General features: G+C 49.2%; 67 protein-coding genes and 2 other RNA genes (2 of these 69 cut by a window edge). 46 read left to right on the top strand and 23 right to left on the bottom strand.

Annotated features, from left to right (window positions below; genetic code table 11):
• The 39 genes from FB479_RS29085 to FB479_RS28900 all read left to right on the top strand — a co-directional run.
• Nucleotides 1-75: the end of a hypothetical protein gene (locus FB479_RS29085; protein ID WP_106656320.1), read on the top strand. It extends 105 nt beyond the left edge of the window; 75 of the gene's 180 nt are visible here — the last part of the coding sequence; the start codon falls outside the window, past its left edge; it ends in the stop codon at nt 73-75.
• Nucleotides 50-205, top strand: coding sequence for a hypothetical protein (locus tag FB479_RS30680; RefSeq protein WP_170206672.1), 156 nt, complete (start codon nt 50-52; stop codon nt 203-205). The genes FB479_RS29085 and FB479_RS30680 overlap by 26 nt, the downstream gene beginning before the upstream one ends.
• A 106-nt stretch (nt 206-311) precedes the next feature.
• An RNA gene (locus FB479_RS29080) (hammerhead ribozyme type II) lies at nt 312-384 on the top strand.
• A gap of 22 nt (nt 385-406) precedes the next feature.
• Entirely contained in the window at nt 407-898 is a 492-nt protein-coding gene (locus FB479_RS29075; protein WP_164724425.1) for a host-nuclease inhibitor Gam family protein, read from the top strand.
• A gap of 217 nt (nt 899-1,115) precedes the next feature.
• Nucleotides 1,116-1,186: hammerhead ribozyme type II (locus FB479_RS29070), an RNA gene on the top strand.
• Between the two features lie 144 nt (nt 1,187-1,330).
• Complete coding sequence (locus tag FB479_RS29065) at nt 1,331-1,786, top strand: hypothetical protein (RefSeq protein WP_106656322.1); 456 nt, start codon at nt 1,331-1,333, stop codon at nt 1,784-1,786.
• Nucleotides 1,783-2,199, top strand: a complete 417-nt coding sequence (locus tag FB479_RS29060; protein ID WP_106656323.1) for a regulatory protein GemA — start codon at nt 1,783-1,785, stop codon at nt 2,197-2,199. The genes FB479_RS29065 and FB479_RS29060 overlap by 4 nt, the downstream gene beginning before the upstream one ends.
• A complete protein-coding gene (locus FB479_RS29055; protein ID WP_232030231.1) occupies nt 2,196-2,534 on the top strand; it encodes a Mor transcription activator family protein in 339 nt (112 codons plus the stop codon). Before FB479_RS29060 ends, FB479_RS29055 begins: the two co-directional genes overlap by 4 nt.
• Before the next feature lie 118 nt (nt 2,535-2,652).
• Entirely contained in the window at nt 2,653-2,973 is a 321-nt protein-coding gene (locus FB479_RS29050) for a hypothetical protein (protein ID WP_106656324.1), read from the top strand.
• Entirely contained in the window at nt 2,966-3,268 is a 303-nt protein-coding gene (locus FB479_RS29045) for a hypothetical protein (protein ID WP_092266353.1), read from the top strand. The genes FB479_RS29050 and FB479_RS29045 overlap by 8 nt, the downstream gene beginning before the upstream one ends.
• Nucleotides 3,268-3,810, top strand: a complete 543-nt coding sequence (locus FB479_RS29040) for a phage protein Gp27 family protein (protein ID WP_106656325.1) — start codon at nt 3,268-3,270, stop codon at nt 3,808-3,810. The genes FB479_RS29045 and FB479_RS29040 overlap by 1 nt, the downstream gene beginning before the upstream one ends.
• Nucleotides 3,797-5,434, top strand: coding sequence for a phage terminase large subunit family protein (locus tag FB479_RS29035; RefSeq protein WP_106656326.1), 1,638 nt, complete (start codon nt 3,797-3,799; stop codon nt 5,432-5,434). The genes FB479_RS29040 and FB479_RS29035 overlap by 14 nt, the downstream gene beginning before the upstream one ends.
• Nucleotides 5,434-6,945 (top strand): DUF935 domain-containing protein, encoded by a 1,512-nt coding sequence (locus FB479_RS29030; RefSeq protein ID WP_106656327.1) that lies wholly within the window; start codon nt 5,434-5,436, stop codon nt 6,943-6,945. The genes FB479_RS29035 and FB479_RS29030 overlap by 1 nt, the downstream gene beginning before the upstream one ends.
• The gene (locus tag FB479_RS29025; RefSeq protein ID WP_164724424.1) at nt 6,938-7,627 is read left to right on the top strand and encodes a phage head morphogenesis protein; all 690 of its coding nucleotides are present in this window, start codon (nt 6,938-6,940) and stop codon (nt 7,625-7,627) included. The genes FB479_RS29030 and FB479_RS29025 overlap by 8 nt, the downstream gene beginning before the upstream one ends.
• Nucleotides 7,628-7,719: 92 nt before the next feature.
• Nucleotides 7,720-8,742, top strand: coding sequence for a phage protease (locus FB479_RS29020; protein ID WP_164724423.1), 1,023 nt, complete (start codon nt 7,720-7,722; stop codon nt 8,740-8,742).
• Nucleotides 8,742-9,143 carry a hypothetical protein gene (locus FB479_RS29015; protein WP_106656330.1) on the top strand — a complete coding sequence of 134 codons (402 nt, stop codon included), beginning with the start codon at nt 8,742-8,744 and terminating at the stop codon, nt 9,141-9,143. The genes FB479_RS29020 and FB479_RS29015 overlap by 1 nt, the downstream gene beginning before the upstream one ends.
• A gap of 13 nt (nt 9,144-9,156) precedes the next feature.
• Nucleotides 9,157-10,050, top strand: coding sequence for a Mu-like prophage major head subunit gpT family protein (locus tag FB479_RS29010; RefSeq protein WP_106656331.1), 894 nt, complete (start codon nt 9,157-9,159; stop codon nt 10,048-10,050).
• Nucleotides 10,050-10,406, top strand: a complete 357-nt coding sequence (locus FB479_RS29005; protein ID WP_106656332.1) for an HI1506-related protein — start codon at nt 10,050-10,052, stop codon at nt 10,404-10,406. The genes FB479_RS29010 and FB479_RS29005 overlap by 1 nt, the downstream gene beginning before the upstream one ends.
• Before the next feature lie 13 nt (nt 10,407-10,419).
• Complete coding sequence (locus tag FB479_RS29000) at nt 10,420-10,863, top strand: gp436 family protein (protein WP_106656333.1); 444 nt, start codon at nt 10,420-10,422, stop codon at nt 10,861-10,863.
• 1 nt (nt 10,864) lies between these two features.
• Nucleotides 10,865-11,371, top strand: coding sequence for a phage virion morphogenesis protein (locus tag FB479_RS28995; protein ID WP_106656334.1), 507 nt, complete (start codon nt 10,865-10,867; stop codon nt 11,369-11,371).
• Nucleotides 11,368-11,865 carry a hypothetical protein gene (locus FB479_RS28990; protein ID WP_106656335.1) on the top strand — a complete coding sequence of 166 codons (498 nt, stop codon included), beginning with the start codon at nt 11,368-11,370 and terminating at the stop codon, nt 11,863-11,865. Before FB479_RS28995 ends, FB479_RS28990 begins: the two co-directional genes overlap by 4 nt.
• Nucleotides 11,843-12,067, top strand: coding sequence for a hypothetical protein (locus tag FB479_RS28985; protein WP_106656336.1), 225 nt, complete (start codon nt 11,843-11,845; stop codon nt 12,065-12,067). The genes FB479_RS28990 and FB479_RS28985 overlap by 23 nt, the downstream gene beginning before the upstream one ends.
• The gene (locus FB479_RS28980) at nt 12,064-13,479 is read left to right on the top strand and encodes a DUF2586 family protein (protein WP_106656337.1); all 1,416 of its coding nucleotides are present in this window, start codon (nt 12,064-12,066) and stop codon (nt 13,477-13,479) included. Before FB479_RS28985 ends, FB479_RS28980 begins: the two co-directional genes overlap by 4 nt.
• The gene (locus FB479_RS28975) at nt 13,479-13,913 is read left to right on the top strand and encodes a hypothetical protein (protein WP_106656338.1); all 435 of its coding nucleotides are present in this window, start codon (nt 13,479-13,481) and stop codon (nt 13,911-13,913) included. Before FB479_RS28980 ends, FB479_RS28975 begins: the two co-directional genes overlap by 1 nt.
• A gap of 38 nt (nt 13,914-13,951) precedes the next feature.
• Nucleotides 13,952-14,281 carry a DUF6848 family protein gene (locus tag FB479_RS28970; RefSeq protein WP_106656339.1) on the top strand — a complete coding sequence of 110 codons (330 nt, stop codon included), beginning with the start codon at nt 13,952-13,954 and terminating at the stop codon, nt 14,279-14,281.
• Nucleotides 14,282-14,500: 219 nt separating this feature from the next.
• Nucleotides 14,501-16,807: a phage tail tape measure protein gene (locus FB479_RS28965; RefSeq protein ID WP_106656340.1), complete on the top strand. Its 2,307-nt coding sequence runs from the start codon at nt 14,501-14,503 to the stop codon at nt 16,805-16,807.
• A gap of 13 nt (nt 16,808-16,820) precedes the next feature.
• Complete coding sequence (locus tag FB479_RS28960; protein ID WP_092266336.1) at nt 16,821-17,342, top strand: hypothetical protein; 522 nt, start codon at nt 16,821-16,823, stop codon at nt 17,340-17,342.
• Nucleotides 17,342-18,082 carry a hypothetical protein gene (locus FB479_RS28955; RefSeq protein WP_106656341.1) on the top strand — a complete coding sequence of 247 codons (741 nt, stop codon included), beginning with the start codon at nt 17,342-17,344 and terminating at the stop codon, nt 18,080-18,082. Before FB479_RS28960 ends, FB479_RS28955 begins: the two co-directional genes overlap by 1 nt.
• Nucleotides 18,079-18,378: a hypothetical protein gene (locus FB479_RS28950; RefSeq protein WP_106656342.1), complete on the top strand. Its 300-nt coding sequence runs from the start codon at nt 18,079-18,081 to the stop codon at nt 18,376-18,378. Before FB479_RS28955 ends, FB479_RS28950 begins: the two co-directional genes overlap by 4 nt.
• Before the next feature lie 4 nt (nt 18,379-18,382).
• Nucleotides 18,383-18,781 (top strand): contractile injection system sheath initiator, encoded by a 399-nt coding sequence (locus tag FB479_RS28945; protein ID WP_106656343.1) that lies wholly within the window; start codon nt 18,383-18,385, stop codon nt 18,779-18,781.
• The gene (locus tag FB479_RS28940; RefSeq protein WP_106656344.1) at nt 18,774-19,934 is read left to right on the top strand and encodes a baseplate J/gp47 family protein; all 1,161 of its coding nucleotides are present in this window, start codon (nt 18,774-18,776) and stop codon (nt 19,932-19,934) included. The genes FB479_RS28945 and FB479_RS28940 overlap by 8 nt, the downstream gene beginning before the upstream one ends.
• The gene (locus FB479_RS28935) at nt 19,931-20,893 is read left to right on the top strand and encodes a hypothetical protein (protein WP_106656345.1); all 963 of its coding nucleotides are present in this window, start codon (nt 19,931-19,933) and stop codon (nt 20,891-20,893) included. The genes FB479_RS28940 and FB479_RS28935 overlap by 4 nt, the downstream gene beginning before the upstream one ends.
• Nucleotides 20,890-21,279, top strand: a complete 390-nt coding sequence (locus tag FB479_RS28930) for a hypothetical protein (RefSeq protein ID WP_106656346.1) — start codon at nt 20,890-20,892, stop codon at nt 21,277-21,279. The genes FB479_RS28935 and FB479_RS28930 overlap by 4 nt, the downstream gene beginning before the upstream one ends.
• A 45-nt stretch (nt 21,280-21,324) precedes the next feature.
• On the top strand, nt 21,325-22,401 hold the full coding sequence (locus FB479_RS28925; RefSeq protein ID WP_106656347.1) for a hypothetical protein: 1,077 nt from the start codon (nt 21,325-21,327) through the stop codon (nt 22,399-22,401).
• A gap of 18 nt (nt 22,402-22,419) precedes the next feature.
• Complete coding sequence (locus tag FB479_RS28920; RefSeq protein WP_106656348.1) at nt 22,420-23,397, top strand: hypothetical protein; 978 nt, start codon at nt 22,420-22,422, stop codon at nt 23,395-23,397.
• Between the two features lie 2 nt (nt 23,398-23,399).
• The gene (locus FB479_RS28915; RefSeq protein ID WP_106656349.1) at nt 23,400-23,708 is read left to right on the top strand and encodes a hypothetical protein; all 309 of its coding nucleotides are present in this window, start codon (nt 23,400-23,402) and stop codon (nt 23,706-23,708) included.
• A gap of 15 nt (nt 23,709-23,723) precedes the next feature.
• On the top strand, nt 23,724-23,861 hold the full coding sequence (locus FB479_RS28910; RefSeq protein ID WP_106656350.1) for an XkdX family protein: 138 nt from the start codon (nt 23,724-23,726) through the stop codon (nt 23,859-23,861).
• 13 nt (nt 23,862-23,874) lie between these two features.
• Nucleotides 23,875-24,801 (top strand): N-acetylmuramoyl-L-alanine amidase, encoded by a 927-nt coding sequence (locus FB479_RS28905; protein ID WP_164724422.1) that lies wholly within the window; start codon nt 23,875-23,877, stop codon nt 24,799-24,801.
• Nucleotides 24,801-25,058, top strand: coding sequence for a hypothetical protein (locus FB479_RS28900; RefSeq protein WP_106656352.1), 258 nt, complete (start codon nt 24,801-24,803; stop codon nt 25,056-25,058). Before FB479_RS28905 ends, FB479_RS28900 begins: the two co-directional genes overlap by 1 nt.
• A 316-nt stretch (nt 25,059-25,374) precedes the next feature.
• Here the strand turns inward: FB479_RS28900 and FB479_RS28895 are convergent, their stop codons facing one another.
• The 8 genes from FB479_RS28895 to FB479_RS28860 form a co-directional block, all read right to left on the bottom strand.
• Nucleotides 25,375-26,745, bottom strand: coding sequence for a sigma-54 interaction domain-containing protein (locus tag FB479_RS28895; protein WP_106657376.1), 1,371 nt, complete (start codon nt 26,743-26,745; stop codon nt 25,375-25,377).
• 113 nt (nt 26,746-26,858) lie between these two features.
• The gene (locus tag FB479_RS28890; protein ID WP_106657443.1) at nt 26,859-27,245 is read right to left on the bottom strand and encodes an MmcQ/YjbR family DNA-binding protein; all 387 of its coding nucleotides are present in this window, start codon (nt 27,243-27,245) and stop codon (nt 26,859-26,861) included.
• A 31-nt stretch (nt 27,246-27,276) separates the two neighbouring features.
• Nucleotides 27,277-28,503: an MFS transporter gene (locus tag FB479_RS28885; RefSeq protein ID WP_142067530.1), complete on the bottom strand. Its 1,227-nt coding sequence runs from the start codon at nt 28,501-28,503 to the stop codon at nt 27,277-27,279.
• 277 nt (nt 28,504-28,780) lie between these two features.
• Nucleotides 28,781-30,112, bottom strand: coding sequence for an alpha/beta hydrolase-fold protein (locus FB479_RS28880; protein ID WP_255438792.1), 1,332 nt, complete (start codon nt 30,110-30,112; stop codon nt 28,781-28,783).
• A gap of 18 nt (nt 30,113-30,130) precedes the next feature.
• Nucleotides 30,131-31,150, bottom strand: coding sequence for a FecCD family ABC transporter permease (locus tag FB479_RS28875; RefSeq protein WP_142067528.1), 1,020 nt, complete (start codon nt 31,148-31,150; stop codon nt 30,131-30,133).
• On the bottom strand, nt 31,143-32,150 hold the full coding sequence (locus tag FB479_RS28870; protein WP_142067527.1) for a FecCD family ABC transporter permease: 1,008 nt from the start codon (nt 32,148-32,150) through the stop codon (nt 31,143-31,145). The genes FB479_RS28875 and FB479_RS28870 overlap by 8 nt, the downstream gene beginning before the upstream one ends.
• Before the next feature lie 18 nt (nt 32,151-32,168).
• Nucleotides 32,169-33,173: an ABC transporter substrate-binding protein gene (locus tag FB479_RS28865; protein ID WP_106657381.1), complete on the bottom strand. Its 1,005-nt coding sequence runs from the start codon at nt 33,171-33,173 to the stop codon at nt 32,169-32,171.
• Between the two features lie 111 nt (nt 33,174-33,284).
• Nucleotides 33,285-34,934, bottom strand: coding sequence for an AraC family transcriptional regulator (locus FB479_RS28860; protein ID WP_142067526.1), 1,650 nt, complete (start codon nt 34,932-34,934; stop codon nt 33,285-33,287).
• A gap of 180 nt (nt 34,935-35,114) precedes the next feature.
• Between FB479_RS28860 and FB479_RS31340 the strand changes: the two genes are divergently transcribed.
• The 4 genes from FB479_RS31340 to FB479_RS28840 all read left to right on the top strand — a co-directional run bounded on the left by FB479_RS31340 (nt 35,115) and on the right by FB479_RS28840 (nt 37,845).
• Nucleotides 35,115-35,375: a response regulator gene (locus FB479_RS31340; protein WP_483297514.1), complete on the top strand. Its 261-nt coding sequence runs from the start codon at nt 35,115-35,117 to the stop codon at nt 35,373-35,375.
• A gap of 4 nt (nt 35,376-35,379) precedes the next feature.
• A complete protein-coding gene (locus FB479_RS28850; RefSeq protein WP_142067525.1) occupies nt 35,380-36,384 on the top strand; it encodes an ATP-binding protein in 1,005 nt (334 codons plus the stop codon).
• Between the two features lie 569 nt (nt 36,385-36,953).
• Nucleotides 36,954-37,583 (top strand): hypothetical protein, encoded by a 630-nt coding sequence (locus tag FB479_RS28845; RefSeq protein ID WP_174769448.1) that lies wholly within the window; start codon nt 36,954-36,956, stop codon nt 37,581-37,583.
• A gap of 13 nt (nt 37,584-37,596) precedes the next feature.
• Nucleotides 37,597-37,845, top strand: a complete 249-nt coding sequence (locus tag FB479_RS28840; protein ID WP_106657384.1) for a hypothetical protein — start codon at nt 37,597-37,599, stop codon at nt 37,843-37,845.
• Nucleotides 37,846-38,072: 227 nt separating this feature from the next.
• Here the strand turns inward: FB479_RS28840 and FB479_RS28835 are convergent, their stop codons facing one another.
• Nucleotides 38,073-38,588 carry a DinB family protein gene (locus tag FB479_RS28835; protein ID WP_142067524.1) on the bottom strand — a complete coding sequence of 172 codons (516 nt, stop codon included), beginning with the start codon at nt 38,586-38,588 and terminating at the stop codon, nt 38,073-38,075.
• 84 nt (nt 38,589-38,672) lie between these two features.
• Nucleotides 38,673-39,638 carry a helix-turn-helix transcriptional regulator gene (locus tag FB479_RS28830; protein ID WP_142067523.1) on the bottom strand — a complete coding sequence of 322 codons (966 nt, stop codon included), beginning with the start codon at nt 39,636-39,638 and terminating at the stop codon, nt 38,673-38,675.
• Nucleotides 39,639-39,929: 291 nt separating this feature from the next.
• On the opposite strand from FB479_RS28830, the gene FB479_RS31180 reads away from it, so the two are divergent.
• Nucleotides 39,930-41,936, top strand: coding sequence for an ABC transporter ATP-binding protein (locus FB479_RS31180; RefSeq protein ID WP_142067522.1), 2,007 nt, complete (start codon nt 39,930-39,932; stop codon nt 41,934-41,936).
• Between the two features lie 53 nt (nt 41,937-41,989).
• Here the strand turns inward: FB479_RS31180 and FB479_RS28820 are convergent, their stop codons facing one another.
• Together FB479_RS28820 and FB479_RS28815 are read right to left on the bottom strand one after the other, a co-directional pair.
• Nucleotides 41,990-44,221: a heavy metal translocating P-type ATPase gene (locus tag FB479_RS28820; protein WP_142067521.1), complete on the bottom strand. Its 2,232-nt coding sequence runs from the start codon at nt 44,219-44,221 to the stop codon at nt 41,990-41,992.
• A 190-nt stretch (nt 44,222-44,411) separates the two neighbouring features.
• The gene (locus tag FB479_RS28815; protein WP_142067520.1) at nt 44,412-44,708 is read right to left on the bottom strand and encodes a hypothetical protein; all 297 of its coding nucleotides are present in this window, start codon (nt 44,706-44,708) and stop codon (nt 44,412-44,414) included.
• A 142-nt stretch (nt 44,709-44,850) separates the two neighbouring features.
• Here FB479_RS28815 and FB479_RS28810 point away from each other — a divergent pair, with 142 nt between their 5' ends.
• Complete coding sequence (locus FB479_RS28810) at nt 44,851-45,225, top strand: ArsR/SmtB family transcription factor (RefSeq protein ID WP_035290894.1); 375 nt, start codon at nt 44,851-44,853, stop codon at nt 45,223-45,225.
• A 107-nt stretch (nt 45,226-45,332) separates the two neighbouring features.
• On the opposite strand, the gene FB479_RS28805 is transcribed toward FB479_RS28810, so the two are convergent.
• From FB479_RS28805 to FB479_RS28770, 8 genes are all read right to left on the bottom strand, one after another.
• Entirely contained in the window at nt 45,333-46,727 is a 1,395-nt protein-coding gene (locus tag FB479_RS28805; RefSeq protein ID WP_142067519.1) for a sensor histidine kinase, read from the bottom strand.
• Nucleotides 46,724-47,404, bottom strand: a complete 681-nt coding sequence (locus FB479_RS28800) for a response regulator transcription factor (RefSeq protein ID WP_142067518.1) — start codon at nt 47,402-47,404, stop codon at nt 46,724-46,726. Before FB479_RS28800 ends, FB479_RS28805 begins: the two co-directional genes overlap by 4 nt.
• A gap of 288 nt (nt 47,405-47,692) precedes the next feature.
• Nucleotides 47,693-48,310 carry an alpha/beta hydrolase gene (locus FB479_RS28795; RefSeq protein WP_142067517.1) on the bottom strand — a complete coding sequence of 206 codons (618 nt, stop codon included), beginning with the start codon at nt 48,308-48,310 and terminating at the stop codon, nt 47,693-47,695.
• Nucleotides 48,310-49,257: a ring-cleaving dioxygenase gene (locus tag FB479_RS28790; protein WP_106657391.1), complete on the bottom strand. Its 948-nt coding sequence runs from the start codon at nt 49,255-49,257 to the stop codon at nt 48,310-48,312. The genes FB479_RS28795 and FB479_RS28790 overlap by 1 nt, the downstream gene beginning before the upstream one ends.
• 20 nt (nt 49,258-49,277) lie before the next feature.
• Complete coding sequence (locus tag FB479_RS28785; RefSeq protein WP_142067516.1) at nt 49,278-49,916, bottom strand: nitroreductase family protein; 639 nt, start codon at nt 49,914-49,916, stop codon at nt 49,278-49,280.
• 213 nt (nt 49,917-50,129) lie between these two features.
• Nucleotides 50,130-50,633, bottom strand: a complete 504-nt coding sequence (locus FB479_RS28780) for a DinB family protein (protein WP_142067515.1) — start codon at nt 50,631-50,633, stop codon at nt 50,130-50,132.
• A 36-nt stretch (nt 50,634-50,669) separates the two neighbouring features.
• Nucleotides 50,670-51,758: a saccharopine dehydrogenase family protein gene (locus FB479_RS28775; RefSeq protein ID WP_142067514.1), complete on the bottom strand. Its 1,089-nt coding sequence runs from the start codon at nt 51,756-51,758 to the stop codon at nt 50,670-50,672.
• Nucleotides 51,755-53,152: an MFS transporter gene (locus FB479_RS28770; RefSeq protein WP_142067513.1), complete on the bottom strand. Its 1,398-nt coding sequence runs from the start codon at nt 53,150-53,152 to the stop codon at nt 51,755-51,757. Before FB479_RS28770 ends, FB479_RS28775 begins: the two co-directional genes overlap by 4 nt.
• 135 nt (nt 53,153-53,287) lie before the next feature.
• Here FB479_RS28770 and FB479_RS28765 point away from each other — a divergent pair, with 135 nt between their 5' ends.
• Nucleotides 53,288-54,376, top strand: coding sequence for a response regulator transcription factor (locus FB479_RS28765; RefSeq protein WP_142067512.1), 1,089 nt, complete (start codon nt 53,288-53,290; stop codon nt 54,374-54,376).
• Nucleotides 54,377-54,438: 62 nt separating this feature from the next.
• Here FB479_RS28765 and FB479_RS28760 read toward each other — a convergent pair whose 3' ends face one another.
• The 3 genes from FB479_RS28760 to FB479_RS28750 all read right to left on the bottom strand — a co-directional run.
• Nucleotides 54,439-54,753 (bottom strand): DMT family transporter, encoded by a 315-nt coding sequence (locus FB479_RS28760; RefSeq protein ID WP_106657397.1) that lies wholly within the window; start codon nt 54,751-54,753, stop codon nt 54,439-54,441.
• A 19-nt stretch (nt 54,754-54,772) separates the two neighbouring features.
• Nucleotides 54,773-55,108, bottom strand: a complete 336-nt coding sequence (locus FB479_RS28755; protein WP_142067511.1) for a DMT family transporter — start codon at nt 55,106-55,108, stop codon at nt 54,773-54,775.
• A gap of 97 nt (nt 55,109-55,205) precedes the next feature.
• Nucleotides 55,206-55,681 carry the 3' portion of a TetR/AcrR family transcriptional regulator gene (locus FB479_RS28750; RefSeq protein ID WP_142067510.1) on the bottom strand. The gene runs 109 nt beyond the window's last position, so only the last 476 of its 585 coding nucleotides appear in the window; the start codon falls outside the window, past its right edge; it ends in the stop codon at nt 55,206-55,208.

Raw genomic sequence — 55,681 nt, 5'->3', positions numbered from 1 at the left:
ATCGAAGATATGATCTTCTTCCATTCAAAATTAGAAGGAGCTGTACAGGATGAGCCAGAAGCGCAGGCCGGGTAAACCGCCCGTCATTATCCCTCGTAAAATATCCGATTGGATCAAGCAGAACACGACTAACACTGCTGTGAATAACTACAAGGTTGGCGGAGGGCTTACCCCTTGGAATGCACAAAGCCAACGCTTGAATTGAGGGAGGAAGTAGAAATGTCTGGTAAAGACCCAAAAGATATGACGCTTGAGGAACTTTGGGAACTTATTGACAAGGAAGGTATCCAAATTCACTCTCCTGATTGAACTGTCGAAACGCTCCCGGCCCTCCGGGGGTGTCAGTGGGAAATGGCCTACCCACTCTGATGATGACAGGCCAAAAACTACACAAAGGATGATGAGATTGGCAAAAAAGAAAGCAGCTCCCGTTTTCCAAAGCTGGGAAGAAGTCAACCAAGCGATGCGGGAAATAAGTGTGCTTGACGCCCAGGTTTCCTCCGCTGAAGCGAAAATGAATCAGCTTATCAACGACATTAAGGCCGATACTGAAGCCGTGGTCACTCCGCTGCTCCAGCGAAAGGCGGAGCTTGAACAGCATATCCAGGTTTTTACCGAGTCCTGCATTGATGAGTTTAAGGACAGCAAGACGAAATCCCTGACGTTTGGAGAAGTCGGCTTCCGAAAAACCACAAGCATTGTCACCCGAAACGTCAAGGCGATCCTGGAGGCACTGAAGCAGAACAAAATGTTTGATTGCATCGTCACCAAAGAGTCTATCGACAAAGATGAGTTGGCGAAGTACGACGATGCGGCCCTCGCAAAAGTCGGCGCAAAGCGCGATACGAAAGACAAATTCTTTTATAAACCAGCAGTTGAAAGGATTGAGGCCCAATGACAACCACACCGCGCAGCCAAAGAGGTAACGATCCTCAAAAGAGATTGAAGTCCATTCCCCAGCCTACTGAAGAAGTATCCCTGAACATCATGCGGAACATCGAAGGGAAGGACGTCGAGAGGGTGCTGACCGCAGCCAATGCGTTTGTAGGGTCCTTCGATCCGGCAGAACGATACGAGCTGACGCTGATCGTCAGGAAAATGGAGCCAGCAATACAAGCCGAAACACCCTGATTCGTCAGGGTGTCGCGAGGGGATGACCTTCCTCGCCTGATGATGGCAGGTCAGGGATATACGCTGAAGGTGCTGGATACGAGCAGGAGCTTTACTACCCCTTCCTCCTGCTCCCTAGCATCTTCAGGGTATATCCCTATTTCAAAAGGCTTTTAAACTCCGTTTAAAAATCTGTGAAACCATACATAGGGGGATGAGGATGACAACCAAACGGAAAAAGAGACGGAAGAAAACGGATCGCATGACGCCCGCACAAATGCGGGAAATGCTTGGTATCCGTAAAGAACCAAAGCCTCGTGTCAATCGGAAGAAATACGCCCAAGAAATTGACCAAAGATGGCGAAAAAACCGAATGAATGCCTTTGAGTTTGAACACTACTTTGGGGTTATGATTACCTACTTCCTGGGTAGAATCTCAGCCAGGGCCGAGTCAAAGCCTGATTTACTGGAAAGTCACCGAATTACAGACGAAGAAATGGGGATTTTACAGTTGATCGAACGAGCTTTGAACCTGCATGAGCTGCGCGATCAAATTAAAAACGGGTTGCATGAATACAACATCATGAACGGTGATCCGATTGACCATGACCCGTTTGACGTCTTGGAGCGAAAAATTGAAAAGGTAACGGCTGGACTGGAGGGTGTCTCCGTATGATTGAACGCAAGCAGCTCGCCGTCCTCCACATTGCAAAAAAGGACTTGAGCCTTGATGACGATGTGTACAGGCAAATCCTTCAGCAAGAAGCCGGAGTCTCCAGCAGCCGTGATCTCTCCCTTGACGGCTTCCGAAAAGTAATGAAACGGCTGGAACAGCTTGGCTACAAAGGCAGCGCGAAGCCCAAACAGAGCAGGAGCAAAACGAAAGACCCGAACGCAATTGTCGGGCCGTGGCAAGCTCAAAAAATCCGGCAGCTATTTGCGGAGCTGGGCTGGCATGAAACTGAAAGGCAGCAAGGGTTTACCAAAAAGATGATCGGCAAGCCCTGGGCGCAGACACGATCCGAGGCAAACAAGATCATTGAGGCGCTAAAAGCGATGAGCAAACGCCAGGAGGTGCAAAGAAAATGAGTCTCGCCCAGGAAAAAGAAGAAATCAGGCTCGATGACTGGATGCAGGAAGTTACACTGAAGGAATTATCCTCTACGGCTCTTGAAATTGCTGAAATCATCGGGATTGAAGCGACACTGAAGCTAATCAAGAAATTTGGTGGCGACATGCTCTATCTCCCCAAAGAGGAAACCATTTTCCGATCCATCCGAGACAAGCGAATCAAAGCCGAATACAACGGGGCCAATTACAAAGAACTTGCACAAAAGTACAACATCACGGTATCATGGGTCCGTGAAATCCTAGCGGATACTCCCCACCCGGATCAAATGAATATCTTTGATATTGCGGAATAGACAAGTGTTTCTATCAATTAAGTTTCTCAAGAGCATTTTTGGAATGTGAATATCTACCAATGATAACCTCAATCTACAAGGATTGAGGTTTTTTATTTTGCCCGAAAGGAGGTTCCGAATGAAATTTTCGTATGACTTGCTCATTCCGTTTCTCTCGATTGCCGTTGCTCTCATCTACATCTTGATTGGCGTCATTGGTTTTTTTGCGAGAGACGCATACAACCGAATGAAGGAAGAGCAAACCAAGCAATCCACGGACATCAAGAGCCTGGAAGAAAAGTTTGTCAAGACCAAAGAGGACATTTCCAAGGAGTATGTCCGCAAAGACGAGTTTTTCCGGGAGATCAACAAGATAGATCAAAAGATTGATAGAATCGGCGAACACATCACCGAGATTCACAAAATAGTTTCAGCAATGGGAGGAAACCACCGTGCTTAATGACGATGCAAAAGAAATGCGCGGCTGGGTATTGCGGATCACCGAGAGAGCTTACCCTGATCCACTGTCCGTCGATCTCGTCCGCCAGCACCTTCAGGAGTTAAATTACGCACCATCTGAGCGAGAAGTAAAAGCCCATCTCGCTTATCTTTCTGAAAAGCAGCTCGTCGTAACTGAAACCATCGGCAGCAGCTCAATTGCAAGAAATACCGTCAGACTCACCGCCAAAGGTAAAGACCTGCTGGAAGGCAACATTCCGCCTGATGCCGGGATCAACTTAGGAGCCAGATTTTAATGGCTGAAGATCGCAACCGAAGCCATTCCAAAGTCACCAAGCTACCTGCCAATCTACAAAAAGCGATCAACGACGCTATTGTAAACGGCAGGCTCACATACAAGCAGATTCATGAAATGGTTGTCTCTGCTGGTCATGACATTAGCGAAGCGAGTCTCCAACGGTATGGTAAGAAATTTCTTGCAAAACTAGAAGCGATCAGCATTGCAAGAGACCAAGCAAAGGCAATCATCGAAAGCAGCAACGGGCCAAACACTGATATGGCAGAAGCTACCTCGACGGTGGCCTTTCAGATTCTCATGGAGATGCTGGTCAACAGTCCGAAGAAGCCAGGGAAAGCAACGCTTGACGCAATCAAGGCACTGGCTACGCTTGAGCGCTCCACCATCGCCCGCGAAAAGCTAAAGTTTACAGCGGAAAAAGCTGTGAAGGAAGCTGCGGACCGGATCAAGGCGGAGCTGCGCGAAACCATCACGAATGATCCAGACCTTTTGGACAAGCTCATCCTGATTGTGGAGTCGAATGCCAATGTCCCTGCTTAAAGACCTTGTTCCCAAACGCGAAGATCAGGCGATCTCGTTTATCGAGTATTGCCGAAAGCATCTGACTCTTGACGATGGCAGGCCCTATGATCCTATCGGCAGAGGCTTCATGAAAGAAATCGTGGACAATTATCACACCCACCCGCACATGACTGTAGAGAAAGGCGCTCAGACGGGTTTCTCTACTCTAGCAATCGCCCACACGCTTTACATGGTAGACGTCCTGGGCAAAAACATCATCTACTATCTACCAACTGATGCAATGGCAAATATGTTCGGCCCAACCCGGTTTGATCCGTATGTCCAGCGCAGCGAATATCTCAGCAGCCGCATACGTGGGACCGACCAAAAGAGCCTGAAGCAAATCGGGACCCACTTCTTTTATATCCGTGGTCTTGTCAGTAAAACGGGGGCAATCTCCATTCCTGCCGACGAGATCATCTTTGACGAAGTGGCGCTCATCAACCCGGAAAATATGGAGCTGGCGCAAGACCGTATTTCCGCGCCTGGATCACTTGGCTGGCAGAAATACTTCTCCGTTGCCTTGTTTGAATCAGATGGGATCGACGAACTATTTGACGCTTCAGATAAGCGGCAATGGATAGTCACCTGCTACGGTTGCAGACGAGAGGCCACGCTTGAGAGTGACTTCCCTGACAACATCGTGAAAAAGAATGGAGACGTTTTTCTTGTCTGTCCAAAATGCGGTCATAAGCTAGACGTCACCAACGCTCGTTGGGTCGCTGAACATCCAGACCGGGACAGTCGCCTTGGCTACCGTGTACCGCAGCTCATCATTCCAGACACAAAGCTTTCCCTGATCTATGAAAGATGGGAAAAAGCAAAGGATCGCCCATCGAAACGGGCGACCTTCAGGCGAAGCGTCCTTGCTCTTCCTGACTCCGGCAACATGCAGCCGATCTCGCCTGCTGTCCTGCAACGTCTGGAAGAGCTGTCCGACTACTACTTCCACGATCATAGCGATGTTGTGACGGGCGTCGGGATCGACATGGGCGACAAAGCCCACGTTGCGATTGCCCAGCCCTATGGGTCAGAAGGAATGCTCCCTATCGCATTCTTTGAGGTAGAGGTTGAAGAACTGTCCGAGCTGGTCAAACACATCGAAGAAGCGTTCAACCCTGGCGCGTTGGTCATTGACGCTATGCCGTACAAAACCGAATCGAAGAAGATCGTCCGGCAGCTTACAAAATGTCGGGGGTACATTCAGTATTTCAAAGGCACGGAGCTGAAGGAAGGTGAAGAAGGCGAAGGCGAAAAGGCCGTCAACAAGGTCACTGTAGATCGGGACGAATCCCTTGACGAAACGACAGACCTATTTGCTGCCAACCCGCCGCTTGCTCTTCTCCCCAAACCGCGCAATCCGAAGGAAGAAGTCACCATCAACACCGTCAAGCTGCATCTGAAAAAGCTGGTCAAAGAAACATCCGGCAGCGGTGAGGACGCGACCATTCACTACAAGAAGAATGTCGCCAACCACTTTGGTATGGCGATCAACTCAGCCCGTATCGCCTTGCAACTGGCCCTGGGCCAAAGCAGGATGACGGGGCCTGCCGAATACACGCCAGTGGTCAGATCGAGGTTTAGGAAGAAAGGAGCGTACTAATGGCACAAACACCTGAAATGAATCGAATAGCCGTTGTGTCGGTGCGTGATCGTTTTTACTCCTATCCGACATCCGGCCTTACTCCTGAGAAACTGGCCCGGATTCTGAGACAGGCCGATGAGGGCGACATCGCTCTGCAAATGGAAGCCTTCGCAGAGATGGAAGAAAAAGACCTGAAGCTTGGTTCCCTTCTCCAGACAAGGAAAAACGCCGTGCTGGGACTCAACTGGGAGGTGATGCCTGCCGACGAATCCGAGGAAGCAAAGCGCCGGGCCGAGCTGGTTAAGAAAGCGATGGAGTTTGAAGGGCTGGAAGATACCCTGCTTGATCTCTTGGACGCGATTGGCAAAGGCTTCTCCGTCTGCGAAATCGAGTGGAATTATGACCAAGGGATGGTGCTTCCCAAAAGAATCCCGTGGGTGGACACAAGGCGCTTTACCTTCGACCTGGAAGGCAACATGCGCCTGATAACAGACGAGAACCCAACGGGCATGCTGCTTCCGACCAACAAATTCATGATTCATCGCTACAAGGCAAGAAGCGGATCAATGGTCAGAGCTGGGATCATCCGCTCCTGCGCCTGGATGTACATGTTCAAAAACTATTCCATTAAGGACTGGATGACGTTCCTGGAGGTCTTTGGAATGCCGATCCGGGTCGGGAAGTATGAACCTGGAACGCCCGATCATGATAGAGCGGTTCTGGAAAGGGCCGTTCAAGCTATCGGATCAGATGCAGCAGCCGTGATCTCCAAAAACACGATGATTGAGTTTATCCAGACGGCGCAAAAGTCTGCTGATCCTTTCAAGGACATGGTTGCTCTTGCCAACTCCGAAATGGCCCAAGCTGTATTGGGGCAAACCCTTTCAAGTGACGTCGGATCATCCGGCAGCCGAGCCTTGGGTCAAACGCATGGCGAGGTACGTCAAGACCTGCTGGAAGCAGATTGCAAGGGATTGGCTGAAACCTTCAGGCGTTATCTATTCAAGCCGCTGATCTTCTTCAACTTTGGGGATTCCCATTTACTGCCCTGGCTGAAATTCCACTATGAACCGCCAGAGGACATGTTGGCAGCGGCTGATCTTTACAAGAAGGTACAAGACATGGGCGTGGCGCTCCCGGCCAACCACGTTTACGAGAAGTTTGGAATCCCGCAGCCAAAAGATGGCGAGGCCGTTCTGACAGCGCCAAAGCAAAACCCAGTGACTACTCTCTCATTCTCCGAAAGGGATTCTATCAAACCGCCAAGGACGAACCCGGCCCAGGCAAATGTGGATCGGTTTGTCCAGGATGCCGTACAAGCTGCTGGCGATCCCGTTGGACAGATGATAGAAACCATCAAACAAGTAATTGCAAAAAGTAGTAGTTTCCAAGAAGCCAAGCAGCAGCTTGAAGAGCTGATTGAAAAGATGGAGTTTGATCCTCTTCAGGAGACGCTTCAGCAATCTATCTTCGCTGCCTCCCTGTTTGGTCGCAAGGCTGTATTGGATGAGGTGGACCAGGATGGCTGACTTTGAAAAAATCACGCTGCTACCGATGGATGAAGCCATAGACTACTGGCGGCTGCGTGTTCCGATGTCGCCGGACGAATACAAAGCGCTGGCAGCAGAGAGCAAAGCAAAAGCCTTCTCTTCCGCTCTAGCAACTTCAGCGCACATGGTCGCCCAAGTCTATCAAGCCATCGAGGATGCCCTATCAGATGGGGACACGTTTGAAGAGTTTCAGGACAAGACCAAGGACCTTTTTGAAAAAGCTGGTTATGAGGTCAAGCCCTATCAAGTTGAGACTCTTTTTTTAACGGTTGTTCAATCGAGCTACAACGCTGGTAGATGGAAGCAGCTCACCGATCCTGACATCCTCGAAGAGTTTCCCTACTGGGAATATGACGCCGTGGGAGATAAACGAACCCGGCCTTCTCACATGGCAATGGACGGCCTTGTCTATCCTGCCAATCATCCGTTCTGGGCCTCCTGGTTTCCGCCGAATGGCTTTCGCTGTCGGTGCAGCGTCCGCGCAAGGTCGGCTTCATCCGTTAAGAGAAACGGCCTAACGGTCCAAAAGGATGCGCCAAAGCTGCTGCCGGACGAGGGATTCAATCACTCGCCTGCTGCGGTTTGGAAACCGAGTTTTGATAGTCTACCAAAGCCTCTAGCAGATCGAGCTGAAAGAAGGCTCCTAGAAGGCCCAAATTAACAGTTTAGGGAGGTGAGGGTAAAAATATACCTGCGATAGTCTATTAAACGCTTTTAAAGCAATTTAAACGGGTTTTAAACGGGGGTGTGCATGTGGCAAAGAGGTCAAAACTTCCTCTACGAAAAATTGCCCTCACGGAAATTCATTCCTTGAATGAGGTTCCGAGTGAAGTCCAACTGCTCCCTCGCGGATGGACAAACACCAAAAAAGGCAAGTTTTTGGTAGATGAAGAGTCTATCAGATTGATCCTGAGAGACTTCCAGGCAAAGGCGAATGATGCGGTGATAGATTACGAACACCAAACCCTAACGGGTCAACAAGCGCCTGCTGCTGGATGGATTATGGAGCTGGTAGATAAGGGAGACGCCGGATTATGGGGACGAGTTGAATGGACGGATCGGGCCAAGGAGTACCTTGCCAACCGCGAATATCGTTACCTCTCCCCTGTGATCCATGTCAGGGAAGATGGCAAGGTCATTGGCTTCATCAATGCCGGATTGACCAACTTTCCTGCTATCGACGGGATGGTTCCCGTCTCATTCAAAGATCAAGAAACGGAGGAAGAACAACCAATGAACGAATTTTTGAAAAAGCTCGCTGCTGCTCTTGGCCTTCCTGAGACAGCGACGGAAGAAGAAGTGCTTGCTGCCATTCAAGAGCTGGCAAAAAACAAGGGTGCGAAGCCGGAAGCACAATACGAGGCGTTCAAGTCCACAATCGCCCAGGCATTGGGTATGGGAACAAATGCCAGTGACGTAGATATTCGCGCAACGGTTCTCTCCCTGAAGGCATCCAGTGACAATAATTCCGTTGTCAAGGAGCTTCAGGAACGACTTGATAAACGGGATCGCGAGGAAGTGATCCAACTGGCGCTGACACAAGGCAAGATTACTCCGGCGCAGAAGGATTGGGCGGAAAATTATGCCAAAGTTGACCTGGAAGGATTCCGTAAATTCGTAGAGACAGCGCCGCAGCTCGTTCCTATGGGTAGTGGCGGCACAACCTACGCGCTGAAGAATCCGGGTGTTGGCGGGTTGGATGACAGCCAGGCCAACGTCAACAACCTCCTGGGCATTGATGCTGAAACTTATAAGAAATACGGAGGCGATCAGTAATGTTGACCCAAGACCGTAACACCAAACAAATGGCAACAGCCGACAGGCTGATCCTCCCGATTGCAGCAAACACCGTGATCTATCAAGGCGGGTTGGTTGCGATCAATGCTGCTGGCGAGGCTGTACCTGCTGCTGCAACGGCTGGCCTGAAAGTCGCCGGACGTGCTGAAGCACATGTTGACAACCGATACAGCGGGGCTGGAGAAAACAGCATCGCCGTTGGGCGCGGGATCTTCCTCTACAAAAACAGTACGGCAAACCCTGTTACCGCAGCACAATTGCTGGAAGATTGTTTCATTGAGGATGACGAAACGGTTCGCGTCTCTACGGCAGGCACAAACATTCGCGCAGGAAAGGTAATCTCCCTGGACGCTAAAGGCGTTTGGGTAGAGATTCGATAGGAGGTCGACCTAATTGATTATCAACGCAACCAATTTAAGAAGCATTTACACAGGCTTTAAAGTCATTTTCAATCAGGCTCTGCAAAACGCCAAGCCTATGTGGACAAAGATCGCTACGCTAGTGCCTTCCACGGCCCGTGATGAGGAATACAAATGGCTGGGCAAATTCCCGCGCATGCGTGAATGGATCGGTTCCCGTGTTCTGGACAATCTTGCGACGCATGGCTACACCATCAAAAACAAAAGCTTTGAGGCAACCATCGCGGTAGACCGCGATGACATCGAGGACGATCAGATCGGCGTCTACACTCCGATGATCGAAGGCTTGGCGCAAAGTGCTGCTAATCACCCGGACGAGCTGGTTTTCACTCTCCTGGCGAGAGGGTTCGCCGAGAAGTGCTATGACGGGCAATACTTCTTCGATGAGGAACACCAAGACGGAGACGGCCCGGTTCAGTCCAACAAAGGCACGAAAAAGCTGACCAGTGCTTCATACAGCTCGGCTTACGCTCAGATGATGAGCTTGAAAGATGAGCATGGAAACCCATTGAACGTAACGCCTACCGTCCTGGTTGTTCCGCCGCAGCTCCGCGAAATGGGTCTCAAAATCTTGCAAGCTGAGAACAACGAAAACGGCGAAACCAACGTGAACAGAAACAGCGCAGAGCTGCTCGTCGCTCCTTGGTTGGCTTCCGATCCGAACGCTTGGTTCCTCCTGGATACCTCTAAACCAGTGAAGCCGATCATCTTCCAGGAACGTAAAAAACCTCATTTTGACGCGCTGGATCAGCCGACAGATGAGAACGTCTTTATGAAAAAACAGTATGTTTACGGCGTCGATTCGCGGGATAACGCTGGCTATGGCCTCTGGCAGTTGGCCTACGGCTCTACCGGGGTGGATGCCTAATGAGTCAGGGAATCGCCATTACCAGTAAAGCTAATGGCTTCCGCCGGGCGGGGATAAAACACCCTGCCCAGCGGGTAGTCTATCCAGCGGATCGGTTCACCGAATTGCAGCTCAAGCTTCTGAAGGAAGAACCTATGCTCATTGTGGAAGAGGACGTCCCCCTTCCTGAAGATGAGCATGACGAGGACGACGACAAGGGCAAAGGCCAGCGCGGTGGAAACCGCCGTAAAAAGGAACAAGGTCAGGGGCAAGGTGAAAATCCTGCCCAGGCTGGCGAGCCGGACGACGATCCGACAAAAGCCAATGATCCAGCCCAGGAAAATCCACAGCAAGACCCTAACCAACAGCCGGAATAAGGAGGGCTGACACATGTACGCTGTAGCCTCTGACGTAGAAAGCAAGCTTTCACCCGACATCCTGATGAGACTGACGGATGACGATGGGACTGGAGAAATCAACTGGGATATTGTCACCAAGATGATCCAGGAGGCCAGCGCGGAAGTGGACGCCTTTCTTGCGATGCGATACACCTTGCCCTTATCCCCCGTGCCGCCGATCCTCTCCAAGCTGACCTTGGACATTACGCTTTACAACCTGTTTTCTCGCAGGGGCATTGATGAGAGCAGCGCGGACGGTGTGATCGTCACCAGGTACAACAATGCAGTTCGCATGCTGGAGAAGATTGCAGCCGGATCAATGGAGATTATCCCGCCAACCAGTGACACGGGCGGCGAGGCTCCTTCTTCCTCTCATTCCATGAGCTATCAAACGGCTCCCCGGATATTCTCACGGGAACAGATGAAAGGCTACTGACATGAGCAGCACAGAGTTTGGGGACTGGAAAAAGGCAATGTCCCTGCTGAACCACATGGGCGAGGCCAACATGCTCCGAATCAACAAGAAGATTGGTTCAGCTATGGTGGACAGCACGAGGGACAGATTCAAAACGGGGACCGCGCCGGATGGAACACCTTGGCCCAAATCGAAACGGGCCGAACGCGAAGGCGGAAAGACGCTCGTCAGAAAAGCGCGTTTGCGAAACTCAATCACCTTTCGGGCTACTCCGAGGCAGGTAGAATGGGGAACCAACGTCCCGTATGCAAAGACTCATAACAACGGCGAAGAGATCAGGGAACATGTCGTCAGGGCGAAAAACAAGCGCTCTCTTCGCTTCTTTGTAAACGGGCAGGTCATCTTCCGTAAAAAAGTCACCATCCCAAAGATCGAGATGCCAAAGCGCCAGTTTATCGGGCTTTCTGATGATGACGAGCAAGAGATCAAAGAAATAATCATTCGTGAGATTGGAGGGGGCTTTGTATGATCCAGGCCGTCCAAAATGGTCTGAAATCCGCCTTGCTGCAAACCGGGATCGCTGAAAAGCTGATTTATACCTCTGTTGCAGATGAAAAGGCGTATCAACATACACCCTCTGCCTTCATCCTGATGGAACCGGGAGAGATCAAAACGGATCGGCAGCGTGTAGCGATCCGCCCAGGTCGATTTATCTGGCAGCTCTATACGCTGACCATCCCCTTTAGTGTCCTGATAACGGACAAAGACCTTCCGAAAGCCGAAAGCAAGGCGCTCGCCTTTCTGACAAAGCTTCCAAGAAGGCTGCTTGATGGGGATTACGCGATTGCGCTACAGCCTGGGGCCATCAAGACGCTTGAGGATACAAGCATCATGTCTCAGGCAGTTGGGTTTGAAGTCATTGTCACCGCTAAAGGCGGGGTCTACTCCGAGCAGAAGGCCGCGCAAATGAAAGTCATAATCGAAGGAGTTGAATTTGACCTTGGAAACAACGAAACAAACTGACCAGCAAGAGCAAGCGCCTGTCGTCCCCGATGGAATGGAATCCATTGAGAGTTTGTTTGTACGTTTGGACGTTCCCACATGGCAAGCAAAAGCGCTCATGGTCCATGAAGGCTGGAGCCAGGGCAAGGCTATGACTGAAAAGCAGTTTAAGGCAGCTCTCAAAAAATTCCTGGGTGCGCCAATCGGAGGTGAAAAATCATGAGTATTCCTGACATTAACGTAAACCTGGAAGATGGCGGGCTTGGGGTTGTTCCCCCTAATTCAACAGGGTTGCATGTGAAAATTGGTGTCGCCGCAGCAGGCCCGGAAGGTGAAATCATTGCCATTTCTGGCCCGTCCAGTGCCAAACAATTCGGAAAAGGGCCGCTGGTTCGCGCTCTCTCAGATGCGTTTGCAGAAGGGACAAGCAACATGTATGCGGTTCGGGCCACTGCTGACATTGATGGCACAGTGAGCGCCGTTGAAAAAACGGGAACGGGAACGGGATCGGTAAGTGTTTCGGGAAAGCCGACGGATGAGATTCAAGTGGAGCTGCAAATTGTAACCTCTGGCGGTCTCAATCAAGCAACTTTTACACTGACCATCGACGGGCAAGCGCCGACAGCTCCGATCACGGTCCCGATCACAGGCAGCTATGAGCTGCCGGATTCCGGCCTAACCATTACCTTTACGCCTGCTGGCGACACACCAGAAAACAGCTTTAAAGCAAATGATAAATACACTTTCTCTGCAACTGCTCCGCAAATGTCCACGACAAGCCTGGTCAATGCGCTTGATTTCGTTCTTGAAAGTGAGTACCCATACGAGTTTATTCACATCGTTGGGCCTAGCACTCCGGCTGTCTGGACGCTATTTGATTCCAAGCTTGCCGCTGTACAAGAAGATGGCAAATTCGTTTTCGGTATCTGTGAAACCAGGGACATCAACAAAGGTGAATCGATTGACCAGTACGTCAAAGCGATGCTTGACCAAGCCGCGAACTTTTCTTCAATCTTGGTATCCGTGGTTACTGCCGGGATCAGCAAAGCTGACTTTCTGAATGGGAAAGAAGATGAGCGGAACCCTGCCGGGATCATCGTGGGCCGGGTGGCTCAAATTCCTGTTCATCGAAGTGCAGGCCGTGTCCTGGATGGCGCTCTTTCTGCAACGGAGTTGCGCCCGGCTGGAATCAAAAAGGCCCACATCATTGCTCTGGACAATGCCCGATATACCACGGTACGCCGATATGACGGAATCCAAGGTATCTACTGCACCAACTTCCGCATGATGGCGCCAACCGGCTCTGATTATCTGTATGGGGAACGGACACGGGTCATGCTGAAGGCAGCTCGTTTGGTTCGCGCAGCAGCTCTCTTGCAAGAGCAAAACGAAATCCCATTCGATGATGCTACTGGGAACATCGACTTCACGCCAATGGAAAACCTCTTGACAGCGGCGCTCAACCCTATGCTGAACGCTGAAGAGATTACAAAGGCCCGTGTCGTCATCAAGCCAGAGCAAAACATCCTTGCTGGCGAACCCATGAAGGCTGTAATTCGGATCACGCCTCGCGGGGCATATCGGGACATGGAGCTTGAGATCGGGTTTGAAAACCCGTTTGGAGGTGCTAACTGATGGCGGTAAATGGACAAAAGTATGACTGGGAGAGCATTACAATTACACTCCCGCATGGCATCCTGATCGACGTTGAATCCATTGACTACAGCGATGAGCTGGAAAAGGAAGTCTTGTACGGGAAAGGCGCTTTACCTGTCGGAACTGGTAACGGAAACTACAAACCTGAAGCGAAGCTAAACATACGGCGTGAAGAATATAACAAGCTGCTGGAGTATGCAGCCAAAATGAAAAAGCCGTTGTATCGCCTGCCTGCCTTCCCGATCACGGTATCCTATGCGAATGACGATCAGCCGAAAGTTACCGACACTCTTCCAGCATGCCATGTGAATAAGACAAGCACAAACCCAAGCCAGGGCGACAAAGAGGTCAAAGTAGAATTGGGCCTCATCCTCTCCAAGCCGATCCTCTGGAACGGCAAATCGAATGTTTAAAAATCGTTTAAAAGCCATTTAAATCAGGAGGAAAAACCATGAAAGAAACCTTGAAATTTGCAAAACCTTCCGACGAGCAAGCCCAAGAACTGAAAAAGAAACATGGGGAACTCCATGAAATCTCTAACGACGATTACTATCTTCTTTTCAAAAAGCCAGAGCGGGACAATCTTTCTCGCTTCCTGAAAGAGTCGATGAAAGACACTTATCGCGGCTTGCGAAACCTCATTATGGACACGCTGGTTTTCCCGACGCGCGAAGAACTTGACAAGGAATTTGAGGTCCAGCCAGGTCTTGTCATCGGGATCGGGACAGAACTGCAAAAACTGGCGGGTACATCTGTTGATTTTTTCAGCAAGAAGTTGTAAAGGCCAAAGAGCTGGTCGAGGCTAACCCATTCTTAGCAATGGAGGCCCTGATTGCCGACACGCTCCATGTATCCCCGCTCGATCAGCAGCAGCTTTCCCATGAAGATTTTCTGATCCTTGCGGGGCAAGCCTCCTGGCTTATGGAGTTTAAAGCCAAAATGTCAAAGCCAAAGGGGTGATCGTATCGAGGGCATATTCAAACTTGGGTTTATCCTGGACTTGATTGATAAGATGTCCGGCCCTGCTGGTCGAATTGTTCAACAGATGCAACGAGTCCGGGAATCTGTTGCCCAAACAGGCCAAACCCTACGGACCATCGGGAATCAGGCTGCCGTTGCCGGAACAGCGTTTGCGGTACTGGCAGCGTCAGGAGTTGGCCTGATAGGTGGGTTGATACAGCCTGCGGTAGCAGTCCAAGATGCGTTAGCTCCCCTGGAGGTTGTGACCACATCCACTATGGGGAGCATGCAAAAATCGTTGGAAGCGTCAAAGAATGCCGCCATTGAATGGAGTATGGCCCATAAACAAGCAGTTGCTGAATTTTTGGACGCCAATACGACAATGGGATCGGCGGGCCTCAATGACATCCAGGCATTAGAGGGTACAAGACAAGCCCTAGCCCTTGCCACTGCAACCAAAGGAGACAACATCGAGGCGGCAAACCTTTTGGCGGTTGTTTACAACAACGTGGGTGATAAGACAAAAGATGTAACGGGTGAGATGACACGACTAGCCGATGTGATGGCTAAGTCTCAAGCTCTCTTCCAATACGCAAACTTAAACACCATGAATGAATCGCTAAAGTACGCAATCCCGTCCGCTTTGGGCGCGAAGCATGGGTTTGAAGAGCTGAATATCGTTTTAGGCCAGCTCAACAACGCAGGTCTGCAAGGATCAATGGCAGGTACAGCCTACTCAGCATTCATGAGGCAAATCCTGAAAGCATCGGGTGAACTGGGATTCGCCATCGCCAAAAATGCTGACGGCAGCTTCAACTTTATTGCTACCCTGGAACAAATTCAGAACAAGTACGGGGACCTCTCTAAGGCTTCGCCTCAAGTACAGATGGCCTTTCAAAAAGCGTTTGGAGATGAGGGGATTCGAGCGGTGCAGCTTCTTCTTCCTCAAATTGACAACATGAAGAAAGCTTTGCAGGACCTTGGGGATTCTGCTGGGGTCACAGCAGAGATGCAGGCCATTATGGAGCAGGCTCCTACAGCTCAGTGGCAAATCCTGCAAAACAATATCAAGGCCGTGCAATTACAGTTGGGGGATGCCCTACTCCCTGTACTGCAAAGTATGATCCCTCCCATACAAAGTGTGGTCCAATCGTTAAGCGGCTTTATGCAAGCCCATCCGATTCTAGCGCAAATTATCGGTCAATTTCTGCTGTGGGGAACCGTGATATTCGGCTTGCTGGCAGTGCTGGCCTTCTCTACTACTGCTGTGCTGTATATGGCTTCCTCCCTCATGCAGCTATGGCAAGGGCTAGTTTGGGCAGGTAAAGGAATCGGAACGCTCCGAACAAAATTGTGGGGCATGATAACGGCCCTGTATCAAAGCTCAGTTGCTGCGTTTCGCTTGGGAATGGTAGGACTCCGAATGTTAGCGCAGAGTGCCGTCACCCTAGCAGTGAGATTCTGGGCGCTGCTTCCGTCCATCTGGGCGACAACCGTTGCACTTCTCGCCAATCCTTTCACATGGATTGTCGTGGGAATCGTGGCCTTGATGGGGGCGCTGATATGGTTAGGCCAGAACTATGACATGGTTCGGGACAAGACTATCGAGCTTTGGAACACCATGACGACATGGTTCATGAACGGTTGGAATTGGGTCATGGGGATTCTTAATCAAGCGATTGCTTTCCTCCAACAATGGGGACCTACATTCTTGGCAATCTTCATGCCGATCATCGGCGTCCCGATGCTGATTGCTCAACACTGGGATCAGATTGTCGCCTACCTCTCCAACCTTTGGCAGACGTTCAAGAACAGCGGAGCTGGCTTGATTGAAGCCTTTGTCCAAGGGATTCAATCAGTCATCAACAAGCCTTATGAAGTCATGGAGCAAGCATTGACAAAACTTCGGCAGTTGCTCCCGTTCTCCGATGCGAAGGAAGGCCCTCTCTCCGAGCTGACAAGAAGCGGTCGGGCTGTTCCAGGAACCATCGCGGAAGGGATTGCCCAGGCCGGACGTGTTCTTCCACAGGCGCTGCAAAAAGCAATGGACCCGATGCTGCAAGGCATTCAACCCATTTCCATCCCGGTTGTTCCGGCGTTTGCTGGAGACGCAGGAATGGAGTCCGCCAGTGATTCGTTTGCTAGACGCTCAAGCAGCAGCATGTTTTCCGGCTTCTTTGGTCAAGATGCGACAACCGACGGAAGCAGCGGCGGATCAATCAGCCAAAGCAGCAGCTCCGTTGAGAGCAGACAGAACACGTACAATTTCAATCTGTACCAAAGCGGCAGCTCAGATCACAGCTTGCTTTCGGGCATTCGTCGCTACTTGGAAGCACACGAAGAATAGGAGTGCAGCCGTCATGATGATAAACGGACAGCTACTTCCCGCCATCGTTCAAAAAGTTGAAATTGATGGCGAAAGCGTAACGGATACCCTCGAAATTGAGGGCAAAAAAGACAAGATCAAAGACGCGACAGGATACCAAAACAAGACGATTCGCCTCTCGCTATTGATTATGGATGACGAACAAGGGACCTACCTGGACAAGATCGCAAAGATTGAAAAACTGGCGAAGCAGGGAAAGGTCCCCCCTGTTTATCCGATCAGCGATCCTCACCTCTTGGCCCGTGGGATCAGCAAGGTAAAGATCACCAATTTCAACACCAAAGAGTCCAGCGAGAAAAGCGATAATATCACGGCATCACTGGACATGATCGAATATATCCCGGTCCCTGTAAGCCTCATCAAGAAGAAAAAAGGCGAAACGAAGAAGAAGAAGTCCGATCCAATGCCGACGTTTGTCACGGTCCAAGACCCTCTGAAGAAATCGCCAGCCGTGGACGACGATACGCCGCACCGCCTGGGAGGTCTGAAAGAATAATGGCCTTAAACGTAGAGCTACACACCGATGACCTGGAACTGACTGGCGGCATCCTGAAGGTGGACATCTACCACGCTGCTGACTCTCCTGCCGATCTCGCCCGGCTCACGTTAGAAGATGAGCTGGCACAAGGAATGAGATTGCAAAAGGATCAGCGTGTCGAGGTATGGCTTGGAATTGAGGAAACGGAACGAGTATTCACGGGGCGGATCGCCTCCGTCGGAACGGAAATTCTCATCAAAGACTTTATGGTGGACATGCTGAAAACAAAAGTGACAAAGGCGCTGCGGGATGTTGACTTCCATGAATCAGCAGGTTTGCTCTTCCGTGAGTGCGGTCATTCAGAAGTTGTTCTCCCGGAAGATCCCAGCCCGATAAAGCCGAGCGTCATTTTTCACGGTTGGAGCGCTTATGACGAAGCCAGAAAACTAGCAAGAGCTTTTGGTTATTCGTTTCTTCCCTACTTCGATGCGGATGGCAAAGGACACTTTCATCCTGCCGATGACATTGACGAATGCCCGGCCTTTGAGCGAGGGAATAACATCGTCAATCTGCTGAAAACAGGAAACATGGTGGAAGTCAAAACGGTCTGCATGCCCAGCCTGTTCCATTCGATGGAGGTTATCATCGACCATCCGCAAGTGAAATCCGACGTCGTTCTCGTGAAGTCGATCCGGCATATCAGTGAAGGCGGGTCCCTCCGTACTATCTTCACTTTTGAGGATGTGACAGCCTCATGAGTGAAATGCAAGACGTGCGGATGCTACAGAGCTTCATTCTTCAGGTTCTCCGCAATGAACACCCAGACTGGTTTGCTCCTTTCAGGTATCCGATGTATGGCACGGTGATGAAGGCCGGAGGCGGGAAAGCTGACGTGCAAATTCTCACACAAGATGGTCAGCCAGATGAGGCAATTCCTGTACTGCTGGCAACCTACGATTCCAGGCGATTCCTTGACCTATTGAACGGCGATAAAGTATTAGTGGCCTTCCCATACGGCGATCCCACCGAAGCCAGAATCATTGAAAGGATGTGATAACATGGCTGATCTACAGCTCAAAAATGGCCAATTCGTCAGAACAGCGGACGGAGACCTTGCTCTCATAGATGATGAAGAGCTGACCATTCAGGAAGTGAGGCACGAATTTATCACGGAAAAAGGCGAAATTGACCTGCATTCTGAGTATGGCGCTCCACTGCTCCAGTTTCTGCATATGGAACAAAGCGAAGAGGCGGAAGCTGCAATCGCCAACGTCATTGCTGAAACCGTGAAAAAGTATGAGGTTGACGAAAATTCAATCCATGTCACCATTACCCGCTGGAGCTTGGACGGCATTCGGGGGCGAGTATCCTTCCGTCCAGTAGATCGCAGTCTACAGACTCAGCCCACGGTAGTTGACTTCTCCGTGAGCTATCAAGGGGTGGTCCTCCTTGATTGATCCTCAAGAATTGATTGATCCAATGCCTTCAGCTCCTGTATGGATTGATGAAATGAGCAAGGACCCGAACGTCGAAAAGTTGGGGCTGCGTAACACCAAACCGGGCGGCGTATGGCGAACGCTTTTGGAGGCTTTCTGGCGCGGTGGGCGTGACATTCGGAACCTGTTGCGATCCGTGGTCAATTCGATCTTCAATCCAACGGGTGACTGGGCAGACCTGAAAGCAGCCGAGCATAACGTCCAGCGGATTCTTGCGCGGCAGACGGAAGGAAAGGTCATCCTCACCAGGAGCGACGCCACAACGGACAGCATCATCCCGGAGGGTAGCATCTTTCGGACAAAGCCGGATATGCAGGGGAAAACCTACCGCTACCTATCGACAGCCCGCATGCTGTTCCCGGCGGGTCAAACGGAGCTACCTGTCCCGATCCGAGCTGAATCGCCTGGAGCTGCTTACAACGTCCCTGCCAACACCATTACGCAGATCGTCACACACTTACCAGTGGACGCTGTTACAAACCGCGACGATTGGATCACGGCTGAAGGACTTGACCGTGAATCGGACGACTCTCTGAATCTGAGAAGGCAGCTCGTTTGGACGGAGCTGGCCCAGGGCGGCGGGAATGCACTCACCTATGAGTCCATCGCCCGGAGTGTTCCAGGAGTCCTTTGGGTATCCGTTGATGATACCCACCCAAGGGGCCAAGGAACCGTGGACGTCTACATCGGCGGCGTCGCGGGTGCGCCTCCTGCTGAACTGATCGAGTTGGCCCAAGCAAAGCTGAATGAGAAGAAAAGCATCATTGCAGACGTTTTGGCAAAAGCGCCTACCATGATCCCGGTGAACATCGAAGGGACGATCTTTTATGACCCGGATTATGGGGACCCGACAACGCTCTTACCACAACATACCGAGGTTCTTCAGGTGATGGTTCGCATTGATCCTGACGACAAAGACAACTATCCGCTGGTTGAGAAAGTGGACAAATTCGGTTTGCCCGTTGATCGAATCGAAGGGAATCTGAGAACTATTCCCTATACGGTTAGCGTCAAGCTTACTTCTCCAGCTCAAGACCTGCTGCCATTGAAGAATCAACGGCTTGAGATCGGGACGATTAACCTGACATACCAAGCGGCGGTGAAACAATCATGAGCGCCTTTGGCAACTACTTTTATGAAATGGTTCATCGGGTTTTTAAGCTTCAGCCCACCGATGAGGAAAACGACATCTATTATTTTTCCCAGGGCTTGGGAAGCTTCTTTGACAAAGCAAAGCTTGATGTCTTTAAAATCCGTCGTGACGCTATGATCCCCACCGCTTCGGAAGCAGCGCTTGCCCTTCACGGGCGAGATCGCAACATGCCTCGCTATCGTGGGGAGACCGTCGAAGAGTACCGCAACCGCCTTTTGGCTGCTGTTCCCCTTCATCAAGAAATCGGAACAGAACCAGGAATGAAAAGAGCGCTTGCTCTCATCGGTTATCCAGGCGCAATCGTCTTGCCCTTCTACAAGCTGAAATACAGCGAGAACAAGATCGGTCAGATTGTCCGCCTCAAGATCGACGGGCTGCAAATTGATGGGAGCTGGAAGGTTGGAACGTATCACGTTCTCAACCAAGGCAGCGCAGCTCTGAAGATTGACGGCACATGGAAAATCGGAGTCGGATACAACCTGGACACACCAAACGGCGAGGACCTTTCCAAGCGATGGGCTGAGTTTATGGTCGATCTTAACGAACCAGATCAGCCATTCCTTCCCCATCACTTGCGGATCGTGGCAGACGCCATTCAATTCATGAAGCCTGCCGAGGCAAAGCTTTACTCCATCCGATTCAACAGAACCTTTGAAACACCACAAGTCACCGATCCAGCCGGGGAAATCAGTCTGATCATCACCGCTGAAACTGCCTTGCCCATCCTTCAGCCGGAGGTTGGCCTTGTGGTCAACCAGGAGGCAATGGCGATAGACGACATGATGACAGTCCATGAGCGGATCATCTTGTCGGCGGACCCGGTGAATTGGAAAGTGGATGGCTCTTGGAAGGTTGGCGGCAGCACAGAAAGACGCTTGCAGATTGAATACAGCGACAGCACAAGGAGGGTTAGACTTTGAGCAACATTGTAACAACGAGGCAGCGCGGCATTGATTTAGCCAATGCTTGCCTGAATGGAACCGCACCGCCTGGAATCACACAGATGAGTTTTGGTACTGGTGGTCATGCTCCTGGAGACATAACCACACCAGTACAGCCGGGCAGAACAGACCCGATGGAAAACCAAGTGGCTATTCTCCCATGCTCTGTACAGCATGATCCTACTGATCCGACCATCCTGGTTTACACCACGATTGTTCCCAAGGGTACGCTTGATGGCTATTCGATCACAGAAGCTGGCTTGCATTACGCTGACGGCACACTGGCCTACAGGATGACGTTCGGGGCCATCACCTTCGGTCAAATGATGGTGGATGGAACCTTCAAGATTAAAGAACGGTTTTAATGCCGTTCAAACGATATTTAAAAGCTATTCAAGGTGGTGAACAATTTGGCTGATCTTATCGGACAGTCTCAGTTTAAAGATCGTGTTCGCGGCATTGTACAGGGCGATGATGCAACTCCTGAGCTGTGGAACGGTCCCTATCAAGACCTCATAAACAATGACAAGTTTCTGAATGATACAAAGCTCGACAAGACTGAAGTCGCAGCCAACGGAGCAAATAAGGTCCCGCGCCTAGACGCTGCGGGCAAAGGAGCCTTTAGCATCACGGGCGATGCAGCCAGCATCGGCGGAAAGGTCCCCGCTGATTTTGTTCCAATGACTGAAGTCGCAGCCAACGGAGCAAATAAGGTCCCGCGCCTGGACGCTACGGGTAAGGGAGCCTTCAGCATCACTGGAGAGGCTGCAAGCGTTGCAGATGGATCGGTGTCTGATGCGAAAATTGCAAACCGCACCATCGACCAGACGATAGCACCCACAAACACAGGGTTGTTGTCCGCTCTGCTTGGCGGAATCGCTAATATGATTAAAGCCATTACTGGGAAAGCTGACTGGAAAACTGCGCCAAGAACCACATTGGAGAAGGCCGCAGCACTCGACCAAGACAACACTTTCACTGGAAATGTAATTGTAGACGCATCGGCAGCAGTGAGATATTTGATTGCTCGCATGGCTGGTGGCACTGGGGATCAAGGCGGTCTAATTGTAGATCAAGGAAGCGCCTACCGTATCCGCATGACGGCGCAAGGCACAGCTCTCGATAACGGATCAAACAGGTTTGATGTTAGGTTTGAAAAGGCGGCAGATAAAACTCTCGCAGGGAAAGGGAAAATTAACATCCTCGGTGCTTCGCAGATGAAGCTGGGAGACATTGACGTGGTTAGCCCCAACTACTTGGTACGACGCAGCGGCAAGGATGCGAATGGAAAATTTACGCAGGTTGATTATTTGCGGCCTGATGGTACTTTAGCAATTCGTACAACATTGACGGGCGCAGTAGATGCTAATGGGAATTACCCAACCATGCAGGTTGTAAAGTATGAACTGGATGGGGTAACTGTCATTTCTACAGTCAATAACCCGGTTACCTATGATGCCGACGGTGATTATCTGAATTGCGGTTAAGAAGGGAGGAAAGAAATCGTGGATACAGCACAATTATTGGCAGCGCATGGCATCGGATCGGGCGGGAATAAGAAAAAAGTAATGGTATTGGAGAAGGTTGCACAATACGGTGGTGCGAGTTTTTACAACGGAAAAATCCTTTTGAAAAACGGGTATATGTATGGACATGGCCCGAATACCAACGAATTTACTCGCCAGAAGTTAGACGATCAAACCGTTATCACAAAGACAATTAACCCACTTACAGACTACTTGCTTGACGGAAACTATATTTATGTGCTTTCAAGCGGAGTAGCCATTTATAAGTACGATTTGGCGCTGAACCTTGTGGCACAAAGCGCAGCATTTCCGGCAGGCGCAGCTATAGCGCAAACAGCAAACTATTTATATGTCATGGATGCGGCAGGAAAGAAGATTTATAAAGTCAGAAAGAGCGACCTTGTTACGGAGTCCACAACCACAACAGCAGATGCTGGTTACAACCTTGGCTATGGTTACACATGGTTTGCGATTAATGAAGAGTTGGGGTTGGCGGCATTTCAGTATTCTTCAACGTCCATTGTTGTTGCGAGGTTGTCGGATGGCGTGAGGGTGGCGCTATGTTCAACAACCTATCAGACCGTTGGGTTATTCTTCACGAAGGTTGACGGTATTGTTTTGCTAAACGCATTGGTGCAGGATGGGGCCAATTATTATTCCTTGTTTTACCGATGGAGAATGGATACCTATGCCAATACCGTTAATGGGGTTGGGTTGGAAAACCGAGGATCATCCGGGCGTATGTACGGCACGCACCAACTATTCCCAAATAGCAATATTTATATAAGTGCTGATAACGGCAGCCCGGTGGTTATATATCCCGGCGTTACTGATTTTACATGGACAGATACTCCGCCCAATAGCGGGGAACAAATTGCATCGGATGGGGTTTCTCAGGTGCTTGTGCATCGTTATTACACCACAAGAGTTTTATACAATATCAAATGGAGGGGTTAAGCATGATTTTTATTCGCCATGAGTCACCAGTTGGAGGAAAAGCCAAAGTATTGACAATTCATTATTTGCCGGAGGAGATCGGCATAAACAATGCGGCGGATGCAGAAAATGCAGGCGGCGTACTTGTTCCGACAGTACCCACCCCGGACAATATCGCAGGGAAAGAAGCGGTTTTATATTTCAATCCGACAACAAAAGAGTTTTCTTATGAGTATGTAGATAAGCCTTTAACGCAAGATGAAAAGATTGCGCAGCTAGAGCAACAATTAAAAATCACACAAGATGCACTAGATGCACTCTTGCTGGCATAAAACGGAGGGATTAAGATGGCGAGCAAACTTTATTCGTATTGCGCGATGAGATGGGAATCCGGCGCGTGGACTGAAGCTGAACTGACCACAGCCGTTACAAAAGGCTATATCACCGAGGGAGAAAAACAAGAGATCATGGCTTCGGGCCAGTAAGAGGTGAATTTTATTGAATAAATCACAAATCCAGAGCAACAAGTATTACAAGCAATTGCTAGAAATAGCTGTCGAGGACTTCATCCATGTAAACCAGTTTTCTAGGGATGGACAAGCCCTCAAGTCTCAATCTTCGGCGGTGTGGCACTACACTGCCGATCCTGGAGCTACTGCGAAGCGTGAGCAGCAATATTTCGATAATTTGAGGAATCAAAACCCGAATGACAACATCCCAGACCGCTACGCTGGCGCTCACATCTTCATTTACCAAAAAGATATTCGGATTATCATTCCCCTTTGGGAACGTGCCTATCACGCCGGGAATAGCTGGTATAACCTGAATGCAATTGGAATCGAGCTTTGTATCGAAAAAGACGGCAGCTTCCACCCTGACACTGTTGCTTCAGCCGTTAAAGTGGGTGCTTTGTTGCAGCTCCTTTTTGGGTACAAGACGGATCGCAACATAAGACACTATGATATTGAGCAAGTGAATGCACACGGCACAAGATGGCGGAAGCTCTGCCCTAAACCGTGGGTTGAGCAGCCAGCTCTATTCACCAAATTCAAAAAAGACGTTGAAGCTCAGATTCAGGCGCTTGTAAATCCACCTATGAGCAAACCTGTGAATACTGTGAATAGCCAAACTGTTGTGAAGCTTGAAATCGACGCAAAACCTACAGAAATCACAGGTTTCTTGAAAGATGGAAAAGCATACATTCCAGTACGAAAATTGGCTGATGCTCTCGGCAAGGGTGATGCGGTGGGTTGGTGTGAAGCGTCGAGAATGGTCCTTTTCTCCGGCTACGTCTTGAACAGCTCTGTTTTGATCGAGGGTACTGGCTTCGCCTGGGTTCGGGAAATTGCAAACGTCATGGGCATGGATGTTGACTGGTCTGAAGATACAAAAACTGTAAAATTGAAAGGCAAGGTGAAGCTGTAATGTTACAATTTGACTTGTCAGTATTCGATGCAACTGTAATCCCTGCGATGCTCTTTCTCCTTTGGATCGCTATTCAATTGGGTGTGCCGAAGAAGTTTATCCCGCTCCTTGCTGTTGTGCTATGCGTCCCAGTTGGCCTGTACTTCATTGGGATGAATGGAGTTGGCCTGATCGCTGGAATACTGCTCGCTGCTTCTATAGTAGGTTTCCATAGTGGGGCGAAGAACACTATGCAGCTTTTCAAAACGAGCAAATAACGGGCTTCTAGGGCTTGTGGGAACGACTCGCCTTGAAGGGAAACTAGATTTAAACGAATGTATGTTCGTATAAAATACCCTTCAAACTTGATTTAAAGAGCGTTTAAATGCAATATAAAAGGGTCTCCTGTTAGCATATTCAGGGACCCTTTTATACATTATTTCATTCAACCTACTGAATCGGACTATCTCATTTTGCGCGTCGCGTTTTCTCATTTTGCGCGTCCGCATACATCTACCAAAACGTTGTTCCTGCAGATGAAAAAAGCCGCGAACCTGGCTCAACGCCACATCCCCGACTTATACGCGCCTCGTGTTACTGGTACTTCTCCCACTTTTCGTAAAAGCTGGACTTGCTGATTTGCAATAGCTTGGCGGCGGTAAGCTTGTTCCCCCCTGCTTGCTGCATCGCTTGGCGAAGCGCTTCCTGCTCAGCCTCTTCCAAGACTTGTTTCAATGGTCGAACAGCATGAGTTGGGACCGACAAGGATGCGAGCGCCCCTTCTTCAGATACAGGCAGCCAAATATGCTCCTTTTTCAGGACATCGTCTTCGATTAGATGAAGGGCTCGTTCCAGCACGTTTTTCAACTCCCGTACATTGCCTGGCCAGGAGTAACCCCGAAGTACGTTCCATACCTCTTCATCAATGACCCTGACCACAACGCCAGTGGATTCGCCAAGCTGTTTGAGCAGGTTCGAAACCAGCTCCGGCAAATCCTCCAGACGCTCGCGCAACGGAGGGATCGAGAGTGACACGACGTTTAAACGATAATAGAGGTCCGCCCGAAACTTTCCTTCCTTGATGCTTTGAAGCATGTCCGAATTCGTGGAAGCGATCACCCGTACATCGATTGGCGTCGTCCGTACAGCACCTACCCGCTCGACTTCTTTTTCCTGCAACACGCGCAGCAGCTTGGCTTGCAGCGGCAACGGCATGTCCCCGATCTCATCCAACAAAATGGTTCCGTGGTTGGCCAGCTCGAACTTTCCTTTTTTTCCGCGGCGAACAGCTCCGGTAAACGCACCTTCTTCATAGCCAAACAGCTCTGATTCCAGTAAAGAATCCGGAATAGCGGCACAATTCACCCGAATGAAAGGACCCATTTTGCGCTTGCTCTCGGCATGAATGGCGTGGGCAAACAGCTCCTTGCCCGTCCCGCTTTCGCCCGTGATGAGCACAGTCGAATCGCTTTTCGCAACTTTCTGAGAAAATTTCTTAAGCTCCTGCAGCTTCTGGCTGTACCCAACGATTTGATCAAAATGATAGGTAGCCCCCATCCGCCGCCGCAGCTCTTTCTTATAATAGGTCAGCTCATCCTTCAGCTGAGCAACCATCGCAGCCAAGGCAGTGAGCTCCTGCACGTCCTGGAACAGCACCGTTCCCAGAACCGCAATCACTTTTCCTTCGTCCATGATCGGGATGCGATGCGCAATCATGTTCTGTCCTTTTATTTGCTGAATGTCGGCGATCTCGGCAACGCCAGCCTGACCGACAATATGCATCCGCGTGTTTTCGATGACATCCGTCACTGGCTGTCCGATCACGTCCTGTACATTAAGAAATTCCCGATAGCTCCGATTCAATAAGAGTATTTTTCCGTCCTTGTCCGTTACGATCATCGGTTCATGGGCATTTTCAAAAACGACCTCAAGCAATTTGCTCATCTGCTGGAGATTCCAATCCAAAACCGGCTCCCCCTTTGTCTGAATGCTGCTGTGTCGAACGTTCGCTCACTACTCGTTACACTAAAATTATACAGGAACGATCAGGGGAGGTGTGCTTTTTCATAAAGGCTGTGTTATCTAGGCTGCTCTTGTAATTGCTTGACCAGTCGCTTGGGAGCCGCGCACATGTAGCCTTCCCGTATGTAATCCTCGATTTCATCATAGCTAGTCACGTTTTTGTCCAGGATCGAAACCCAGCCGTGATGGCCGATGTACGGCGTCTTGTAAAAATGCTCCTGCGCAAGCAAAATCTCTTGGGTCGTCTTCAGCACCTTCACAGAAAGGGAGGGGCCTTCAGTGCCCCCCTCTCCCAAAATGACAAACGGCTTGTCGTTTACGCGAAACGATGTATGTCCAAATGCGTCTACCTGCTCCGATACTTCTGGCAACCGCATCGCCAGCTCGCGAACAGCAGCTACCATCTTCAATCCTTCTCTAGAAGAAATCTGTTCGTGCACCATCTGGTCCAAGCCTCCCTTTTCTTCCAAACGCTTATACACCAGTCTGTTCTGTACTTTGCACCACGTTTCCTTCCCTCATACGATAAAGCGGCAAAATAAAGCTGAGACCAATGATCATCAGGAATGCAGCGATCCCGTATATGACTGCGAGCGGAAGATTCACTTTCAATACCCCTGTGATACTCATCATGACGACCATGGAGCCTGTAAACAACGGGGTCAGTATTCCATTCACCCGACCGATAAAGGTACTCTCGGTATTTTTAAGCAGCATGGTGTTGATCCCAATTTGAATGGAGGGCAGGAGCAATCCCGCGACGAACTGAGCAACAAGCGTCAGCCACAGATTCGTGGACATCCCGCAAATCGCTACTGCGACCGCATTTCCAAGAAGCCCCATGACCAATAGCTTTTGCGGTGGAATCGTTTTGGCAGCTGCCATCGTCATGGCCCCTCCAGCAATCATCCCCACACCTTGAGCGGTAATTAACCATTGCAAGCTTTCTTTTGGCAATTGCAGTTGTTCGGTCACGATAAAAATCCCAAGCGGCTGAATCATTCCCAATGAGAAACCCACAGCCAAAAAGCAAAAGCCAAGCATTGACAATACGCGACTGGAGAACACATAACGAATCCCGCTGACCATCTCCCCAAGCAGTGCCGTTTCTTGCTGCTCTTCTTTCTCAACACGATCTGGCGGCAGCAAATACAGGACGCCGGCCGCAGAGAGGAACGCAACTGCCGTGATGACCATGGCAACCTCCATCCCCCATTGTTGGAACACAAACGTACCGACAATCGGACCAAATACCATAAAGATCGCGAAAATAGTCTGGTACGCGGACATTCCTACCTGAAGCTGTTCACCAGGTACATGCAGCTTGAACAGCTTCATTCCTGACGGTTGGGAAAACTGAGAGAGAATGGCTGAAATGAGTGTGGCAAAAAAGATGGCCTTCCACGAGCCGTAAACGAAGGTAAGCAGCACTCCGACAACCGATAGAGCACTGAGCACCTCACACCAGACCATCGTTTTTCTCGGTTGCCAGCGATCGGCAAACGTACCAGCAAGAAAGGAAAACAGAAAGATTGGCGCATACTCCGCAACAGAAATCATGGATACGGCATACGGATCGCCTCCTGTATGATCCATCACATAGAGCAGAATCGCCATGTTGCGCACCCATACTCCGATTTGCAACAGAAATGCTGATAACAAAATAGCCCTGACATAGCGGTTTTTCAAAACATTTGACATAAAAAAGCCTCCTTATCCATTGCGATCTGGACAGGAGGCTACGCATATTATCGCCAAAAAGACATAGAAACCCTTTGGTGAGTCTAAAAAGGATCTACCATCTATTCGCCAATATGCACATACTACCCCTATCCAAAAACGCATCGTTTCATCCGATTGGTTTTGTGGAAATAGGAGTTAGCAGATCATTGGCTTAATGGTCACCCTTTCTTGTAGAATGACCCAAGAGTACCACAAAAAGTAATCCTGTGACAAGAAAAATTCATTTGATCTTGTCCTATGCTTTGTCGACAAGTGTGATGCGCTCTGCTGCCGGAATGCGCGGCTGAGCGCCAGGGATCGCGGCTGGATAACCGATATGCAGGTTCCCCAGCACTTTTTCTCCTGGTCGAATGCCCATCGCTTCGCGGAATTCCGGCTCGTGTATCCACGGGTATGTCTCCCATGTCAGCCCGATGCCTTTTTCCCACGCCAGCAAGCTAAAGTTATGAATGACAATGCTGGTCGAAGCGAAATCGTCCTGACGCGTAATCAGGTTCGGACTTTCTTCCATAATGACCGTCATCAGCATAGGAATCGCCATGATTTTCTTGTAAAACTTCTCGCCAACTTCTTTCTTTTTCGCAGGATCAATCTCACGCTTTTCCTTCATGATCCGCACGGCCTCAGCGATTCTTCTCTTGCCTTCCCCGTACGTCACAATAAAGCGCCACGGCTGCGTCATGTGGTAATTCGGCGCCCACACCGCTGTATCCATCAGTTCTGTGACCAGCGCAGGGTCTACCTCACGATCTGTAAAACGATGAATCGAACGACGCTCTCTAATCAATTTTGGCAGTTCCATTTCTGTCTCCTCCTTCTCGTTCCAGAGCCATTGCAACGCCCCCGGAAATCTGGCGTTTGCACTTTCGCTCAGATGATCCGCCCCGTCGTCAATGAGCAGGACGAGCTGATCGGCTGTAAAGCCGCTATCAGCCAATATCTGATGCGCTTCTTTTGTCAGCGGGACCATTTGTTTCTGGACGCTTTGTTTTTTTGCGCCTTCCTTACTGCCAACATCCATGTAGATGCGCAGCGCGGGATGGTACATTTTCTTTTCCCGCATAAACGGAACCATGCCCTCATACCAATACGATCCCGAGATGCTGCCGATTTTCGTGAAAACGTCTGGATATTGGTGCGCAGCGTACATCGAAATCAAGCCGCCAAGCGAAAATCCGATGATCCCTGTTTTTTCCGGCCCAGGGTCTGTCCTGTACTTGCTGTCGATATACGCCTTACATTCATTGGCAACGTAAGAAAGATACACATCACCTTGCCCGCCAAAATCAATGTTGCGCTCAGGCGAGATCGCTTTGGAAAACCAAGGCGTATAGTCATCCCTGCGGTTTCCAGGTTGGATGCCGACGAGAATCAGCTCAGGAATTTTTCCCTCTGCAAACCTATCTTCGATTACATCAAGTGCAGTACTAAACGCAGGATCAAACAAGTCGCCGCCGTCGTGGACATACATGACCGGATAACGGGACGTACTCTTGTCATAGGATGGCGGCAAATATACGAGCAGAGCCCGGTGATGGCATACGTCTGCAAATAATTGTCCCCTCACGAATTGCACGTCCCTTCTTTATTTTTTGCGTCTGCTCAGTAGATAGAAGAAATACGGCACACCGATGATCGAAATGACAATACCCACTGGCAGTTCAATGGGTGTGAACACGGTTTTGGCGATAAAGTCAGCTGCCACGACCATGAGCATCCCGATTGTTCCTGACAAGGGAAGAACATACCTGTGCTGGATTCCCGTCAAACGCTTCGCAATATGCGGTGCCATCAAACCAACGAATCCGATGCCTCCCGAAACCGACACACACGCGCTCACGATCCCGATACTCGACAGCAGAAGAATATTGCGCTCCTTTTCCACGGACACACCCAAATTCTTGACGGATTCCTCGCTTAGTTGAAGCAAATCGAGAATATGCACCTTGCGCATTAAAACAGGAATGAGTATGACAAGCCATGGCAGCATCCCTGCAATATGCGTCCAGTTGGCACTCCAAATACTTCCTGAAAGCCAGACGGTTGCCATTTCGAAATCGTTGGGATTCATCTTTAACGAGAGATACAGCGCCACGGCACCTAATCCGGAGCCAATGGCGATCCCTACCAGAATCAGCCGTTGAGGGTCAAGAGCTCCGTTGCGCCAGGCAAATAGATAAATCAGTCCAGCTGCGAGCAAGCCACCTGTCAAACCGAACAAAGGCATAGCAATGATGGAATACCAGCTCGCATCCATAAATTGTCCACCAAAGAAAAACATAAAGGCGACAATAGCAGCTCCTGCCCCAGCATTTATACCCAATATCCCCGGATCAGCCAGCCCGTTACGGGTGATCCCTTGAATGACGGTACCAGCGACCCCCAAGCCAAAGCCGACTAACGCCGCAATAACAATCCGCGGCAGGCGGAAATCGAAAATAACCAAATCGTATTCCGCTACAGGATCAATTCGCAGTAACGTACGGATGACATCCAATATTGTCATGTCAAATACGCCATTGGTCAGGCTGATATAAATCGCAATCAAAATCAAGGCGATGTTGACGAGAAACAGCAAACGAAATCTACCTTTTCGATTAGGCATGCTTTCCCCCTCCTCTCTTGTAAATCAAATAGAGGAAGAACGGAACGCCAATAAAAGCCGTTACCACACCGATTGGGGTTTCAAATGGACTATTCATAAATCGGCTGAGAACGTCAGACAATGCCAGGAATATGCCGCCCAGTAATCCTGCACATGGAATGATCCATCGATAATCGAGACCTACCAAAAAGCGGGTCATATGCGGAATAATCAGCCCGACAAAGGCGATTTTTCCTGCCAACGCAACGGAAATGCCTGTCAGAATGACAACAGCGGTCGTTGCCAGTACTTTGACCATCACGGTTCTCTGCCCGAGACCACGTGAAACCTCGTCGCCCAAGGATAAAATCGTGACCGATTTAGACAAAAGGAGTGCCAGGACAATACCGACAACGGCAAAAGGAACCGCCAGCTTCACCAGTTCTGGCTCCAAGAGATGCAGCCTGGCATTGTACCAAAAGCTGACGTTTTGCGATACTTGAAAATAAGCAGCAATCGCAGCTGAGATACTGCTTAAAAAGGTTCCCGTAATCGTTCCGATGACCGCCATCCCTACTGGCGCCAAACCGTTCGGCAACAGTCGGGAAAAAGCGAGAACCATCGCGACTGCGAGTGCTGATCCGATCAAGGACATGGAAATCATCGTGACACTGGTAGCAGATGGAATGAAAACCATGCATAGTGTAACGGCAAAGACCGATCCGTCAGATACACCCATAATAGAGGGGGACGCGAGATAGTTCCTCGTCATCCCCTGCATCAACGCTCCTGATATCGCCAGAAATGCTCCGATCATAAGTGCTCCCAACGCTCGCGGCAAGCGAGAGTGCATCACAATTTGATGATCGACATTCCCTTCATCAAAGGCAAAGAAAGCTTGATAGATAGTCCCCGCATCAATCGGCTTGGCCCCGTAATGAATGGAGAGCAAGATCGTGAGCAGGATCACTACTGGCGAAACAGATAGTATGATCATAGAAGCTGCTTTTCTGGATTGCATAGACTACCTCGCCCACTCTTACTTGGCAGACAATTTTTCTACAGCCGCCTTCAAGAATTGTGTTTTGCTCCAAGCTGTACCGCCTTGTGCAAGAGGATCAACCACGTTTACGTAAACTTTGCCGTTTTTCACTGCATTCACGCTCTTCCAAATCGGGTTGTTCTGCAAATCTTCCAATGCTTTCGGATTGTCCTTATTCTCATCCGGGGAGAACTGGACGAACAAATAGTCCGGGTTGATCTGGCTGAATTTTTCCATCGAGATGATTTCTTGCGCTTTCGCCGCTTTTACTTCTGCAGGAGCAGTTAAACCAAGGTCTGCGTACAGAACCGGATTGAAGAACACCTTATCCGGATAGATGCCGATGTTGCCTTGACGCAGACGAATCGCAAGCACTTTTTTATCCTTCAAGCTCTCGCCCAGCTTCGCTTTGGCTGCTTCTGCCTCTGCTTTGTACGCTTGGAGCGCTTTTTCTGCTTCCGCTTGTTTGCCGGTCAGCTCACCCAACAGCTGGAGATTCGCTTCCCAGTTGGTCGAAATGTGGGAAACTGGGAAGGTAGGCGCAATTTTGTTCAATTTCTCCACCACTTCTGGCGGGAACTTGCTGCTGCCCATAATAACGTCCGGTTTCAAGGACAAGATGGTTTCCAGATTCGGTTGCATCTTTTCCCCGATGGATTTGGCTTCACCCGTAATCGGTGTAAACATCTCCGGGAATTTGCCGCCGACAGAAATCGCTCCTACCGGGTTTACGTTCAATACAAGGGAATCTTCCATGGACTCCATGCTGCCTGCAATGACGATTCTCTCTGTTTTGCTAGGAACGGTGTATTCTTTATCCAAATATTTAATCGTGCGCGTTTCTGCTTTATTAGCTTCATCGGCCGGCTTTTCTGCTGTAGCTGTTGTCGCAGGTGCTGAAGTAGTTGCAGTCGTGTTATTCGCTGCTTCTTTTCCTCCGCCGCACGCTGTCAGAGCCAATGTCAGCGCCGCAATGCTCAAGCCTAGGTATATCTTTTTCATTCTTGAAAGACCCCTCTCAGAAATGTAAGGTTTCACTCATTCGAGTGATAACGATTATCATTCGTGATTATAAAGCATCCACTCATGCCCGACCATGGACGAAATCCAGAATCAACATGGACGATCTCCTGAAAACAATCTCACACTCTCTTCCACGATCCGTTCATGAGCTGTTGCCGAGTATTCTCGCCAAGGGTCCGACATAATGACATGCGCCCGATTGTTGCGGACTGCTTCGATCTCTTGCCAAGGTCCCGATGCTTTCAAAGCTTGGAAGCATGCCAGCGTTTCCGCCTCTTGGCAAACCAACAGCAGCAAGCGATCTGGCGCGAGCGCAGCCAATTCCTGTACGGTCACAAGCTGATCGTACTCCTTCTGCTCCGAAACCAAAGCAGGTTTGACTTGCAGATCTTGATAAAACACTTCATTCATACTGCGATTGCAGTGGACATAGAGCTGGTTTTTTAAAATCCGTACAATGAGCACTGTTTCATCTCCCAGAACGTGATGAAGCTTTGCCCGGGCCCTCTTCACCTTTTTCTCATACTCGCAAAGCCAATGATGCGCTTCTACGGACTCGCCCAAAAAGTCTGCCATGAGCCGCAGTTGTTCTTTCCATCCCTGCTCTTCAAAGGGTACATACAAGGTGGGCGCAATCTCATTCAGTTGCTTCTGTTCCTGCAAACTCGTCTCGTCCAAGCCAATGATGACGTCCGGCTTGGAATCGCGAAGCATTTCGATATTGGCTTTCCAATTCTGATTAATTCGAAACGCGCTCAGATGTACCGGGATATCGTTTCGATAGGTGTGATGATAGTAAGCCGTCCATTTCGGGTGCAGTGGCGCCGCGTAAGGAATCATTTTCAAAGCCAGCAAATGCCCGATGATAGTCGAGCCGTAAGCCGCAATTTTTCGTTGGCGGCTTTTCATATAGAGAGTAGGTGAAACACCAACAGCTTTCTTGAATTTTCGACTAAAGTAAAATTCGTCGTTGTAGCCCACTTGATGAGCGATATCGCGCAGCTTGGCATGCGACTGCACCATCATCTGCTTCGCCCGGCTGATGCGAAGCTCTGCCAAATAGTCCATCGCTGAGATGCCATACGTTTTTTTGAACAGATCGACGAAATATTTGGGACTCACCTCTGCGATGCGAGCCAGCTGTTCAATCGTCACATTTTCCGAGTAATGCTCTTCCATATGTGCGCGTGCCCGCTCCAGCGCCATTCCAGAATCTGTGGCCGAGAAATGAGCATGCTTGACGATGTGGTACCATAGCTCTTGAAAAGTATGTTGGCCTCGAAAACGATCGAGCGCCGTCTCCTGCTTCCATAGATTCTGGATCAAATCACAATAGACAGGCAGCTGCCCTGCCGATTGGACAGAGATCTCTCCCCGAAAAGGAAACAGGTGCTTTTCCCGAAGGGCTTGGAAGCGCAGATGTCTGTCTCTCGTTTCCATAAAGACATCAAAACGAAGCATGTACATCTCCAAATGATCAGCCGAATCTGGGACGATGCCAAACGTAAGCATGGGAGGACATACGTAAATCGCGTCCTGCCGCAATTGGTACTCCTCGTTCTCCAATCGCAGGCGCCCGCGTCCCCCGGTTACGACCAGCAAAATATGCGAATGAGTGAATTGCTGGCGTAGTCGGTCATGTCCCTGTGCTTTGAACCATGTAATGTCACGCAGCTTAAAAATGGCTTCTGCCATGGTCTTCTCCGTGAATTGTTGAACCAAGGCTTGTGTTTCGTTCATGTTCTCACCTCTGCCCGATCCTCTATGCAAATATTGATAATCATTCTCATTATCACAATAGAGAAAGTATATCAAAAGTGACGCTTGCTTCCTATCAGGAATATTTGATCGATTTGAACCGATAACTTGAACGTGGTATCGTACGTACCAATAGAAAGGGAAGGACGGGAGGGAGTGTCCGTGGAATGCAAGGTTGTCGTCGCGGACGACGAACAGACAATCGTGAGTGCGATTGCTTATGCGCTTGTGCGCGAGGGATTCCAAGTAGAAACAGCAGCAGACGGCGAGGAAGCTTTGCGAAAAGTGTCAAAGGACGCCTATTGCAGCGCAGCTATCCTGGTCGCCCAATGGACAGCGGCTCGCTCTTTCGATTTTCAGCCTGTCCCAAGTATTTACAACGATTTATCAACTGAAACCATTCAACATTACGGAGTGAAATGAAGATATGAAACGATATGTTATCTCTACCCTTGTCGCGATTACTTTTGTGACAGGGTGCACCTCTGCCTCTGATCAACTGACGGTAAAAGACCCTGCCCCACCTGCAACTGAAAACACAGAGAAGTCTCCTGCTGATGCAGCAAAAGGCGAAAAGCCAGCGGATGATTTGCTCAAGCAGTTCACCGTACTAGCTGCGCAAGCCAAGGAAGCGAATGAGCTAACTGCCTTTTTGGATCAGCATCTGGCGAAAACGGACACGAAAACTGCCGATCAATTATTTTTTGCACTTGATCAGTACTATGAAAAACATCTACCTACGATAAACGATAACTTCAAGGCACTCCTCGCCCAGCCGGGAAATGCGGATAAGCTATACGCCCTGCAATACCCATATGATTTCAACAAACTAAAAGGCGATGACAGCTTCAAGCAATGGCTCCTCAATCAAACAGAGGGCGGACTCGTTTTAAAGGCAACGAACGACATGTCCTTCTACTGGCAAGTGGATTACAAAGCACTGCAAAAATATGCTGCTTCGCTCGATGAGGAAGGGAAGGACTACTTGTCCATTCAAGAAACGGAAACGGGCAAACCGTATTTGGGGGACGGCGGGTTGCAAATCACGCGAGCCGGGCTCGGCCCGAGAATGGTTGAAGTCGAAGAGTATTTGGTCAACTATCGCAGCAGCCCACGTGCAGTGAAGCTCCGTACGCTCTATATCGACTATCTCAAAGCATACTTGTCTGATTACCGTTATGATGCAATTGACGAAGCAACAATGAAACTGCGCCCGGACGTCAAGGAAGAATATCAGAACTTTACCAAGAAATATGAGGCTACGAAAACAGGACGGATCGTCAAGGATTACTTGAGCGAGGTCGCTAAAAACAATGACGTGATCTTTGAACCCGGCAAGCCTGGTGAAGGCATCATAGGAGCCGCAAAGCCGAACATTAGTCAGTTCTTGAATGGGCTAGAAGGGCGAATTGCTCGGACGATGAATCCTTAAAAGCCCCCTGTGCGTGTTTAGGACAGCAAAGCAGGATATTGCCGCCGGCGCTTAGCGTACCCCTTGATACAACGGATTGTATTCCCACTGACTTGTTCTCTTGGAACCGCCCCTGGCTGGAGTTTTTAGGACTGTTACAGTCTGCTGGAACCAGCAATAGACTGGAATGTTAGTAGATTATGCAGGCCAAAGTAAAAAAATCTACACAAGCTAATTACCCATTAGAAGAATCCGATGGTGGTCGGATTCTTCTTTGACCATTTGTATTGGGGAGACCCTGTCATTCCGACTCGATTATCTCTCCTATCAGTTTCTCAACTAGAGGACAACCGTAAAAAGGGGCTTCTCCTGCCTGTCTTTTCTTACCACAATCAAAGACATCCAAACATTAGTAGACCATCAGCGATAGAGAATTGAAAGAAATACTCACATTGGCACTATATCCCCCCTTTTCACTCAAATCCCGCACGTATTATAAAGCAGTGCTGTTTTTTTGAAAATTCTATAAAATTATTAATTTAGAAATATATGGTAAAATATATATAAATTAGAAAAATGAGGTGTTAATTATGAAAAAAGGATTGCTGTTTTTGGCTGTAGCTACTTTAATTTCAACATCAGTTTTTAGCAGTGGAGTTTCTGCTAAATCAGCCCAACCCTATAAAATCGAAAAAGTTCAAACATCAGATGGCCAAACTGCAAATGTTTATTATTTCGAGAGCGAAATGGATGCTGAAATTTTTCAAAAGAAAAAATATTCTAAAGCAACTACACTTGAAAACCAGCAACAATTAAGTGAAGAAAAAAATGCATCTTTGATGTATGGGTATACCTATACCGGCTATCATGGTAATATCCAGCATTTTTTCAAAGAGAAAAAAGTAAATAACCATAGTGACGTTCCTGTAAAAGGCGTTAAATTTGATTTTTCGGAACAAAGAAGCACTAAGACTTCTGCTTCTGTTTCTGCCGATTTTCCTAAAGTATTCAAAGCTCAAGTAGGTCTTGAATATACGAGCACACATACGTATACAATAAGTATCCCTGTAGATATCCCAGCAAAGCATTACGGACAAGTTTTAACGTATAACAATACAGATGTCTATAAATTCAAGCATCCCGCTTATGGCGGTTTTAATGTATACTATCCTACAGAAAGTGATGCATACGATGTCTATATCGTGAAGATAAGAAATTAGGAAAGGAGAAAACATGTCCATTCCTCAAATTGTACAAAAAGGACTAGCTTTAATACTTGGCATTACTGGTTGGTATCTCATTCGTGAGAGTTCAATTATGGGAAGAGAAGCAGCGTTCGTGTATATCTCTGGATTTAATAGCTTCGATACCACGGAATACTTGCGATTGATGGATAATTTCATATTCTCCTATCAATTAATAGGCGGAATACTTTTAGGTATTGGATTGTTATATCTTTTAAAAGGTCTAGATCAGAAATAAGAAAAACAAGGGATAGAACTTCCCTTGTTTTTCTTATTTCTCTTTATAATTATGTTATCTCGCTCAAATTGGTTTTATTTTTCGGTACAAAGGTCGTAGATATCGTCCTACTCGTTAAGTCAAAAATGATATGCCTTATCTACAGAAAAAGCATCTTTCAATTGCTTCACTCACTTTTCTTCGCTTATAATACTCCCGTTCAGGATTTAGGTTGCATATTTTAAAATCTATTGCTCTACCGCAGAAGTCTCGAACAAATAAAAAATGTAATCGGAGGAAGCTCCCGCGTGTCCCATTTGTCTGAGCATGGCGGAGATATTGCCTCGGTGGTAGGTTCCGTGGTTGGCGACGTGTTGGACGATGTCGGCATAGCGTGCATGAACCGTGCCCAATGCTGGGTGCGTATAAGGCGAGGTGTCTTCCATCGAGATTTGCCCGAAGAAATCTCTGAACTGCTGGGCTGATTCGGCAAACAGTTTTCGCAGCTCGTGTATGTTCTTCCCTTTTAATTCCTGCAAGAGAACCGCTACTTTTGGTCCTACCTCTTCGTAGCTCTCCCCCTTCATTGCCAACAACCAAACATAATCCGTTTTGAGAATGTGAGCCAATGTCTGGGTGATGGTCGGAAACACACTCGGAACCTCCTGCTCACTTACTTCCTCTGGTACCTCCTGCAACCGCTCGAATACCTTTTCGTTTGCCCAAACATGATAGTCGTACAAACGCAATGCTTCATGCTTCATAATCAATCTGCCTCCATTCACTTTTTCCATCTCTTCTTTGCTTTCAATATAAATCAACTCTACTGACAAAAATAGTCAGTGAATTCACGTCGACTGATAAAACTGAAATAAATCGGCAGCGATGGCAGCCAATCGCTCTTTTACAAAAGCTGGCTCTTCCACTTGAATGGATTTTCCGTATGGCAAAAGATAATGAGGAAGGATCGAATGGGCCATTTGCTCATCTACTTGGAAGATCACCTGTGCCTTGCTGCGCTCGAACACGGTATGTCCGAGATACCAATGCCCGCACAAATCAGCGAGTGACTGTGGCCTTCCTTTTACCTTGATCAAAATGGTGTTGCCCTGCTTATCTGCTTCCGGCAGTAAATTCGAGAGAAAAAAATGACGCGCAGAAAATTCAGGAGGGCGTTGAAAGCTGGCTTCTGTACGCTGGATCTCATGGACACGATCTGCACGAAAGCTGCGAATGGTACTGCGGAGATGACAATAGGCAACGATATACCAGTTCCCTTTCCAATAAACGAGCCCGTATGGATCGATATGACGCCTCTGTCTCGTTGTCTGGTAGGCTTTCTGATACTCGATCGACAGAGTGTACCCATTGGCAACAGACAGCTCCAGTTCCTGTAGGGTAGATTCGAGAGAAGGATCAACAGGAGGCTGGATCACCTCGAAGCCGATACTATGTCGGTCAATCGCGTCACGCTGCTCTTCATTTGTGTAACGTTTTAGCTTGGAAATGGCCCGGTGTAAATCTGCTCCGAAGGGATAACCTGCCTCTTGGGCAAATGCCGCTGCATGAATCAGGGCTTTTTGCTCGTTGAGGTCGAAAAACAACGGAGCTTCATTGAAATGCTGAAGTAAACTATAGCCACCATTGTGTCCGGCATCGGAAATGATGGGTACACCGCTCGCGCACAGTGAATCAATATAGCGATAAACGGTGCGAATATTGATCTCGAGAATCTCTGCCAATTGCTTGGCTGTCATTCGCTTGCCGGTCTTCAACAGCCACAAAATGGAGAGCATATTATCGGCTTTGGACATGTACGGTTTCGCTCCCCTTGGATTGAAAACTTTTCTTCTAATCATTTCCACAGTTTGCGACTATTCTCCTTTGTCTCTCCCCTCACAGCCTGCATGTCTCCGCTATCATATGGCAACGATAGTAGAACGGTTGTCGAAGTCAGTTCCCAAAAAAAATTTTTTAACAACAATTAATGAATATAGTATAATGATGATAATGATTTTCATTTTCGTAAAAATTCCTACTAGAGAGATTGTTAGATATACATGGAGGGTTAATCACGACAAAGCATGCTCGAAAGGGATGATGATATGGGAAAAGTGTTAGAAGTAAAAGATTTGCATGTGTCATTCGATACGTATGCAGGTGAAGTCAAAGCAGTACGGGGCGTCTCCTTCGATCTGGAAAAAGGTGAAACACTGGCGATTGTTGGTGAATCAGGTTCCGGTAAATCCGTCACCTCCCAAGCACTTATGCGCCTCATTCCTTCTCCTCCTGGACGCATTCCAAAAGGACAAGTTCTTTTTGAAGGAAGAGATTTGGTTACGCTTTCCGAAAAAGAAATGCAGGATGTTCGCGGTCGCGATATCTCGATGATCTTCCAAGACCCGATGACTTCCTTGAATCCCACGATGACTATCGGGAACCAAATCATGGAGAGCTTCATCAAGCACCAAAAGCTGAACCGTGCAGAAGCGCGCACCCGTGCTATTGAACTGTTGGAAATGGTAGGGATTCCATTTGCCAAAGAACGTGTCGATCAGTACCCGCACCAGTTTTCTGGTGGGATGCGCCAACGGATTGTCATTGCCATCGCACTGGCCTGCAATCCAAAAATTATCATCGCCGATGAGCCGACAACTGCTCTGGACGTATCGATTCAAGCGCAGATTTTGGAGCTGCTGAAGGAACTGCAAAAGAAGATGGGTACCTCGATCATCTTTATTACGCATGACCTCGGTGTCGTAGCCAACATGGCAGACCGTGTAGCGGTTATGTATGCAGGTAAAATTGTGGAAATCGGTAAAGTCGATGAAATTTTCTACGATCCTAAGCATCCTTATACATGGGGTCTATTAGGTTCCATGCCTAGCCTCGATGCCAGCGATGACGAGCTGATGTCCATTCCTGGTTCGCCGCCTGACATGTTCAAGCCACCTGTAGGTGATGCATTCGCGGCTCGTAACCCATTTGCGTTGAAGGTCGATCTGGAATATGAACCACCGATGTTCAAAATCTCCGACACGCACTATGCGGCAACATGGCTCTTGCATGAAATGGCACCGGACATCAAGCCACCTGCTTCCGCTGTGAGAAGAAAGGTGAATTCTGATGATGCTGCCGTTGATTCTCCAGTAAGCACCAAAAAAACGTTCAACTACGAGAACCGTGAGAAGCTGGTTGAAGTCAAAGATTTGAAACAGCATTTTGACCTCGGGAATGGTCATACGCTGAAAGCTGTAGATGGTATCACCTTTGACATCTACAAAGGGGAAATCTTCGGTCTTGTAGGTGAATCCGGTTGCGGTAAATCCACCACAGGACGAACCATCCTTCGCCTGTACGATGCAACTGGCGGAGAAGTCTTGTTCAATGGACAAAGTGTACACGGAAAGAAAACACTCGAAGAAAAGAAATGGCTCAACCGCAAAATCCAGATGATTTTCCAAGACCCGTACTCATCGTTGAATCCACGTCTGACCGTATCCGATATTATTGCGGAAGGTCTGGACATTCATCGTCTGGCGACCAAGGAAGCACGCATCGCCAAGGTTCACGAGCTGTTGGAAACTGTTGGCCTCAACCGCGAGCACGCAAACCGTTACCCGCATGAGTTCAGCGGCGGACAGCGCCAACGGATCGGGATTGCACGGGCATTGGCTGTTGATCCGGAATTCATCATTGCCGATGAACCGATCTCTGCCCTCGACGTATCCATTCAGGCGCAGGTCATTAACCTGCTCAAACGCCTGCAAAAAGAAAAAGGCCTGACCTATCTGTTCATCGCCCATGACCTGTCCATGGTCAAATACATCAGTGACCGCATTGGTGTCATGTACCGCGGACGTATTGTAGAGCTGGCAGAAAGCAATCGCCTGTACGAGAATCCGATTCATCCGTACACCAAATCGTTGCTCTCGGCAATTCCATTGCCAGACCCTGATTATGAGCGCAACCGTAAGCGCATCGTTTTCGATGATCAGGAATATTTGCGAGATCAAGGGGAAGAACGCGTCTTGCGTGAAATTGAGCGCGGTCACTTTGTCGCTTGCACCCAGAAAGAATTCGAAAGATACGGCGGCGGCGTCTTGGTGTAAACCTATTCACAAGAAAAGGGAGAGAGCTTTGACAGCTCATCTCCCTTTATTATTTAGTCCTTCATTCGCAAGAGTCTCATGCTGTTTAAGATGACCAGCAAGGCGGCTCCCGTGTCACTGAGCACCGCCAGCCACAAGGTTAGATAGCCTGGGAATATCAGCACGAGTGCGACCAGCTTTACGATGATCGAAAACCAGATGTTTTGCTTGATAATCGTGAGTGCTTTTCTGCTGACCTTCATCGTGTGCGGCAGCTTTTCGAGATTGTCAGCCATCAGTACGATATCCGCGGTTTCCATTGCCGTATCGGTGCCAGCTCCACCCATGGCAATCCCCAAATCAGCTGATGCGAGAGCAGGCGCATCGTTGATTCCGTCCCCCACCATGGCGACGACCTTGCCTTCTTGCTGCAGTCGCTTGACTGCCTCAACCTTATCTTGTGGCAGCAGCTCTGCAAAATAACGGTTCACACCAGTCTGACTCGCTACCTTTTTCGCCGTACCCGCATTGTCACCAGTCAGCATCACGATGTCTTCGATTCCTGCGGCCTTGAGCTTGCCAATGGCACTAACTGTAATCGCTCGAATGGTGTCGGCAACGGCAATCATCCCGATCAATTTCGTTGCGGTACCGATAACTACCAGTGTATGTCCCTCGCTCTGCAACGACTCGATTTTCGTTTGCCATGCCGAGAGATCGACTCCCAGCTCTTGAAACAGGGCGGGCTTCCCTGCATAAAATGTTTCGGCTCCGATGACAGCGCTCGCCCCTTTTCCGACGATCGCCTTGAAATTTTGCCCACTCTGGGAAGCAACCTGCTTTTGTTTCGCATAGGTCAGGATCGCTTGTGCAATCGGATGGGAAGAACGCTCTTCAATCGTTCTGGCGATCGACACTACTTCGTCTTCGCTTCCCTCCATCTCGATAACAGCTGCAACCTGTGGTTTTCCTTCCGTCAATGTGCCTGTTTTATCGAAGGCAATTGCCGTAATCGCCCCAGCCTTTTCCAAAAACGTACCGCCCTTGATCAGGACGCCGTTTCTCGCGGCATTTCCAATCGCGGACACAATCGCAACTGGCGTGGAAATAACCAGTGCGCACGGGCAAGCAACAACCAGCAGCTCAAGACCTCTGTAAAACCATTCTCCCCAAGTACCGAGTCCGAGTAATGGCGGGAATACGATCACGAACAAAGCAAGCACGAGCACGATTGGCGTGTAGATCGCAGCGAATTTGTCGACGAACGCCTGAGTAGGCGCTTTTTTCTCCTGCGCTTCCTCCACGAGATGAATGATTCTGGCAATCGCCGTATCCTCCACCAGCTTTGTTACCTGGATCTCCACCGCGCCGCTTTCGTTGACACTCCCTGCAAAAACACTGTCGCCGACCAGCTTATCTACGGGAATCGACTCACCTGTAATCGGAGCCTGATTGACGCTCGATGTCCCGTGTACAATCACACCATCCAGCGGGATTTTCTCTCCCGGCTTCACTACGATGACTTGGCCGACAGCGATGTCCTCAACTGGCTTGCGGGTAAGAGACTCCCCTACCTTGACCCATGCCTCGGGCGGAGCCAAATCCATCAGATTGCGTATGGAGTCACGCGTTTTTTCAATCGACTTTGTCTGCAGCAAGTTTCCGATGGAAAAGAGCCAGACGACCGTCGCGCCCTCCAGCCACTCACCGATTAAGGCTGCTCCTATAGCCGCAACAGACATCAATACGTTCATATCCAGTGAACCGCTTTTCATCGCGTAAAAAGCACTGCGCGCAGGTCGGTAGCCGCCACTTATGATCGACAACGCATAGAGCACAGTCACGACGAGTGGAGATACGCTTGGCGACAAGGAACCTAGAAAACCGAGAGCCAACAACACACCGGAAATCGTCGTCAGTACCGTCCCTGCTTGATCCGTTTTCGGTATTGCTTTGGCGGTACGTCTCGTAAGCAGCATGGCACTGTACCCGGCCTTGGCGACTTCTTTGACCACCACATCGGCACCCAGCCCATCTGCGACGAGCTGCATTTTACCCGTGGAAAAGTTCACGTTTACCTCTTTTACTGCTGACAACGTCTGCATGTGCTTTTCCAGCGATTTGGCGCACGAACTGCAATCCATACCTGTCACGCGATAGACAACAGCCTGTGAAGAAAGAATGCCTGCGCTTTCTGTTGCCGCAGCCGCAGACTCGAGAACCGTGAGATTTTTACCAGCATGCTTATGCTCACTGCCGCATTGATGCCCACTGCAACACTCATCTTTTTTTCGTTCTTCTGCCATCTGTTCTCACCTTTTTCCAAGCATCTATTTTGCCCAGCTTCGAATGAAATCAATCCACAAACATTCAAACAAATATTTAATTATTATATTATCGTATCCTTCTGGTACGTTCAAGAATTGATTTGAATATTTCGCCCATTTTTTTACAGATCGAGAATAAAGAACAAGACCCCTATTTCTAGGAGTCTTGTTACTTGGTACGGGCTTCTACTGGTGTTGGGGTGGTCTGCCAACGCTCCCCACAGTCCAGACAGATGCACTTGATTACTTTACGCTTTTCTAAGGCAAGACGAACGGCAAACAGGATAAAGGCGCCTGACAGTCCGAGGAACAAAAAGATGACAGGAGTCCCTTTCACCGAAATGCCGATCAAGGCAAGCACTGCCAAAACCGCTGCATATATGGTTATGTATAATGGCTTATTGATCGATTCCGTCAAATCGATTTTCGCAGAACGGCACTTCGGGCACTTTGGTTGCGCACTCATGGTATTCTCTCCCCATTTCTTGGATCATGTTCATCTTACACGAAAACAGAGAGGGACACTACACTGCCATGAAAATGTCGTTTTTCCTTTTCACTTTCTCCACGAATGTCTATAATAGTAGGACATTGTAGAGCATGAGGTGATGGTTACAGTGGATGACATCTGTGAAATCCAATGTTTTGATGAGGAAAAAGTAAATCGGTTAAAGCCGTTCGCCACAGAATCAGAAGGGGTAGCAAAAATCTTCAAGGCGTTGGCCGATGACACCCGCGCCAAAATCATTCACATCCTCTCGATGGAAGACGAGCTCTGTGTCTGTGATGTGGCTGCTATCATCGGAAGCTCGATCGCTAATACCTCCCACCATTTGCGGCTTCTGCGCAACATGGGACTGGCTAAGTATCGCAAAGAAGGAAAGCTTGTTTTTTACTCGTTGGATGATGACCATGTACGCCATCTCATATCTGCGGGGATTGAACACGCTAAAGAACAGAAAACCATTGTCCGAGCTACCTGATGCTCGGGCTTTTTTGTTACTCCCGCATTTTAAACATTTGATTAACCATGGCGGTTTACACTCGTTTTCCGGGTAAACCGCTGCCTGATCGCCGATATTCATGGAAGTCACTCCTTTGCTTCACGTTCACCCGTCGGTAGGCTGACCGTGACCGTTGTCCCTTCACCTATACGGCTTTGAATGTGAATGCTGCCTTTTGCGACCTGCAAAATTTTTTGCACGATAGAAAGACCGAGACCGCTTCCCGTCGCTTCTCGATTGCGTGACTTGTCTCCTTTGTAAAAACGGTCAAAGACATGCTCCTGCTCTTCTTCTGACATGCCGATCCCCGTATCCCGAATGGTCACGACGATTCGCGTATCCTTTTGTATCGCAATGTAAATAGAGCCAGACCTCGAGGTGAATTTGATACTGTTCGAAAGCAGGTTCATCCATACTTGATTGAGCAGCTGCTTGTCACCCACGATAAAGGTCTCCGGTAAAGTCAGCTCCATCGCGAGCTTTTTTTGTTGCCACTGATGCTCTAAAACTAAGAGGACTTGCCTGATCTGCTCATCCAGACGAAAACGTGTCGGCTCGTACAGACCTGTCTCTTTGTCCAGAGAAGCGAGCGTCAACAGCTGCTTGCTCAAGGAAGACAGCCGTTTGCTCTCCTCTTCGATGATGGTCAAGTACATCTCTCGCTGTTCCCTTGTCACACCGCCGCTGCGGATGGCTTGAGAAAAGCCTTGGATTGATGTCAATGGCGACTGGATTTCATGAGAGACATTGGAGACAAACTCTTGGCGCATCTCGTCCAGTTGTTTGATTGACTCTGTCATCCTGGAAAAATTCATGGCCAAATCGCCGATTTCGTCCCGTCGAGCGATGTCCAGGTGGATATCGTACTGCCCTTCTGCCAGCTTTTTGGTCGCATGGCTCAGTTTCTCGATCGGCTTCACCAAATAACGGGTAAATATCAAGATCAGGATCAAGCTAAGTACAAACATTGCTGCCAGCAGCAAGGCAAACATAATGTGCACCTCGCCAAACTGCTGCTCAATATTTGGCCGCACAAACAGGGCGTATTTTTTCCCTTCTGCTGTAAGCGGCAAGCCAATGCTGTTTTTCAATGTATTCTCAAAAAATCCGGTCACAAACAAGCCATGCTGTTCTTCTGTGATCCCTCTGTAGGTCTCACCTGCCAACACTTTTTGAACGATGGCAGGCTCTATCTGCTGATCGCGGAAAGGTGCTCCGAATTGGCTTACTACGCCATTCTCATCCACAAGATGCAGCTGAAAATTCAAATTGGCAACATGGGTCATATAGGTGGGCAGGTCGAGTGTGGATTTATGCTCGTACAAATCGATCATTTGCTGTCCGATGCTCGTAATTTTTTTTTCATTGTAAGCACGCAGATTTCGTTGATAATACTCATTTGCCAACAAAAATCCCAGCGTGCCGCTGATCAGTACAATTGCGACGAAGGTAAGAACGACCCGGATGTAAAGAGATTTCACGTGCCTCGTACCTCCAGCTTGTAGCCTAAGCCGCGAACGGTAGAAATGATAAAGTCATTTGTTTTCTCCGTAAATTTCTCTCGCAGCCGCTTAATATGCACATCGATGGTACGACTATCGCTCTCCGTATCGTTACCCCACACGAGCTCCAACAGTTGATCCCGGGTAAAAATCCGATCAGGAAAACTGGCAAGCTGAGCAAGCAGTTCAAATTCCTTTAACGGTAAATGAATCAACTCTTCTTTCACCTTCACGACATGGCTGATCCGATCGATGACGGTATCGTTCATGACGATGATTTGTTTGCTGACCATCTGATAGCGACGCAGCAAGGCCTTGATGCGGTACAGCAATTCGGTAGGCTCAAATGGCTTGGTCAAATAATCATCCGTCCCCGCCAAAAAACCTTTTTCCTTATCTCGTACCTCTCCCTTTGCCGTTAGCATGATAACAGGGATGTCGTAAAATTCCCGTATCTCCCGGCACAACTCCCAGCCGTTTTTGCCTGGCATCATCACATCCACGATGGCGAGCTGGACAGATTCCTGTTCCAATAGCTGCGAAGCCTCATTTCCATCCACACAAGCCAAGACCTGGTATCCCTCTTTTGCTAAGTAAAATCGCAATAGCTCACGTACATGTGGATCGTCATCTGCAATCAGAATCGTCAGTTTCATCAAGCTGGCCCCCTTGTTACTCCGCCCTCTGGTTCTCCTGCTTCATTATTTTGAATGATACTTACTTGTATACCATCCTGCAAATCGTCAATGGCTTGCACCTATCAACGTGGAATCAATAGTAAAGAAGCAATATGAACAAGAGATGAACGAATACGGCTGGCTCTTGAAGACTCTTACACATTTGATTAAATCTGCGGGAAGCATGCTCTTTTCCCGGAAAAACAACCGTTTGCGCACACAAAAAAGTGGCAGGCACCTGGGCCCGCCGCTCTTGTTACTCATCGATTACTTGCGAAACATCTCTGTAAACCACGCAGCCGAAGCCTCTACTTCCTTCACCGTCAGCTGATGACCATACGAATCCCAATGCACGGTCACGTCAGCACCTGCCTCTGTCAGTAGTCGGTTCAGCTCCTCCGTCTCTTGTGCAGTACAGATCGGATCATTCGTGCCCGCTCCGATGAACACCGGAATGGCTGACATATCAGGCAGAGCGATCCCACGGCGTGGAACCATTGGGTGGTAAAGAATCGCCCCTTTTAGCGGATTCGGGTAATGGAACAGGAGACTACCTGCGATATTCGCCCCGTTCGAATAGCCGACTGCCACGATATTGTCTCGCTCGATCTGATACGTCACCGCCGCCTGATCCAAAAACTCATGCAGCTCCTGCGTGCGGTAGACCAAATCCTCTTCGTCAAAAACCCCCTCAGCTAAGCGTCGGAAGAATCGCGGCATGCCGTTTTCGAGAACATTCCCACGGACGCTCAGAACAGAAGCGCCTGGATAAATGCGATTGGCCAATGGCAAGAGGTTGTTCTCATCTCCGCCTGTTCCGTGAAGCAGCAACAGGGTTGGTGCTTCTGGATCGGTTCCCTTTCGAAAAATATGCTTCAAATTCATTATTTATCTTCCTCCAACACTCTGACTGTAATCGGTGGCAAGCCTTGCTCAATCTGGGCGCGACGTGGCTCATACCACTCAGGGAGCATCAGTTTTTCACCCAATGTGTCAAATGGCTCATCTCGTTCAAAGCCCGGAGGATCAGTCGCAATCTCAAACAAAATCTCGCCCGGCTCGCGGAAGTAAATGGCGTTGAAATATTGACGGTCAATAATATCTGTCGGATGGAGACCGGACTCGGCCGCGCGCTGCTGCCACAGTTGGTGATCCTGATCATCTATAGCACGCCATGCAATATGGTGGATCGTACCTGCTCCACCTACTCCTCTTGGTATCGGCTCAGCATTCACGTCAATGACATTGCCCAAATCGCCGTGAGCCTGGAACCGGACAAGGCCGTTTTCTTCGCCAACTCTGGTCAGACCCATCAGTCTCTCGAGAACATCCATAGTATGGGCTGGAGCCATGCTGTACAAGATCGCTCCGCCGAAACCTTTGATCGCCTTATCAACTGGCACTCCGCCAAAGGACCATTTGCTCGCTGGACCGCCTTCACGTTCCACGATCTCCAGCTGCAAGCCGTCTCTGTCCGTAAATTGCAGATACGTTTCGTTAAAACGCTCCACGCGGCGGTACTCGATCCCGAATTTTTTCAGTCGATCCTCCCAGAAGGAAAACGCCCCCACCGGAATCAAGAAAGTCGTATAGCCAACCTGCCCACCGCCAACGCGTCCGCGGCGGCCAGATTCCCACGGGAAAAAGGTGATCGCGGTACCTGGACTGCCGACCTCATTCCCGAAGTACAGATGATACACATCTGGCGCATCGAAGTTGATCGTTTTTTTCACCATGCGCAATCCGAGAAACCCTGCATAAAAATCAACGTTATTTTGGGCGCTTGTGACAAAAGCCGTGATATGGTGAATTCCTGCCGTTTGTTGTGTCATTTTGAATAGCCTCCTCAAATTTATTTACTTGCTTGGAATGTGTTATAGCTCACGAACTCTCCAACGGGCTTGCGATACCCTCTGACACGCTGACTGGATGTATCTTCTTTTCCAATCGTGATCATCAAAGCTGGCACAAAGCTGTCCGGAACCTTTGCTATCTCTTGGACGGCTGCTGGATCGAATCCGATCATCGGGCAAGTATCCCAGCCTTTATCTTTTGCAGCGAGCATGAACAGCATTGCGGACAAATTCGCATTGCGGATCGCTTCATCACGCTTGAACTGCTCTCCTCCAGACTCGTACATCGTTTTGACAGAAGCATTGTTGTGGTCGTACTCGCGTTGATCCATGATTCCTAAATGAAGCAGACCTTCATTGATGCGCTCAACGCTTTGGTACGCGTCCTTGTCTCCAAACACCAGCACCACTGCCGAAGCGGTTTTCACCTTATATTGTCTATATGCCGCTTCATATACTCGCTCTTTGGCTTCTGGATCGGTGACAACTACATAATGGGCATGCTGCAAGTTGAATGCAGATGGCGCGAATTTGACCAGCGACATGATTTCATCGATCTCAGCAGGTGTTATCGTTACATCCGTTAGAAACTTGTTTGCCGATCTTCTGTTTTTGACAAGGGTAGTGAATTCACTCATGGGACTTCCTCCTCGATTTTTTTCTATCTCATTCATTTTTTAATATCTTAATTTAAAGATAATAGCTTTTAAAAATGTTCCTGCTTGGGGAAGTAGGATGACGATGTTACAAAAATGAATATCTTGAATTTAAGATAATTATAGGACTAAAATTCTTCCTTGTCAACTGCCCAAGGCCAGAAGAATGAAATCTCTTCCAGCCCCAGGAACTTGTCAGTTGGCGTACCAGTATAGAGCATAATCGGTCATGACAGAAGGATGCCCCATTTGGCGCAGCATCGCAGTTATGTTTCCACGATGATACGTTCCGTGATTGACCACTTGCATGATGATTTCTGCCAAGCTCGTATCGCGTACGCTCGTGTACGGATTATCAAGGACAATGCGCCGTTCCAAATCTTCTTCTGGGCTGAGAAAAGCACTGAATTGCTCGACCAGCTCGGCATACTTCCGCTCTACTTCCTCCAGGCTTTTTCCCGTTAATTCCTTTTCCCGCTGCCATGCCTCATTCAGCGCCGCTTGCATGTCCATCCCCTGCAATATGAGAATCCAGCCTTGGTCTACCATATAAATATGCTCCATCACTTTTGCTACTGTCGGGAAAACGCTTTGGACCTCCTGCTCGTAAACCCCTTCCGGAAGTTCCTTCAAGCGATTGATTAACGTCTGATTCGCCCACGCGTGAAAGTCGTACATGTTTTTGGCATAGTGCGTCATGATAAAAGCCCCCTCTTTGGTTCGTCGATAGCTCTATCATAGACCGGCTTCCCTGACAAAAATGGTCAGTGATGCTTCCTGCTCCAGCCAAAATCTCATTTTTTCTAATGAAAACAGTTGTTCTATGTGGTGGACTCCTGGAGGAAACGCCTCTTCATACAGCGATTTTGCTACGGCAGCCGCCACCATTGCGGTCATGTTGGATTGATCGCGCCCGTAAAGCAGACACTCAACTGTCGCCTCGTTAGTTCCCCGTTTTCCCCGTGCCTCTACCTTGATGGCAAACCGATCATCCCCCATTTTCCAACGCCCAAACGCTTCAATCGTGGCTTCCCGTACTTTTGGCTGATGGAGTAATCGGCAAATTCCTATGCTCCGAAGGGCCGCTACTACTTTCGTCATCCCATCCAGATCAAAACAAAGTCGCGTTGATACTGTGGGGACACCCAAAGTGCGCGCCAATGTCTGCTGATCGGAAAACGGAAATCGATACGCGTGCTTTTTCCCCAACTCAGGTCCAAAATCAACAAGCTTGCCCTCTGTCATGCTCTCTACGGTTACACGCTGATGATTGTTGATCACCTCGTAGCTCGTGCACAAGTTATCGACAGTCCATTCAATCGCGGCCTTCCCGTGTCGATCACCGAGACCAAGCATAACGAATATGTCCAGCTCATTCACCTGATCCAGCAAGCGATGAGCTTCCCCTGCGAGCAGGTTGGTCAGTCCTGGTGCCAGTCCTACACTGAGCACGGCGGTTCCCATGTCCTTCGTTTCAGTTTGTCTCCCCCATTGTTCGATTTGCGTCAAAAAATGGCCATTCGCCGAAATATCGAGATAATGCGTTCCATTCCGCACACACCCTTCCACAAACGCCGTATCCGTCTGGTCCAGACACATGACCACCAGCTTTACTTTTTCCAGCAGGCTTTGGTCCAACGGCTTGTGAATATCGAGTTGCAGCGGGAGCACCTTCCCATCTGCTTCTCGGCAAAATGCTTCAGCCTTCTCCAAGCTTCGTCCGGCTGCATACACCCGCCCCGGATATGCGTTACCCAAATTCTTGCATATGATTGCCCCTACATGACCGTACCCTCCGACGACCACAATTCGATCCTTGCTCATGCCTTCTCCACCTCTGTGCCCCTCTTTTTCTGCCGCTCCAGACGTCCTGCATACCACCAGACAAACAAACCGCTCAGGCAGATCAGTCCTCCTGCTTCAAAAACCGCACGATACGCATCGATCGTCGGCTGCACAGCTTGACTCGATTCGCCGTTCATCATGCCCAGTCCCAACGCTGCGCCGACCACCATCCCTGCATTCCTCGTCAAGGCGATCATGCCTCCGATCGCGCCCGCATGCTCTATCGGAACGTGGCGCATGATGTAGCTGTTGTTGGGCGAAGCAATCAGCCCCATACCTGCTCCTACCAAAGCCAGTACCGCGATGATTTCCACCGCAGATAATGCCTCTAGCCAGATCGCCAAGACGGTCATCCCTGCCCCCATGGCACCGAGACCTGCAAAAATGAGCGGCCGTCCTCGATAGCGGTCTGAAGCCCAGCCACTAAAAGGACCCGTCAGCGCCAGCAGCAGTGGGTAAGCAGTCATCATATACCCTGCCGTCAAAGGGGATTCATGTACTTGATCAAGCAAGTAGAACGGCAGGACAACCAGTACGAGATTAGCGAGCACAAACGAAGTGAAGCTAATAAACAGTCCACTGGACACAGCTGATAAGCGAAAGACCGCCACGGGCAGAAACGGCACTGACTGTCGCCGTTCCCACCAGACGAACGCCCATGCCAAGACGAGTACACCCCCAAAAAGAATGAGCATCCCTTCTGAAGCCCAGCCCCACCCGTTTCCATTGGAGATCGCGATAATGACTGAGCTGACCAGCAGCATGAACAGACCTGCCCCAACGAGATCAAGTGAACGGGCCTTCTTCGTCTGCTCGTGGGAAGGAATGTAACGAAAAGCCAGCCCCGTAGCCAAGATGGCGACAGGAACATGAATCAGAAACAGCCACTCCCAGCTCAACCACGACGCGATCATCCCACCTGCAATCGGCCCGGTCATGCCGCCAAGCGCAACAGCTGTACTCATGATCCCCATTGCCCTTCCCCGCATTTCTTTTGGGAGCAAAATAGCAATGAGGGCGATATTGGTAGCCTGGAACATAGCCGCTCCGATGGCTTGCACGATTCGAAGCATGAGCAGCATCGTGATCGTCGTCGAAAACGCCACCAAGACAGAGCTTACCGTGAACAGCAGGAAGCCGTAATTGTGCAGCACACGATGCCCGTATCGATCTCCCAGCTTGCCCATGAAAGGAAGAAGAGACGCAATGACAAGCAAATAACCCGTTGTAATCCATTGTGCGATCGCCAGCTCCGTCTGAAAAATGTATGTGAACTGAGGAAGCGAAACATTGACAATCCCCGCCGTAAAATGTGACAAGAATGCACCCAGACAAATCGCGATCAACATGAAAAAGCGCTGCTGCTGGCTCATACGGTCTTTCCAACTCCTCGCGTATCTTGTAAATTTATACTAAGAATCATTCTCAATTATAGAGAGGATCGAGGAGAGCACCATCCCACAAAGCTGGGATTTTCCTTTTGCCAATAGACGTACAGGAGAATGCAGATGAACACAAATCAGGAAGCGAGCAAACGAAAAGTGATGGCACTGGCTGAACGCTTTTCTCACTCTTCACAAGACTATCGGACAGCGCTCTTGCAGTTGTTGCGAGAATTCGTCCCTTTTGACGGGGCCTGCTGTACCGCCGTTGATCCGCAAACACTTTTGTCCACCGGAGCCATTACAGAAGACGGGGTGGAAGCCATTCATCATGGCATTTTTGAGCATGAATACTTGCGCGAGGACTTCAACCGGTATGATGATTTGTGCAAAGCGGCTGAGCCTGTCGCGACGTTGAACCAAGCGACCGAGGGCCAGCTTGAACGCAGTGACCGCTATCGCAATGTTCTGTCTCTCGGTGGCTTTCATGATGAAATGCGTGCCGCTCTCAAGTACGACGGTGCATGCTGGGGCTATTTGACGCTGTTTCGTTCGCAGGGGCGTCCCTTTTTTTCTGAGCAGGAGCGTGAATGTATTTTGGCTTTGGCTCCGCTGATTGCGTATCAGTTGCGAAAAACGAGTCTGTCCTTACCCGCTGAGGAGAATACGTGGATAGAAGAAGAGATGGGGATATTGATGCTGTCGGATCAGTTCACCCTGCTCGCTGCCAATCCCACAGCAGAAAAATGGCTGACCCTGCTGCGCCAATGGGAGTCGATTGATCGCGATACCTTGCCCCGGCCAGTGCGAGCGGTTTGCTCGCGGGCACTCTCCCAGCTGGCAGAATCAGGTCACACGACATCCATGGCAAAAGTCTGTATTCGCATGCCAGATGGCCCTTACATGACGATTCAGGCAAGCCCCATGAACAGCCAAAGCAGCACGGTCCACTTGGCTGTATTGTTCGGTCCCGCAAAACCTGCTGACATGCTGCCTCTCATCGCCGAAGCGTATGGATTGTCAGTGCGGGAGAAGCAAATACTCGACCAGATTGTCCGCGGCGCTTCCACGAAGGAGCTCGCACGCACACTGCACATCTCCGCTTATACGGTTCAGGATCATTTGAAGTCCATCTTCGTAAAAACCGGGGTGTCCAGCAGACGAGAGCTGATCTGGCAATTGTTTACCCGATTTGGCATACAGGCGAACCAGTGAAAACCTAGCGAAAAGCCCCCTTCTTACAGCATACGCTGCCAGAAAGAGGCTTTTCGCTATCATTAAGCGATGAACTTCAAACCAACAATACTGATGACAATCCCTGTAATGAACAGAATCCGCATCCTGTCCCTCGACTCTTTGAAAAACAACATCCCTACCAGCACGCTTCCTGCTGACCCAATGCCCGTCCATACGGCATAAGCTGTTCCGACCGGGAGCGTCTGTACAGCAGTCGAGAGCAAATAAAAGCTAATACTTGCAAAGATCAAACAGGCAACCGTTGGCTTCCATTTTGTAAATCCTTCAGTCAGCTTTAATGAAATCACCCCGCCAATTTCTGCGAAACCTGCGATAATCAACATCGCCCATGCCATACTGTCCACCTCCAAGTTGTTATGCGTTCTCTTCTTCCGGCTTGCTCGACAGCTTCAATCCGATAATGCACGTGAGCAGCAACAGGATAAAAAAGATTTTCAAGAAAGATATATCCTCACCCAAGAACATAAATCCAACAACGGCCGTTCCCGCTGCACCAATCCCCGTGAAGATCGCATACGCAGTTCCGACTGGAATCCGCTTCATTGCCTGAGCAAAAAAATAGAAGCTGGTAACGATCAATAGAACCGTGACCACACTCACGACAGGCTTCGTGAACCCATCCGAGAACTTCAGTCCCAATGCCCAAGCAATTTCGATCATTCCGCCAATGATTAAGTAAAACCATGCCATGGTAATCACCTCTTCGTAGTTCTTGTTGCATGAAAATGAATGAACGTCAGTCATTTCCTGCCAAATAAAAAAGAATTGGATATGCTCCAATACTTCTTTATTGGACACCTAATGCTCTTTTGCAAAAACGAAGGATTTCCGCTTTATATTCATCTGGTGCTACATTCTTCTGGTCGCTGCTGTAATAGCGTTCCGCTGTATTTTCGATAAGCGTAATAATGATTTTGGCCGTCCATCTCACATCAATATCTTTCGAGATGGCGTTATCATTGATCGCTTTTACGAGGACGCCTTCCATCCACTCATAAAAAGGCTTGTAGATCGTTCCCCATGTCTCCAATGAATTATCAAGGGCAAATCCGGAATAGCAAAGGATGATGACATCCCTGTATTCATCCGTAAAGGAAAAAGTCTCATCGACCAACACTTCGAGAACACTCTCGATATCACTTTTTCCCAGCAGCTTATCATTGATCCGCTGGAATGTAATCGATAGCAGATTATCCGCAATTGCTGGGACCAGCGCTATTTTGGATGGGAAGTACAAGTAAAACGTCCCTTGCGCAATCCCTG

Source organism: Brevibacillus sp. AG162 (assembly GCF_006715575.1).
GTDB lineage: Bacteria > Bacillota > Bacilli > Brevibacillales > Brevibacillaceae > Brevibacillus > Brevibacillus brevis.
Note: the sequence above shows the minus strand (reverse complement) of the source record. Positions and strands in the feature narration are given on the sequence as shown.

Excerpts from the sequence above, each read along its gene's own strand:
- FB479_RS31180 (WP_142067522.1), top strand. The coding sequence starts at position 39,930 with ATGGGAAAAGTGTTAGAAGTAAAAGATTTGCATGTGTCATTCGATACG.
- FB479_RS28775 (WP_142067514.1), bottom strand. The coding sequence starts at position 51,758 with ATGAGCAAGGATCGAATTGTGGTCGTCGGAGGGTACGGTCATGTAGGG.
- FB479_RS28875 (WP_142067528.1), bottom strand. The coding sequence starts at position 31,150 with ATGCCTAATCGAAAAGGTAGATTTCGTTTGCTGTTTCTCGTCAACATC.
- FB479_RS28990 (WP_106656335.1), top strand. The coding sequence starts at position 11,368 with ATGATCCAGGCCGTCCAAAATGGTCTGAAATCCGCCTTGCTGCAAACC.
- FB479_RS28915 (WP_106656349.1), top strand. The coding sequence starts at position 23,400 with ATGATTTTTATTCGCCATGAGTCACCAGTTGGAGGAAAAGCCAAAGTA.
- FB479_RS28795 (WP_142067517.1), bottom strand. The coding sequence starts at position 48,310 with ATGAATTTGAAGCATATTTTTCGAAAGGGAACCGATCCAGAAGCACCA.
- FB479_RS28910 (WP_106656350.1), top strand. The coding sequence starts at position 23,724 with ATGGCGAGCAAACTTTATTCGTATTGCGCGATGAGATGGGAATCCGGC.
- FB479_RS28955 (WP_106656341.1), top strand. The coding sequence starts at position 17,342 with ATGGCCTTAAACGTAGAGCTACACACCGATGACCTGGAACTGACTGGC.
- FB479_RS28790 (WP_106657391.1), bottom strand. The coding sequence starts at position 49,257 with ATGACACAACAAACGGCAGGAATTCACCATATCACGGCTTTTGTCACA.
- FB479_RS29000 (WP_106656333.1), top strand. The coding sequence starts at position 10,420 with ATGTACGCTGTAGCCTCTGACGTAGAAAGCAAGCTTTCACCCGACATC.
- FB479_RS29015 (WP_106656330.1), top strand. The coding sequence starts at position 8,742 with ATGTTGACCCAAGACCGTAACACCAAACAAATGGCAACAGCCGACAGG.
- FB479_RS28945 (WP_106656343.1), top strand. The coding sequence starts at position 18,383 with ATGGCTGATCTACAGCTCAAAAATGGCCAATTCGTCAGAACAGCGGAC.
- FB479_RS28865 (WP_106657381.1), bottom strand. The coding sequence starts at position 33,173 with ATGAAAAAGATATACCTAGGCTTGAGCATTGCGGCGCTGACATTGGCT.
- FB479_RS28900 (WP_106656352.1), top strand. The coding sequence starts at position 24,801 with ATGTTACAATTTGACTTGTCAGTATTCGATGCAACTGTAATCCCTGCG.
- FB479_RS28975 (WP_106656338.1), top strand. The coding sequence starts at position 13,479 with ATGGCGGTAAATGGACAAAAGTATGACTGGGAGAGCATTACAATTACA.
- FB479_RS29050 (WP_106656324.1), top strand. The coding sequence starts at position 2,653 with ATGAAATTTTCGTATGACTTGCTCATTCCGTTTCTCTCGATTGCCGTT.
- FB479_RS28860 (WP_142067526.1), bottom strand. The coding sequence starts at position 34,934 with ATGAACGAAACACAAGCCTTGGTTCAACAATTCACGGAGAAGACCATG.
- FB479_RS29040 (WP_106656325.1), top strand. The coding sequence starts at position 3,268 with ATGGCTGAAGATCGCAACCGAAGCCATTCCAAAGTCACCAAGCTACCT.
- FB479_RS28760 (WP_106657397.1), bottom strand. The coding sequence starts at position 54,753 with ATGGCATGGGCGATGTTGATTATCGCAGGTTTCGCAGAAATTGGCGGG.
- FB479_RS29060 (WP_106656323.1), top strand. The coding sequence starts at position 1,783 with ATGATTGAACGCAAGCAGCTCGCCGTCCTCCACATTGCAAAAAAGGAC.
- FB479_RS29035 (WP_106656326.1), top strand. The coding sequence starts at position 3,797 with ATGTCCCTGCTTAAAGACCTTGTTCCCAAACGCGAAGATCAGGCGATC.
- FB479_RS28835 (WP_142067524.1), bottom strand. The coding sequence starts at position 38,588 with ATGAAGCATGAAGCATTGCGTTTGTACGACTATCATGTTTGGGCAAAC.
- FB479_RS28890 (WP_106657443.1), bottom strand. The coding sequence starts at position 27,245 with ATGGTGCACGAACAGATTTCTTCTAGAGAAGGATTGAAGATGGTAGCT.
- FB479_RS28850 (WP_142067525.1), top strand. The coding sequence starts at position 35,380 with ATGAAACGATATGTTATCTCTACCCTTGTCGCGATTACTTTTGTGACA.
- FB479_RS28995 (WP_106656334.1), top strand. The coding sequence starts at position 10,865 with ATGAGCAGCACAGAGTTTGGGGACTGGAAAAAGGCAATGTCCCTGCTG.
- FB479_RS29065 (WP_106656322.1), top strand. The coding sequence starts at position 1,331 with ATGACAACCAAACGGAAAAAGAGACGGAAGAAAACGGATCGCATGACG.
- FB479_RS28970 (WP_106656339.1), top strand. The coding sequence starts at position 13,952 with ATGAAAGAAACCTTGAAATTTGCAAAACCTTCCGACGAGCAAGCCCAA.
- FB479_RS28820 (WP_142067521.1), bottom strand. The coding sequence starts at position 44,221 with ATGGCAGAAGAACGAAAAAAAGATGAGTGTTGCAGTGGGCATCAATGC.
- FB479_RS28950 (WP_106656342.1), top strand. The coding sequence starts at position 18,079 with ATGAGTGAAATGCAAGACGTGCGGATGCTACAGAGCTTCATTCTTCAG.
- FB479_RS28830 (WP_142067523.1), bottom strand. The coding sequence starts at position 39,638 with ATGTCCAAAGCCGATAATATGCTCTCCATTTTGTGGCTGTTGAAGACC.
- FB479_RS28980 (WP_106656337.1), top strand. The coding sequence starts at position 12,064 with ATGAGTATTCCTGACATTAACGTAAACCTGGAAGATGGCGGGCTTGGG.
- FB479_RS28845 (WP_174769448.1), top strand. The coding sequence starts at position 36,954 with ATGAAAAAAGGATTGCTGTTTTTGGCTGTAGCTACTTTAATTTCAACA.
- FB479_RS28840 (WP_106657384.1), top strand. The coding sequence starts at position 37,597 with ATGTCCATTCCTCAAATTGTACAAAAAGGACTAGCTTTAATACTTGGC.
- FB479_RS28810 (WP_035290894.1), top strand. The coding sequence starts at position 44,851 with ATGGTTACAGTGGATGACATCTGTGAAATCCAATGTTTTGATGAGGAA.
- FB479_RS28770 (WP_142067513.1), bottom strand. The coding sequence starts at position 53,152 with ATGAGCCAGCAGCAGCGCTTTTTCATGTTGATCGCGATTTGTCTGGGT.
- FB479_RS28780 (WP_142067515.1), bottom strand. The coding sequence starts at position 50,633 with ATGACGCACTATGCCAAAAACATGTACGACTTTCACGCGTGGGCGAAT.
- FB479_RS30680 (WP_170206672.1), top strand. The coding sequence starts at position 50 with ATGAGCCAGAAGCGCAGGCCGGGTAAACCGCCCGTCATTATCCCTCGT.
- FB479_RS28785 (WP_142067516.1), bottom strand. The coding sequence starts at position 49,916 with ATGAGTGAATTCACTACCCTTGTCAAAAACAGAAGATCGGCAAACAAG.
- FB479_RS29005 (WP_106656332.1), top strand. The coding sequence starts at position 10,050 with ATGAGTCAGGGAATCGCCATTACCAGTAAAGCTAATGGCTTCCGCCGG.
- FB479_RS29055 (WP_232030231.1), top strand. The coding sequence starts at position 2,196 with ATGAGTCTCGCCCAGGAAAAAGAAGAAATCAGGCTCGATGACTGGATG.
- FB479_RS28755 (WP_142067511.1), bottom strand. The coding sequence starts at position 55,108 with ATGGCATGGTTTTACTTAATCATTGGCGGAATGATCGAAATTGCTTGG.
- FB479_RS29025 (WP_164724424.1), top strand. The coding sequence starts at position 6,938 with ATGGCTGACTTTGAAAAAATCACGCTGCTACCGATGGATGAAGCCATA.
- FB479_RS28870 (WP_142067527.1), bottom strand. The coding sequence starts at position 32,150 with ATGCAATCCAGAAAAGCAGCTTCTATGATCATACTATCTGTTTCGCCA.
- FB479_RS28815 (WP_142067520.1), bottom strand. The coding sequence starts at position 44,708 with ATGAGTGCGCAACCAAAGTGCCCGAAGTGCCGTTCTGCGAAAATCGAT.
- FB479_RS28765 (WP_142067512.1), top strand. The coding sequence starts at position 53,288 with ATGAACACAAATCAGGAAGCGAGCAAACGAAAAGTGATGGCACTGGCT.
- FB479_RS28935 (WP_106656345.1), top strand. The coding sequence starts at position 19,931 with ATGAGCGCCTTTGGCAACTACTTTTATGAAATGGTTCATCGGGTTTTT.
- FB479_RS29030 (WP_106656327.1), top strand. The coding sequence starts at position 5,434 with ATGGCACAAACACCTGAAATGAATCGAATAGCCGTTGTGTCGGTGCGT.
- FB479_RS28800 (WP_142067518.1), bottom strand. The coding sequence starts at position 47,404 with ATGAAACTGACGATTCTGATTGCAGATGACGATCCACATGTACGTGAG.
- FB479_RS28885 (WP_142067530.1), bottom strand. The coding sequence starts at position 28,503 with ATGTCAAATGTTTTGAAAAACCGCTATGTCAGGGCTATTTTGTTATCA.
- FB479_RS28960 (WP_092266336.1), top strand. The coding sequence starts at position 16,821 with ATGATGATAAACGGACAGCTACTTCCCGCCATCGTTCAAAAAGTTGAA.